Origin of the sequence: Blautia sp. MSJ-9, assembly GCF_018919065.1 — a bacterium.
GTDB lineage: Bacteria > Bacillota > Clostridia > Lachnospirales > Lachnospiraceae > Blautia_A.
The window spans coordinates 57,672-115,342 of record NZ_JAHLQG010000003.1 but is presented as its reverse complement, the minus strand read 5'-3'; the positions used below and the strand labels follow the sequence as shown (position 1 = coordinate 115,342).

General features: G+C 39.0%; 46 protein-coding genes, 1 tRNA gene, 2 pseudogenes and 2 riboswitches (1 of these 51 only partly in view). Of the genes and pseudogenes, 44 read left to right on the top strand and 5 right to left on the bottom strand.

Annotated elements, in window-relative coordinates; genetic code table 11:
• The 3 genes from KQI87_RS00685 to KQI87_RS00675 all read right to left on the bottom strand — a co-directional run.
• On the bottom strand, positions 1-383 hold the 5' portion of the coding sequence (locus KQI87_RS00685; protein WP_118136285.1) for a V-type ATP synthase subunit I. 1,558 nt of this gene lie to the left of the window's left edge; the window shows 383 of its 1,941 coding nt (coding positions 1-383); it begins with the start codon at positions 381-383; its stop codon lies off the left edge, out of view.
• Positions 384-538: 155 nt separating this feature from the next.
• Complete coding sequence (locus KQI87_RS00680; RefSeq protein ID WP_117845342.1) at positions 539-1,582, bottom strand: V0D/AC39 family V-type ATPase subunit; 1,044 nt, start codon at positions 1,580-1,582, stop codon at positions 539-541.
• 36 nt (positions 1,583-1,618) lie between these two features.
• Positions 1,619-1,930: a hypothetical protein gene (locus tag KQI87_RS00675; RefSeq protein WP_117845343.1), complete on the bottom strand. Its 312-nt coding sequence runs from the start codon at positions 1,928-1,930 to the stop codon at positions 1,619-1,621.
• Between the two features lie 260 nt (positions 1,931-2,190).
• On the opposite strand from KQI87_RS00675, the gene KQI87_RS16450 reads away from it, so the two are divergent.
• The 27 genes and pseudogenes from KQI87_RS16450 to KQI87_RS00545 all read left to right on the top strand — a co-directional run bounded on the left by KQI87_RS16450 (position 2,191) and on the right by KQI87_RS00545 (position 29,622).
• Positions 2,191-2,349 (top strand): hypothetical protein, encoded by a 159-nt coding sequence (locus tag KQI87_RS16450; protein WP_253292296.1) that lies wholly within the window; start codon positions 2,191-2,193, stop codon positions 2,347-2,349.
• 9 nt (positions 2,350-2,358) lie between these two features.
• Complete coding sequence (locus KQI87_RS00670) at positions 2,359-3,456, top strand: amidohydrolase family protein (RefSeq protein ID WP_256444775.1); 1,098 nt, start codon at positions 2,359-2,361, stop codon at positions 3,454-3,456.
• Positions 3,457-3,562: 106 nt separating this feature from the next.
• Positions 3,563-4,219, top strand: a complete 657-nt coding sequence (gene trmB / locus KQI87_RS00665) for a tRNA (guanosine(46)-N7)-methyltransferase TrmB (RefSeq protein ID WP_117675644.1) — start codon at positions 3,563-3,565, stop codon at positions 4,217-4,219.
• A 212-nt stretch (positions 4,220-4,431) separates the two neighbouring features.
• Positions 4,432-4,587 carry a hypothetical protein gene (locus tag KQI87_RS00660; RefSeq protein ID WP_181977679.1) on the top strand — a complete coding sequence of 52 codons (156 nt, stop codon included), beginning with the start codon at positions 4,432-4,434 and terminating at the stop codon, positions 4,585-4,587.
• 124 nt (positions 4,588-4,711) lie between these two features.
• Positions 4,712-4,784 (top strand) — tRNA-Lys (locus KQI87_RS00655).
• Between the two features lie 203 nt (positions 4,785-4,987).
• Positions 4,988-5,701 (top strand): nuclease-related domain-containing protein, encoded by a 714-nt coding sequence (locus tag KQI87_RS00650; protein ID WP_216458460.1) that lies wholly within the window; start codon positions 4,988-4,990, stop codon positions 5,699-5,701.
• Between the two features lie 628 nt (positions 5,702-6,329).
• Complete coding sequence (locus tag KQI87_RS00645) at positions 6,330-6,707, top strand: helix-hairpin-helix domain-containing protein (RefSeq protein ID WP_442860608.1); 378 nt, start codon at positions 6,330-6,332, stop codon at positions 6,705-6,707.
• A 175-nt stretch (positions 6,708-6,882) separates the two neighbouring features.
• Positions 6,883-8,283: a phospholipase D-like domain-containing protein gene (locus tag KQI87_RS00640; protein WP_216458458.1), complete on the top strand. Its 1,401-nt coding sequence runs from the start codon at positions 6,883-6,885 to the stop codon at positions 8,281-8,283.
• Positions 8,284-8,480: 197 nt separating this feature from the next.
• On the top strand, positions 8,481-10,874 hold the full coding sequence (locus KQI87_RS00635; RefSeq protein ID WP_216458457.1) for a glycoside hydrolase family 31 protein: 2,394 nt from the start codon (positions 8,481-8,483) through the stop codon (positions 10,872-10,874).
• Positions 10,875-11,794: 920 nt separating this feature from the next.
• Positions 11,795-13,372, top strand: a complete 1,578-nt coding sequence (gene guaA / locus KQI87_RS00630; protein ID WP_008705330.1) for a glutamine-hydrolyzing GMP synthase — start codon at positions 11,795-11,797, stop codon at positions 13,370-13,372.
• A 444-nt stretch (positions 13,373-13,816) separates the two neighbouring features.
• Positions 13,817-14,002 (top strand): hypothetical protein, encoded by a 186-nt coding sequence (locus KQI87_RS00625; protein WP_216458456.1) that lies wholly within the window; start codon positions 13,817-13,819, stop codon positions 14,000-14,002.
• A 1-nt stretch (position 14,003) separates the two neighbouring features.
• Positions 14,004-14,351: a hypothetical protein gene (locus KQI87_RS00620; RefSeq protein ID WP_055060357.1), complete on the top strand. Its 348-nt coding sequence runs from the start codon at positions 14,004-14,006 to the stop codon at positions 14,349-14,351.
• Positions 14,338-14,841: a hypothetical protein gene (locus tag KQI87_RS00615; RefSeq protein WP_253292295.1), complete on the top strand. Its 504-nt coding sequence runs from the start codon at positions 14,338-14,340 to the stop codon at positions 14,839-14,841. The genes KQI87_RS00620 and KQI87_RS00615 overlap by 14 nt, the downstream gene beginning before the upstream one ends.
• 179 nt (positions 14,842-15,020) lie before the next feature.
• Positions 15,021-16,001, top strand: a complete 981-nt coding sequence (locus KQI87_RS00610; protein ID WP_216458455.1) for a hypothetical protein — start codon at positions 15,021-15,023, stop codon at positions 15,999-16,001.
• Positions 16,002-16,052: 51 nt separating this feature from the next.
• Positions 16,053-16,439, top strand: coding sequence for a hypothetical protein (locus KQI87_RS00605; RefSeq protein WP_119248398.1), 387 nt, complete (start codon positions 16,053-16,055; stop codon positions 16,437-16,439).
• Positions 16,439-17,611: a hypothetical protein gene (locus KQI87_RS00600; RefSeq protein WP_173686152.1), complete on the top strand. Its 1,173-nt coding sequence runs from the start codon at positions 16,439-16,441 to the stop codon at positions 17,609-17,611. Before KQI87_RS00605 ends, KQI87_RS00600 begins: the two co-directional genes overlap by 1 nt.
• Before the next feature lie 17 nt (positions 17,612-17,628).
• On the top strand, positions 17,629-18,330 hold the full coding sequence (locus KQI87_RS00595) for an EcsC family protein (protein ID WP_216458454.1): 702 nt from the start codon (positions 17,629-17,631) through the stop codon (positions 18,328-18,330).
• A gap of 48 nt (positions 18,331-18,378) precedes the next feature.
• Entirely contained in the window at positions 18,379-22,089 is a 3,711-nt protein-coding gene (locus KQI87_RS00590) for a hypothetical protein (protein WP_216458453.1), read from the top strand.
• On the top strand, positions 22,079-23,401 hold the full coding sequence (locus KQI87_RS00585; RefSeq protein WP_216458452.1) for a protein kinase domain-containing protein: 1,323 nt from the start codon (positions 22,079-22,081) through the stop codon (positions 23,399-23,401). Before KQI87_RS00590 ends, KQI87_RS00585 begins: the two co-directional genes overlap by 11 nt.
• 868 nt (positions 23,402-24,269) lie before the next feature.
• Entirely contained in the window at positions 24,270-25,274 is a 1,005-nt protein-coding gene (locus tag KQI87_RS00580) for a plasmid recombination protein (RefSeq protein ID WP_330655646.1), read from the top strand.
• Positions 25,271-25,408 (top strand): annotated as a pseudogene (locus KQI87_RS00575) (TnpV protein); the annotation flags it as partial. The gene KQI87_RS00580 and the pseudogene KQI87_RS00575, both read left to right, overlap by 4 nt.
• Before the next feature lie 199 nt (positions 25,409-25,607).
• Positions 25,608-26,195 carry a helix-turn-helix transcriptional regulator gene (locus KQI87_RS00570; protein ID WP_253292293.1) on the top strand — a complete coding sequence of 196 codons (588 nt, stop codon included), beginning with the start codon at positions 25,608-25,610 and terminating at the stop codon, positions 26,193-26,195.
• 162 nt (positions 26,196-26,357) lie between these two features.
• The gene (locus tag KQI87_RS00565) at positions 26,358-27,413 is read left to right on the top strand and encodes a helix-turn-helix domain-containing protein (RefSeq protein ID WP_216458449.1); all 1,056 of its coding nucleotides are present in this window, start codon (positions 26,358-26,360) and stop codon (positions 27,411-27,413) included.
• A 127-nt stretch (positions 27,414-27,540) separates the two neighbouring features.
• The gene (locus KQI87_RS00560) at positions 27,541-27,789 is read left to right on the top strand and encodes a type II toxin-antitoxin system prevent-host-death family antitoxin (RefSeq protein WP_005333597.1); all 249 of its coding nucleotides are present in this window, start codon (positions 27,541-27,543) and stop codon (positions 27,787-27,789) included.
• A gap of 1 nt (position 27,790) precedes the next feature.
• The gene (locus KQI87_RS00555) at positions 27,791-28,090 is read left to right on the top strand and encodes a type II toxin-antitoxin system RelE/ParE family toxin (protein ID WP_216458448.1); all 300 of its coding nucleotides are present in this window, start codon (positions 27,791-27,793) and stop codon (positions 28,088-28,090) included.
• 16 nt (positions 28,091-28,106) lie between these two features.
• Positions 28,107-28,679, top strand: coding sequence for a hypothetical protein (locus KQI87_RS00550; RefSeq protein ID WP_216458447.1), 573 nt, complete (start codon positions 28,107-28,109; stop codon positions 28,677-28,679).
• Positions 28,672-29,622, top strand: a complete 951-nt coding sequence (locus tag KQI87_RS00545) for a DUF2806 domain-containing protein (protein WP_216458446.1) — start codon at positions 28,672-28,674, stop codon at positions 29,620-29,622. Before KQI87_RS00550 ends, KQI87_RS00545 begins: the two co-directional genes overlap by 8 nt.
• Before the next feature lie 779 nt (positions 29,623-30,401).
• Here KQI87_RS00545 and KQI87_RS00540 read toward each other — a convergent pair.
• Positions 30,402-30,740, bottom strand: a pseudogene (locus tag KQI87_RS00540) (helix-turn-helix domain-containing protein); the annotation flags it as partial.
• Positions 30,741-30,772: 32 nt separating this feature from the next.
• Between KQI87_RS00540 and KQI87_RS00535 the strand changes: the two are divergent.
• From KQI87_RS00535 to KQI87_RS00505, 9 genes are all read left to right on the top strand, one after another.
• Positions 30,773-31,309 (top strand): hypothetical protein, encoded by a 537-nt coding sequence (locus KQI87_RS00535; protein WP_216458445.1) that lies wholly within the window; start codon positions 30,773-30,775, stop codon positions 31,307-31,309.
• Positions 31,310-31,978: 669 nt separating this feature from the next.
• Positions 31,979-32,054, top strand: a riboswitch (cyclic di-GMP riboswitch).
• A gap of 81 nt (positions 32,055-32,135) precedes the next feature.
• A complete protein-coding gene (locus KQI87_RS16445; protein ID WP_253292291.1) occupies positions 32,136-32,279 on the top strand; it encodes a hypothetical protein in 144 nt (47 codons plus the stop codon).
• The gene (locus tag KQI87_RS16440; protein WP_253292289.1) at positions 32,276-32,725 is read left to right on the top strand and encodes a hypothetical protein; all 450 of its coding nucleotides are present in this window, start codon (positions 32,276-32,278) and stop codon (positions 32,723-32,725) included. The genes KQI87_RS16445 and KQI87_RS16440 overlap by 4 nt, the downstream gene beginning before the upstream one ends.
• A gap of 9 nt (positions 32,726-32,734) precedes the next feature.
• Positions 32,735-32,989, top strand: coding sequence for a hypothetical protein (locus KQI87_RS16435; RefSeq protein WP_253292287.1), 255 nt, complete (start codon positions 32,735-32,737; stop codon positions 32,987-32,989).
• Positions 32,970-33,662, top strand: a complete 693-nt coding sequence (locus KQI87_RS00525; RefSeq protein WP_216458444.1) for a sensor histidine kinase — start codon at positions 32,970-32,972, stop codon at positions 33,660-33,662. Before KQI87_RS16435 ends, KQI87_RS00525 begins: the two co-directional genes overlap by 20 nt.
• A gap of 160 nt (positions 33,663-33,822) precedes the next feature.
• A complete protein-coding gene (locus KQI87_RS00520) occupies positions 33,823-35,322 on the top strand; it encodes a response regulator (RefSeq protein WP_216458443.1) in 1,500 nt (499 codons plus the stop codon).
• A 47-nt stretch (positions 35,323-35,369) separates the two neighbouring features.
• Positions 35,370-38,162: a response regulator gene (locus KQI87_RS00515; RefSeq protein WP_216458442.1), complete on the top strand. Its 2,793-nt coding sequence runs from the start codon at positions 35,370-35,372 to the stop codon at positions 38,160-38,162.
• 25 nt (positions 38,163-38,187) lie between these two features.
• Positions 38,188-41,064, top strand: coding sequence for an ATP-binding protein (locus tag KQI87_RS00510; RefSeq protein WP_253292285.1), 2,877 nt, complete (start codon positions 38,188-38,190; stop codon positions 41,062-41,064).
• The gene (locus tag KQI87_RS00505; protein WP_216458441.1) at positions 41,048-43,873 is read left to right on the top strand and encodes an ATP-binding protein; all 2,826 of its coding nucleotides are present in this window, start codon (positions 41,048-41,050) and stop codon (positions 43,871-43,873) included. The genes KQI87_RS00510 and KQI87_RS00505 overlap by 17 nt, the downstream gene beginning before the upstream one ends.
• On the opposite strand, the gene KQI87_RS16430 is transcribed toward KQI87_RS00505, so the two are convergent.
• Complete coding sequence (locus tag KQI87_RS16430) at positions 43,838-44,290, bottom strand: hypothetical protein (RefSeq protein ID WP_253292283.1); 453 nt, start codon at positions 44,288-44,290, stop codon at positions 43,838-43,840. The two genes, KQI87_RS00505 and KQI87_RS16430, sit on opposite strands and share 36 nt — an antisense overlap.
• A gap of 250 nt (positions 44,291-44,540) precedes the next feature.
• Positions 44,541-44,631, top strand: a riboswitch (cyclic di-GMP riboswitch).
• Between the two features lie 211 nt (positions 44,632-44,842).
• Here KQI87_RS16430 and KQI87_RS00495 point away from each other — a divergent pair.
• The 8 genes from KQI87_RS00495 (at position 44,843) to KQI87_RS00460 (ending at position 57,607) form a co-directional block, all read left to right on the top strand.
• Positions 44,843-48,049 carry a hybrid sensor histidine kinase/response regulator gene (locus KQI87_RS00495; RefSeq protein WP_216458440.1) on the top strand — a complete coding sequence of 1,069 codons (3,207 nt, stop codon included), beginning with the start codon at positions 44,843-44,845 and terminating at the stop codon, positions 48,047-48,049.
• Positions 48,050-48,361: 312 nt separating this feature from the next.
• The gene (locus KQI87_RS00490) at positions 48,362-49,201 is read left to right on the top strand and encodes a substrate-binding periplasmic protein (RefSeq protein ID WP_216458439.1); all 840 of its coding nucleotides are present in this window, start codon (positions 48,362-48,364) and stop codon (positions 49,199-49,201) included.
• Positions 49,198-51,789 (top strand): hybrid sensor histidine kinase/response regulator, encoded by a 2,592-nt coding sequence (locus KQI87_RS00485; protein ID WP_216458438.1) that lies wholly within the window; start codon positions 49,198-49,200, stop codon positions 51,787-51,789. Before KQI87_RS00490 ends, KQI87_RS00485 begins: the two co-directional genes overlap by 4 nt.
• Positions 51,790-52,001: 212 nt before the next feature.
• On the top strand, positions 52,002-52,835 hold the full coding sequence (locus KQI87_RS00480) for a hypothetical protein (protein ID WP_216458437.1): 834 nt from the start codon (positions 52,002-52,004) through the stop codon (positions 52,833-52,835).
• A 67-nt stretch (positions 52,836-52,902) separates the two neighbouring features.
• Positions 52,903-53,805 carry a DUF4428 domain-containing protein gene (locus KQI87_RS00475; RefSeq protein ID WP_216458436.1) on the top strand — a complete coding sequence of 301 codons (903 nt, stop codon included), beginning with the start codon at positions 52,903-52,905 and terminating at the stop codon, positions 53,803-53,805.
• A gap of 220 nt (positions 53,806-54,025) precedes the next feature.
• A complete protein-coding gene (locus KQI87_RS00470; protein WP_216458435.1) occupies positions 54,026-55,693 on the top strand; it encodes a histidine kinase N-terminal 7TM domain-containing protein in 1,668 nt (555 codons plus the stop codon).
• Positions 55,690-57,033: a sensor histidine kinase gene (locus KQI87_RS00465; protein WP_253292280.1), complete on the top strand. Its 1,344-nt coding sequence runs from the start codon at positions 55,690-55,692 to the stop codon at positions 57,031-57,033. Before KQI87_RS00470 ends, KQI87_RS00465 begins: the two co-directional genes overlap by 4 nt.
• A complete protein-coding gene (locus KQI87_RS00460) occupies positions 56,981-57,607 on the top strand; it encodes a response regulator transcription factor (protein WP_216458434.1) in 627 nt (208 codons plus the stop codon). The genes KQI87_RS00465 and KQI87_RS00460 overlap by 53 nt, the downstream gene beginning before the upstream one ends.
• The last annotated feature ends 64 nt before the right edge of the window (positions 57,608-57,671 follow it).

Sequence of the window (57,671 nt, the reverse complement as noted above, 5' to 3'; positions counted from 1 at the left end):
TTGTAATTGATGTTTCTGAATGGTCTGATCACTCGCAAAGATTCATCAAGTGCTGCAAGCTGACTCTCCAGATCCGCGCGGGTATTGCTCAGTTCCTGATAATCGGACTGAAGCCGGCGGATGGTATTTAATGCCTCTTCCGTATTCATTGATCGGGCGGAAATCTGCTTTGTATCCGTCAGCTCCTCATAAAAGCTGTTAGCAGTAGTGAGTGCTTCTTTATATGGATTAATCTCCATAAAGGGAGAAAGACTCTCCACTGCAGTCAGCTCGGAAAGGGCATTTTCCAGATGGATTTCGTACTTGCATAGGTAGGTGTTTACCACTCTGTCAATATCGGTTTTCGGACCGGTAATGCTCAGAAACTTCATTTTCTCAATCATAAATTCACCTCCTGGTTAGTTGTATTTAATACAGTTTACATAATATGAATATATAACTTGTATGAAATCTGCTGTATTATTCTATAGTTTTTATAGTCTGCAAAAAATATTATGTGCAGATTATAAAGCTTGTGGATATCAGCTCATGAGTTATGTCAGTTATTACATATATAACGCATGGCTTCATCATGCTGTACGCCATAACGGACGCATTCAATAGCAATCGTCAGGCGGTTTACTTCATGTTCCTTATGATATAGGTAGGAATAGATCACTGCCACAGAATAGGGATTCCTGTGCGCTTCTTTTTCCAGGATACTGCGGAGGATATAGTTGTAAAATTCCTCCAGATTGGCAACAGTAAGCTGCCCATATCTGGTGCCGTACCATGTTTTCTGGAAAATCCTTCTGGCATCTTCCGGTGTCGGAGCTTCTACCAGAGCGGTGAGCTCTTCTTTCTTTAATTTATAATTCATAGGGATCAGAAGCGCATAAATACTTGCCGGATCCATGTTGAAATATCGTTTGGAACGTTGGATAAACTGCAGGTTCAGCATATCGAATTTCTCGCCGTAGGTACGGGTGATTTCTTCCAGATCCTTGCCTTTAAACAGCTTCTTGCGTACGTTCCAGATCTGTGTAAAATAGTACAGATCCAGTGCCATACCGTAGTCAAAAAGAAGCGCTGTTTCGTGTTCCTGAATCTTCGAAAGCGGGATATAAAACTCGTTTCCTTTGAGGCAGGAGATCAGTTCTTCCATGGTGGAACAGGCTGTGATCCGGTCTACATCGATGTTGGAATGCAGGCGGAAGAAGTCACGATACGGAGAGACATCAACAGGGTCTGTGTCGCGGTGATCGAAAATATTTGTCATAACTTCTTTCAGCACACGAATCTCATATCGCTTGGAATACAGATCCAGAAACTTACGCTGTTCGAGATTTGCAAAGTGATAGATTCTGGAGAAATTCTGGAAAATAGATTTCTTCAGAAGCTTCTCAATCTGGCCTCGGTGTAGTGTGTTTTCATCCAGTGCATCCCATTTGGAAGAATATTCCGGCATTCGTTTCAGATAGGCAGCTACCTGTGTGACATTGGAGAGCTGGAGGATTTCCTCGAACTGCTCCATGGTAGTGAGCCTGCTCTGCATTGCGCGGATTTTCGTGGAAAGTCCGCTGTAGGAGAGTACGCCTCCCATTATTGCTCACTTCCTTTCCTGATGTTTTGTATTTGATTACATAGATAAAATTTTCTCAAATAGTTCCCGGGAAAGCTGCGTGTGCTGTTGCTCATACTGGGCATCAAGAGAAGAAAAGGTAGCCTCGGTGTCTGCCCGTAACTGCGATAGTCGGGAGTCTTTTTCTTCTTCAAGCTGCTGACGGATCTTCAGAATCTGTTCATTTGTCTGAGATTCCAGCAGATCATCGTAATCTTTACATTTCTTTTCCGCTTCTTCAGAAAGCACTTGCTTTTGTCGGTCGCAGTCTTCCATGATGCGTTGGGCTGTAAGCTCGATTTCAGATAATTTGTTAAGTATCTGCTCCATCTTCAACCTCCTTAGTTGTCAAAATTTTACAAAAAATTCAGATTTACTATGTGCAAAATAGTAATATCTGTTAGATATAATACACCCTTTTGTTGAAAAAAACCATCTAAATTTTCTTTAGAGAGGAAAAAATTGTTATTTTTTAAACAAGGCGGGGAAATGGATGTTATTGGGTGAATGGGTGTGGTATAATGACTTATCGCAATTGTTCAGTGCATTCACAGTTACGTTTTATGTATAATTAATTCAGGAGGGATAAAATGGCGGATTTTGTATGTCATGGAGATATTTTATATTCGGAAAGTATAGAGAAACTGAAAGTATTTGAGGACAGCTATCTGGTAGTGCAGGATGGTTTCGTTGAGGGAATTTATGAAACTCTTCCTGAGAAATTTCAGGGAGTGGAGGTAAAAGATTAGGGCAGAGGTCTGATCATACCGGCATTCTCTGACCTGCATATTCATGCTTCCCAGTTTGTGCAGCGTGGAGTCGGAATGGACAAGCTGCTTTTTGACTGGCTTAATGATTATACATTTCCGCAGGAAGCCCGTTTCGCATCCATGGATTACGCAAAGAATGTGTATGATCAGGTAGTGACAGAACTGCTCAGACAAGGAACGTTTCATGCGAGTCTTTTTACGACGATTCATTATGATGCGTCAGATTACCTGTTCAGGGCGCTGGCTGATAAGGGAATGTATGCGTATGTGGGTAAAGTGAATATGGACATGAATTCTCCTGAGTATCTGTGTGAGACGACAGAAGAATCCCTGAAAGAGACAGAGCGCTTCCTTGCAGAACATCAGGGAAAAGGAACTGTGCAGCCGATTCTGACACCGAGATTTGCACCGACCTGTTCTGAGCCGTTAATGAAAGGACTGGGCGAACTGGCTGCAAAATATCATTGCGGATTGCAGACTCATCTGGTAGAATCTCAGGCAGAGGTGAAATGGACGTTGGAATTATTTCCAGATTATGGTTCGGATGCAGAGATTTATGAGAGAAATGGACTGCTGGAACATGGACCGTCTATTTTTGCACATTATATTTTTCCATCTCAGGCAGATCTGGATATTATCCGCAAAGCTGGCAGCGTAACAGTGCATTGCCCGGATGCAACTACCAATATTATAGCAGGAATTATGCCGGCGAAAGCATTAAGTGAGAAAGGCGTTCCGATCGCCATGGGCTGTGATATCGGAGGCGGACAGCATGCGGCTGTTTACAGACAGGTTGCAAGAGCAGTACAGCTTTCGAAACTGAAAGAGTTTTATGAACCGGAAGGAAATGGAAGCATAACGTTTGCACAGGCATTTCATATGGCAACCAAGGCTGGCGGAAGCGTATTTGACAGAGTAGGTTCTCTGGAGAAAGGCTATCGGTTTAATGCGCTGGTGCTTGACGGACTGGAGGATGAAGGCTTTACCCTGAGCCCGGAGGAAAGAGCGGAGAGATTCTGCTATGCGGGAGATGACAGGAATATAATAGGAAGATTTATTGATGGCAAGGAGATAATTTTGCCGTAATATCAAAGAAAATAGAGATGGAATTGCTATAGTTTATATTGTCTGATATAAAGAGACAGAGGGTGGACGATTAACGTTTTACTAATAAAATATATAAGGAGAGACTATGAGATTAAGAAATATCCCTGGGGCACAGGATGCGATTCTGGAGAGCCCTTATGTGGTGCAGGAGCCACAGACAAAGAAAGGACACTGGGCGGAGGTTTTTGCGAAAAAGCAGCCGCTTCATATAGAAGTAGGAATGGGAAAAGGACGCTTTCTGATGGACCTGGCGCGTCTTCATCCGGAGATCAATTATGTGGGAATCGAGATGTATGACAGTGTACTTCTGCGTGCGCTGCAGAAGAGAGAAGAGCTGGAGCAGAACGGAGAGGTTTATTCCAATTTATTCTTTATGAGAGTAGATGCCAGACTTCTGCCGGATATTTTTGAAAAGGGAGAGGTGGATAAAATTTATCTGAACTTTTCCGATCCATGGCCAAAAGCACGTCATGCAAAACGCCGTCTGACATCAAGAGAATTCCTGGCGCGTTACGACCAGATTCTGGTGCAGGACGGAAAGGTGGAATTTAAGACAGATAACAGGGACCTGTTTGAGTTTTCACTGGAAGAAGTGAAAGAGGCAGGCTGGAATCTGGAAAACTATACCTTTGATCTGCATCATAATGAAGAGATGGTGCAGGGAAATGTGATGACAGAGTATGAGGAGAAATTTTCCTCTATGGGGAATCCGATTTGTAAGATGGTGATCTCAAGGGGATAATTTTTGCTATGTTTCAGCCTGGTGTAGAGATGTGTAGTGAAAACAGATTGTGGATATCTGTCTGAAGTCTTGGTGTTTCGCTGGATAGCTAATGGACAGGAATACAATATTTTACAGATGTAGTATTTCTGTGACTGGAATATGAAGCCTGCGTTGCATAATATAGTGTAAGAAAATCCAAGGGGCGCTTCGCGCCCCGAAGGAGTCTGCCTATGAAACGAAAAAGTTCCTTCCATAATAAGATGGTACAGTTTGGATATGAGCATAAAAAATTTGACAATACTTTCAGCCAGGTGCGAAAGTCAGCAGAAGAGGTCAATAAGATGCTAAATAAGATGTCTAAAAAGGATGAAAAAAAGGAAAAATAAAAGAAATAGAAAATTTTCTAAAATTTTTTTAAAATACCTATTGACATTTTATCTCACATTATATATAATATCACTTGCGTTGAGGAGTTAACAAAACATCAACACAAAGAAAACAAAAGAATATGCGCCTTTAGCTCAGTTGGTAGAGCACCTGACTCTTAATCAGGGTGTCCAGGGTTCGAACCCCTGAAGGCGCACTAAGAACACTGTTTTTGCGGACAAAGCGATTGCCGCGGGGACGGTGTTTTTTATGTTTTACGGGAAAGTGAAAAATAAAGGTGTCATTTTTTATAGATTTGATTATAGTCCACAAATGAAAATTATATAGAAGAAGCGAATATAATTTAGAATTGTCAGAATCTAAGATTGGATAAATAATCACAAGTAGGAGAAGAAAGGTATGTTAAGTCGAGAGTATACAATATTTATAGTTGCAACTATAGTAATAGTTTGGGGAGCTGTTGCTGTTAAATATTGGTATGAAAATACACAGTATAAAAAATCATCGTATGGAAAACAAAGCAAAAAAAGTTTTCTGAAAATTATAAATGATCAAGGTGCAAGGGGAGAGTATAGGACATCACAAATTCTTGAAACTGCTACATTTGAAAATAAATTATTATTTAATTGTTATATTCCGAACCGATCGGGAGACAAAACAGAACTGGATATTATTATGATAAGCACAAAAGGAATCTATGTTGTTGAAAATAAAAATTATTCAGGATGGATATTCGGAGATGAACAAAGTAAAAATTGGTGTGAGACATTAAAAGGGAAAAAGTTTTTCTTTTATAATCCAGTAAAGCAAAATAAAAGTCATATTAAGAATTTGGAAAAAATCTTAAATATAGGTGAAGATAAATATATGTCACTTATTACATTTAATAAAAATGCTATTTTAAAGAAAGTAAAAACAGAAAGTCCTAAATTATACGTAAAAAAATATGACGAACTACAAAAGTTTATTAAAGAACAAGAAAAATGCCCCGACATTTTACAACATGAAGAAATAGAAGAAATTTATAAAAGTCTATTACCAGGAACGCAATTAAATGATGAAGGAAAACAAGAGCACATAGAAAGAATAAAGAGACAATATAAGAAAAATTAAGGAATGTAGTGAAACTTGTATCTTATTTTATCATGCTGCAAGCATCGATCTATGCCTTAACTGCAGATTTTTTGAGATACATGGGGATTGACATAAATGCGATTAAGAAGTAATATAATAGTAACCAGAAAAGAAATAATTCCAAGCTAACGCAATGAACCCCCATGGAGGACCAGTCCATGGGGGTTCGTTTAGGCTAGCTGTCTAATGATTCCGGTCTAACCATTTGCATATGTAGTAACCAACTACACTTGCCATAACCGAAATAAGAAAAGAAATAATTAAATCCACACTAACGCACCTCCCTCCTGCTGGAAAGAGTCGACAGCATAGCTATTATATCTCGACTATTATCAGAAGTCCAGAACAATACGGATTCCTCTTAATCAGGGTGTCCAGGGTTCGAACCCCTGAAGGCGCACTAAGAACACTGTTTTTGCGGACTTTTGGACACCTTTATTTTCTATCATGATTCTGATGCTTTTTTGCTTATTTTTCTATCTTTTCAGACATTTTTCCAGACACATATTCAAGTGCGAAATACCGTAGATACGACCTCAGCTATCGCTGTATCTATAGCAATTCCATAAATTACTGCAAACAATCCAGTCCATCATAGCGTGAAGTCCTGCGTCAGATATACTGTGATCTTGTTACGGTAGTTGGCGCAATGCCGGATATCCATGTTGGCTCTGTGTTGTCTCTGGAAGGGATGTGGAAGATGGATGCCAGATATGGGCGGCAGTTTTCCGTAGAGAAATTTGAAGAAACACTCCCCGCTACGGTATACGGAATTGAAAAATATCTGGGTTCCGGTCTGGTCAAAGGAGTTGGTCCTAAATTCGCAAAAAGAATTGTGGAGAAATTTGGGAAAGATACGCTGAATATCATAGAAGATACTCCTGATAAATTGCTTACGGTACAGGGAATAGGGAAAGTTCGGGTAGACCGGATTAAAACAAGCTGGCAGGAGCCGGACACTGTTATGCTACAAGAGAGTAGCTGATCGGGAAGGCAAGGGAACTGAGCAGGAATATATTGTAAATGTGATTATGGAATGGATCAGTCGTGAAATGAAGAAATAAAATGTGGAATAGACAAGTGTGAATGATTGCAATAAAATGGCAATATGGTGAAAAAATATCCGGACAAATCGGACATCATTAATATAGGTATATCGAATGAAAAAAATACTAAAAAGAACAGGCAAAGTATTTTGCCTTTTCCTGCTGATCGTGGTGCTGGTAAATGTACTTTCACCTCTTTTTTGCAGGAAACCGGACGAAAAATATGTGGAAAATCTGAAAAAGACAGAATTTACATCAGAGACAGCTGGCGTAGAAAGGATTTGCTGCATTGATGATAATGAAGAGGCGCTTTTGTGGAGACTTCGTATGATCGGCACTGCGAAGGAGAGTATTGTACTGTCTACCTTTGACTTACGCGCAGATGATAATGGTACCAAAATTCTGGCTGCACTGAATTGCGCTGCGGCAAGAGGTGTAAAGATTCAGTTGTTGATCGATGGAATTTATCAGCAGCTGTTTCTGGCTGGAAGCAGCGACTTTCAGGCTTTGGCATCATATGAGAATGTGGAAGTGGGAGTTTACAATCCGGTGACACCGGCCAATCTGTTTAAGGTGAATTATCGCATGCATGACAAATACCTGATCGTGGATGAGAAAATGTATCTGCTGGGCGGACGCAACAGCAATGATATCTTTCTGGGAGATCAGACAAAAGGCATCAATGAAGACAGAGATATCCTGGTGTATGATACATCAGAAGGACAGGGAGAGTCGCTGAATCAGCTTGAGGATTATTTCCATAAAATATGGAAGGAAAGCTGTGTGAGTATTAAAAAAGGCAAACAATCTTCCAGACACACGGATGCTTATCGGCACATGGAAGAAATTTACGCATCTCTGTTGAAAAAGTACAATGATATAGAAACCTATAATACATGGGAAAAAGATACGACAGAAGCAAACAAGATCACTCTGATCAATAATGGAACCGAAGCGGGCCGAAAAACACCGCAGGTTCTCCAGACAATTCAGTATCTTACTGAAAATGCAGATCATGTAATAATACAGACTCCTTATGTGATCTGTAATGGTTACATGTATGATGTGTTGCAGGGAATTTCGGATCATGCAAAGCTTCAGATCGTGCTGAATGCAGTGGAAAAAGGTTCTAATCCATGGGGCTGTACAGATTATCTTAATCAGAAAAAGAAAATTCTGGAAACAGGGGCGGATGTATATGAACTGATGAATGATTATCCGGTTCATACAAAAGCTGTGCTGATAGATGACCGTCTGTCAGTAGCAGGTTCCTATAATCTGGATATGCGAAGTACTTATCTGGATACGGAACTGATGCTGGTAATTGACAGTGAGAAACTGAGTCAGCAGATTCACGAAACAGAATCAGATTATATGGAAAAAAGCAAAGAGATACTTGCAAACGGTCAGGAAACTGAAGGCACAAAGTACCAGAAGAAAGTGCTGAACTGGAAGAAGAAGTTATACTACGGCGTGCTCAGGATTGTCATTCGTCCTCTTCGACAGCTGCTCTAGTGTTTGAAAAATCATTCCCGCAGGCAATCTGGAATGAATTTTGGCTACGTTACTGAGAACGGAGTGAACAGTAACGTATATGTCACATAATTTGTTCAGCAGTTGAAAAAATCGTTGTCAATCGGACCGCAGAAGATTAAAATAGACATAAAAGCAGCTGTTACAACTGTTGTTGATGTAAAGGAGGAAAAGCTTTTATGGACTTAAAGAAATTTGTACTGGAAGGTAATCCTGTATGCAGAAAGGAAGCTGTGATCGTGGGCGATCATTTCAGGATTACAATGCTGACAACTGCCCTGATCCGTTTTGAGTACAGCGAAGACGGAGGATTTGAGGACAGAGCAACACAGATGGTATGCAATCGTGATTTCCCGGTGCCGGAATTCAGGGTGAGCGATGGTGGTGAGGAATTACATATTTACACCAAAGATCTGGAAATCCACTATGACAGGCAGAAATTTTCTCCAAGCGGTCTGATGATACGTGTTGCGGGTGGAAAAGCCAGCGAGCGTGTGTGGCATTATGGTGATGAACCGAAAGATCTGCTGGGAACAGCCAGAACCCTGGATGAAGCAGACGGTGAGATTCCGCTGAGTCATGGCATTATGTCCAGAAACGGTTTTTCAGTGTTGGATGATTCCCACACAATGGCTATGGGCGAAGATGGAATGGTAGAGCCACGTCAGGGAAACAGAGCAGACTTTTATTTCTTTGGATATGGTCACAGATATGTGGAATGTCTGCAGGATTTTTACAGATTATGTGGAAAAACACCTCTGCTTCCAAGATATACGTTCGGAAACTGGTGGAGCAGATATCACAAATACACAGAGACAGAGTACAAAGAACTGGTAGAGCGTTTTGAGAAAGAAGAAGTGCCATTTTCTGTTGCAGTTGTAGATATGGACTGGCATCTGGTAGAGGATGTACCTCCTGTATATGGAAGTGGATGGACAGGATATACCTGGAATAAGAAGTTTTTCCCCAATCCGCCTGAATTTATGGACTGGCTGCACAAACATGGATATAAGATCACACTGAACGTACATCCGGCAGATGGAGTGCGTGCTTATGAAGAAGCCTATCCGAGAGTTGCAGAGAAGATGGGAATTGATCCTGCAAGTAAGGAACCGGTACTTTTTGATATGACAGATCCGAAATTCATTGAGACATATTTTGAGGAACTGCATCATCCGATGGAAGAAGAGGGAGTAGACTTCTGGTGGCTTGACTGGCAGCAGGGAACTGTAACCAAGGTTCCGGGACTGGATCCGCTCTGGATGCTGAACCACTATCACTATCTGGACAGCAAGTGGAAAGGAAAACGTGCGCTGACTTTCTCAAGATATGCAGGTCCAGGAAGCCACAGATACCCGGTTGGTTTTTCCGGTGATACGTTCATTACCTGGGAGAGTCTGAAATTCCAGCCATATTTCACAGCAAATGCCAGCAACATCGGTTTTGGATGGTGGAGTCATGATATCGGTGGACATATGTTGGGATACAGAGACGACGAGCTCACTGCAAGATGGGTACAGCTTGGAGTCTTTTCACCAATGAACCGTCTGCACAGCACAGACAACCCGTTCAATGGAAAAGAACCATGGAAATACAACCAGATCGTAGAAACAGTAATGAAGAATTTCCTGAAACTGCGTCATAAGCTGGTTCCGTATCTTTACACTATGAACCGTCGTGCAAGTAGAGCGGGACTGCCGCTGGTACAGCCGATGTATTATCTGGAGCCGGAGCGTGAGGAAACCTATGAAGTACCGAACAACTATTATTTCGGCACAGAGATGATGGTATCTCCAATCACAGATAAGCTGGATCCGGTAACAGGACTTGCAGGCGCAAAGACATGGATTCCGCAGGGAATCTGGTATGATTTCTTTAACGGAAGAGCATATAAGGGCGGCAGAAAAGTGGATCTCTGGAGAGATATTTATGAGATGCCGGTACTTGTGCGTGAAGGCAGCATCATTCCACTGAAGGACATGGAAGGATATGATAATTCCATTGAGAATCCTGAGAAACTGGAAGTACTTGTATATCCTGGAAAATCCGGGGAATTTGTACTCTGGGAAGACGGTGGGGACACACCGGAAGACCTGGATGAGAACTGGGTATCCACCAGAATGACGAAGACTGCAGATGAGAATGGAACAGTATTTATTATAGAAGCTGCACAGGGAAATACAGCAGTGATCCCACAGAAACGTTCCTGGAAGATCCGCTTCTGCAATATTCTGGACAAACCGCAGGAGCTTACTGTAAACGGACAGGCATATAAGGAGGCAGAGTTCGCAGAGGATGAGAAGCTTCATGGAACAATAGTGATCCTGAAGGATGTGCCGGCAGATGCACAGGTGAAGATTACTTTTGCGGCAGATGCAGCTGTTTATCAGAGAGACTATGCAGAAGAGGTTTATGAAATTCTGGAAAAAGCACAGATTACCTATGCACAGAAGACAGACGTTTATAAAGTAGTGAAAGAGCTGGGCACAGAGGCAGTGCCTGTTCTGGTATCCATGAATTTGAATCCGTCATTGCTTGGGGTACTGATGGAGATTCTTACAATGGGAATTTAACCGAATCAAGTAAGTGTGCCAACAAGTTGATTTCTCGAACAATCTTGCGTCTAAATTTCTTATTTCCGCGTTGTCGTCGGTCGCCGTAGCCACCGCTACGCCTCCTTCCTCCGCCTTGAAATAAGAAAATTTATCCTGCAAGATTGTTTCAAGAATCAACTTGTCGGCACACTAGTTCTTTGCGGTAACACAAAAATCCCGCTCACAGTTGTGTCTTACTGTGAGCGGGATTTCACATTTTAAAAGAAGGAGTGCCGGATCTTGCGATCCGGCAAGTATGAAAAAGAAAAAGTTTTATTATAAATAAAGCGTTTGCTTTATTTGCTTATTAATATACAGGGAAAATGTGTGCAAAATGTGATGGACTGTTGAAGAAATTGTGATTAAATTCTAAAAAACTTATAAAAAAAGAAAAAGACCTGAAAAGGTCTGTAAAAAGAAGGAGGGCCGGACCTTGCGGCCCGGCATAAGTATGAAAAAGAAAAAAGTTAAAAATCTATGTGAAAAAGCATTTGCAACCTGTTTGTAAAGCATTTGCTTTATTTGCTTATTAATATACAGGGAATTTGTGAGCAAAATGTGATGGACTGTTGAAAAAAACGTGATTAAATTCTAAAAAACTTATAAACTGGAAGTAAGATTACTGTTCACACACCATTCCGTTCTCAGTAACACGCTTCGCGATGCACAGAATTTATGCTATTCGCATAAATTCGCGCGGTATGTCTCGGGATTTTGGCATTCTCATGCCAAAACACCTCGCGGGATAGTGGCGTGTGAACAGTAACGCAGTAAGGAAACACAAGGTGGAAAACTGAAAATAAGCATTGTAAAAATTCGAACTGTAATTTATAATAAAATTCAATGGTAACGGTTCAATATCTTTACAGTTACAAATAATGAGAAACAAGGAGGAAAACATGAAAAGAGAAACAGTCGTCGTACTGGATTTTGGCGGTCAGTACAATCAGCTGGTTGCCAGACGTGTGAGAGAATGTAACGTATACTGCGAAATCTATTCATACAAGACCGATCTTGAGAAAATCAAGGCAATGAATCCTAAGGGAATCATCCTTACCGGTGGCCCGAACAGCTGCTATGAGGCAGATTCACCTACATGCAATAAAGAATTATTTGAGCTTGGTATTCCTGTTCTGGGACTTTGCTATGGCGCACAGCTTATGATGCATGTTCTGGGCGGAAAAGTTGAGAAAGCAGATGTGAGCGAATATGGAAAGACAGAGGTTCTGGTAGATAAGACAGATTCCAAAATCTTCAAAGACGTATCTGACAAAACAATCTGCTGGATGAGCCACACAGATTATATTTCTCAGGTTGCACCAGGATTTGAGATCGCTGCTCACACAGCAGACTGTCCGGTAGCAACTGCACAGAATGAGGAGAAGAAGCTGTATGCGATCCAGTTTCATCCGGAAGTACTTCATACAGTAGAAGGAAAGAAGATGCTTTCCAACTTCGTTCTTGGTGTCTGCGGATGTGCCGGAGACTGGAAAATGGATGCCTTTGTTGAGCACACTATCAGAGAAATCCGCGAGAAGGTCGGAGATGGAAAGGTTCTTCTTGCCCTGTCAGGCGGTGTTGATTCTTCCGTTGCAGCAGGACTTCTTTCCAGAGCGATCGGAAAGCAGCTTACCTGTGTATTTGTAGACCATGGTCTTCTTCGTAAGGATGAGGGAGATGAGGTTGAGGGTGTATTCGGACCAAACGGTCAGTTTGACCTGAACTTTATCCGCGTCAATGCACAGCAGAGATACTATGACAAGCTGGCAGGTGTTACAGAGCCTGAAGCAAAACGTAAGATCATCGGTGAAGAATTTATCCGTATTTTTGAAGAAGAGGCCAAGAAGATTGGTGCAGTAGATTTCCTGGCACAGGGAACTATTTATCCGGACGTTGTAGAGAGTGGTCTGGGCGGAGAGTCCGCAGTGATCAAATCTCACCACAATGTAGGCGGACTTCCGGATTTCGTTGATTTTAAAGAAATCATTGAACCGCTCCGTGACCTTTTCAAGGATGAGGTTCGTAAAGCAGGTCTGGAGCTTGGAATTCCGGAGAGACTGGTATTCCGTCAGCCATTCCCAGGACCAGGACTTGGAATCCGTATTATCGGTGAAGTTACCGCAGAGAAGGTTCGTATTGTACAGGATGCAGACTTCATTTATCGTGAAGAGGTAGACAATGCTGCAGCTGAGTATAAGAAAGAACATGGTGAAGATCCTTCATGGATGCCGAACCAGTACTTTGCAGCACTGACAAATATGCGAAGCGTAGGCGTTATGGGTGACTTTAGAACTTATGATTACGCTGTAGCGCTCCGCGCAGTGAAGACTATCGACTTCATGACAGCCGAATCTGCTGAGATTCCGTATGCAGTACTGAATAAGGTTATGAACCGCATTATTAACGAAGTTAAAGGCGTTAACCGCGTATTCTATGATTTGACCAGCAAGCCACCGGGAACGATTGAGTTTGAGTAATTTTCATATTTTTTGGCACTCCTCTTTGGCACTTTTTTGATAATCCCCTTTGTAAGAATCAGAAAAGCCGATCCATACGGAGCACCCGAGAAAACATCAAAAAAAGACATAAAAACATAGAGAAAAAAATTAGAAGCCTTGCATCAGAGACCATCCTGATGCAGGGCTTTTTCAGTCCTGAAAGAAGAGAAAAAAAGAAACCTTAAAGAAATCCACACCCGAAGAAAATGCAGTAAATAAGCTGTTTCCAGCCGCTCTGAGAGAAAAGTTACAAAAGAATCTTATCAAAAGTATGCCTGAAAAGAACCTGGTGTTGTATGCATCGCCGGGAGAAAACGGCAGAAAGAAAAAAGTAAAAATAGTGCAGTATCCCGGAAGGGCCGGAAAGGGAAGTTTTTACAAGTGAGTTTGCTAAAAAAATGCAAAGTGGGTGTGCGAAGGGACATGGAGAAAAAGGAAAAAGCCGTTTTTGGGATTCTGGTTCTGGGAAAAGATTGGCGTAAAATCAACGTTTTTCAGGTTTTGGGGGATTCCGGAATTTGGTTTTGGGAAAAGAAACGATGTGATAATCCTGTTTTTGGGAGGATAATGTCAGATTTGGGAACATTTCTGGGAAAGGAAGAAAGTTAGGATGATTAAAAAAGGTTTCAAGGGACGATGCCAGAAGAGGCAGATGAAAAAGTGTAAGGAGGTGGTGAGGACGTATGGGGCAATCCAGCTGGCATATGCAGAAAGACTGGAACAGGAAGACAGCATAATTGAATTTCAATGCAATGTGATGCTGTCCGGTCTGGAAGCCGGGGAATACAGTTCGGATTTTGTCTGTGAGAAACAGAATGGTGATTTGATGGTCAGGGAGTGTGTGGAACGGAGATTCTTAAAGAAGCCAATGACTGTGAAGTTACTGGATGCATCAAGGGAGTACTGGACAAGAAGGGGTATCACAGACTGGGGGATTGTGACAGATGAAGAAAGATAGGGATTGCAGGATAATCAGACTTGGGGACAGGATTTTAAGGATACTGGATGCAGAAGAGGAGAAGGCGCTGGTCATAGACTGTGTAAAGATGGGGATAATGGTATTTAGTATTATGACTGGATATCTTTTTGAAAAAGAATCTAAGGAAGAAATATCAATGGAGCCGGATGTGGTTAGCAGTATCAGTATGAATCGGGATCAATATCTTACAGTAGTTGCAAATCGGAATCGGATCGAAGATAAAGAAGAATTCGCAAAATTACTGGTGAAGATGTGTAGGGAAAATTCATTTCATACAATTAAGTTTTCTACAGATAGAGGATATGCGACTGAAATTCATATGCAAGTATATTTATGTGAAGAAGATATTGAAGATGCAAATGTAGTGATGGAAACTGATTATGTTCAGAGGGAGTATAATGAGAATTATGATATATGTGATAACCCAGAAAAATTTGAATTACATGTGGATGGAGAAGTGATTAATTAGACAAGGAAAGAGAACAGTATTGATTGATATTGTTAAAGGGATGGATTAAAATAATATCAACCGGAAAATGTTGATTTTTTTATATTGAGGTATTACGTTCTGTAAAAATTAACGTAATAATAGCGAACAAAAAGATTTGTGACCGACAAGTAATGGTTTGAATATACGAAATAAAAGAGATGGAAAAAATAAGCATGAGGTATACGAAAGAGAAAAGTTTAAAATCAAGAAGACCAAATGAAAAAGCATCAGAAATGAAAGGTAGAATTGCTAGAGGATTATTATCGGTAGCATTGGTAGGAGTATTAACAACTATAATGCCTTTTAACGCAAATGCTAATAGTTCGAATGTATATTATCTTGGAGAGGCGGTTAATGCGGGAAAAGATACTGGATTTTCTGAAAATAATGAGATTACAAAGAAGGATCCGCATTATAATTGGACGCTTGGAAGCTTTTCTGTTAATGGCTATACTCGTGTAATTACAGATGACGGAAATCCGATTTTTTTGAAAACAGTGGGCGATGAGGTTGTTCTTGATTTTCAATTGGAACAGGACATTGATGCTTTGAATAATGATAAATCGCTCATGATTGCAAATGATAAAAAGGCATATGATAATTTGCTGTATAAAGATGAGACTGCATTTGGAAGAGGAGCCTTGATTATAAGAAAGACAGATGCATATCAAAATAAAAAAGGTACTTCTCAATTGTATACGGATTATTTGTCTGGAGTTAAAGTTGGAGCAAATACTCAGGTAGAAATTTGTGAAGAGGGCGATTATGAAGTTGCATTAGACTACAGTATTAGAGATAAAAAAATCACTGTGCCCTTTATAGATAAGACAATAAGAAGTACTTACAATGATTACAAAATTTATTTTACTTTTTCAGTAAGAAATGGAAACTGCATGGTTTTTCCGTTTGATGTAGCTACCGGTGAAGAACTGACAAATAAAGCAATTACTGAAAATGGATTTTATTTAGATTTGGCAAAATCCAGATATTTAGAAATCAATGTAAAAAAAGAAGTTCTTCGTGAGGGTGCGACGGGGCTTACGGAGGATGTTAGATTCAACAAGCCTGCTAGTGATGGGGAAAAGTATACAGATGAAGGGATTTACACTATTACAGTATCAAATCCATACACAGAATAAGAGACTGTTAAGAAAATCTATGTTGGGACAAATAGCGTTCTCAAAGCATATATGACTACAGGATATGCAATTAGTGATATACAGTCATTGCTTAAAGACGGAGCAACCATTGATGATGACGGGAATATTACCATCCCGGAGAAAGTAGAAAAACCTAAAGTTGTGGAGAATGTGTCTGAATCAGCAATAGTCTTGAATGAGGCGAATGATGACGCAGAAGAAGAGGAGAGTGTTTCGGTAGAAAAGGACAATAAGGACGATGAAGCTCAATTTGCAACGAGCAGCATGGTTGGTGGAAGTATTTGTATTGTTCTGGCTTTATTTATTGTTTATTTGTTTGTTAAAAAGAAGAAAAAAGATAAAAAGGTTAATATGACAGTACCAATAGATCCTGAGGAATCAGTAACAGAAAAATCGCCAGAGGAGGATGAGGAGTAATGAAAAGATTAATTGCTCTATTGATGGCATCAACTTTATTTCTTACAGCCTGTAATTCTGGAATGAAAAATGAGGACAGTAATAAGAATGACTCTAAAATTGTGGAAGATGTAACTTCCATAGACGATATAGATTTAGACATTAATCCGGAAACTTTTTCTGATTTAAGTGATGAAAATTTGCTTCAGTATGTTGAAGATGAGGTTTATGCAGGAATAACTGAACAGTTAGCCAGTGAAGATTATATTGTTGAGAGTGTTGATGCGATATACATTTCTAAGGAGTATTTAGAAGAAGTTGAATACAATTCTCAAGAAAATATATATTTTGGTTATACGTTGTCGGAGTTGGATGCTCAATATGATGGGACGAGATATGTATTCACCCTTGGGGATGATGGGCAGACAACGACAAAAACTTTTGAAAAATATGATGATACATATGAACAGGTAATCAAGAATGTTGCAATAGGTACGGGAGTAATTTTGGTTTGTGCTACGGTCTCGGTTGCTTCAGGGGGTGTTGGAGCTCCAGCTGCGGTAAGTATGGTTTTTGCAACATCTGCAAAAACTGGCGCAACGTTCGCATTATCATCAGGAGTAATTAGTACTGCTGGGACAGCAATTGTAACTGGCATAGAAACTAAAAATGTTGAGGAGACCCTTAAGGCAGCCGCACTTGCCGGTAGTGAAAGCTTTAAATGGGGAGCTATTGTTGGTGTTGTTTCTGGTGGAGTATCTGAAACCGTTTCTTTGGCTAAATCTGCAAGAAGCAATCCGACACCAAGAGAATCGGAATTAAAAGTTCTTGAACGAACAAAAGGGGCAGAAGAACAGATTTCCTATTTGGACGGTGTTGAAGTTTCATCTGCGACAAAAGGGGCAACACGCCCGGATGTTGTTGTAAAAAATGCAGATGGATCTATTAAAGCGATTGAAGTGAAGAATTATAACCTTGCATCCTCAAATAGCAGAAGTGAATTATATAGGGAATTGGAAAGACAAGTAACCAGTAGGGCTAATAATTTGCCTGCAGGATCAACACAGGAGATAGTTTTGGATGTCAGGGGGAGAGGTTTTTCTAAAGACGTGATTGATAATGTGGTGGCAAACATACAATCACGTTGTGCTCCTGTGTATAAAGATATTCCGGTAACAGTCATGAGTTATTAGAGATATGAGGAAGTTGTATGAACAGTAAAGAAAAGAAGCCAGTAATGACAGAAGAAGATATTATGAAGCTTTTGGATTCTTGTTATGAAAAATGTTTAAATGGAATACCAAAAGTTAGTCCCAGTGTTGAGGAACTGGCTAATGATTATTTGAAAAAACATAGAACGACAGAAGAAGCATGCAGAGCAATGTTAAAAAATCAAATTGCAAAATGCACAACTTCAGGAGTAGTAACTGGATTTGGAGGTTTTATTACAATGCCAGTCGCTATCCCGGCTAACGTTGGGAGTGTGATATATGTACAAATGAGGATGATTGCCTGTGTTGCATATATGGCAGATTATGAATTAGATAGTGATCAGACACAAACCTTCATATATGCTTGTTTAGCTGGCGTCGCAGTTAATGGCTTATTAAAGCAAGCCGGTATAAAAATCGGAGTAAAATTTACAAATGGACTTATTAAGAAAATTCCGGGTAAAGTTTTAACGAAAATAAATCAAAAAGTAGGATTTAGGTTTATTACGAAATTTGGAACGAAGGGAATTGTCAATTTGGGAAAGCTTCTTCCGGGAGTAGGTGCTATCGTTGGTGGTGGATTGGATTTGGTGGAAACTAAGATCATTGCAGAACGTGCGTATAAGTGGTTTTTTAAAGGTGATTTCTCGGTAAAGGATCAGAACGGGGAAGATATGATTGAAATTGATGACATCTCTTAAAGGCTACTATTTTGATATATGTAAATAGTTAAGAAAGGGATTTAGACTATGAATGAAAAATTGAAAGATACAACAATTGATTTATTATTAGATGGTGTCAAGACAAAAATAGAAGATGTGAAGGAAAATTATAAATGGCAAGAATTGTTTGTTAGTACTGGTTCTTTTTGTGTAAATAATCCTGATACGTTAACCATGTTTGAACAGGATCTGTTTTTGGTATTTTCAAAAGATAATTTGAAGCAAATGGCGAAAAAATTAAAAGATAAGAGAGGATATGAATTTCCTCAGCTATTGCATAGAGAATTATATGATTTGATGGTTCGTTATGAAATTCCGGCAATGGAAGCGGAAACATATATTCATCATTTTATTCAAGTTATTATAAACTATTTAGAAGAAAATGATCCAGATAAGACATTGGAAATTTTTTTGGGAGATTTGAAAAAGGAGATAGAAAAATATTTTTTTGCGTTAGAATCAAAATTAGAGTTGGTATTAAATCAAATAGCAGATTTAAAAGAAGAAAAAGTGTTATCCTATTCAATTACTGACATTGATATCCAGATTAGAAGAGAGTCAAAGTATAAAGGGATGGGGTTAGATTTTTTTAAACTTGATGATGAACAATTCGAATCAAGATTTCAAAGTGTTATAAATGATGAGAGGATATATGTTGTTGGGAAATCTAGAGAGGAGACAACCTATCGACTTTTAAATGAATTAAGACAGAAGAATTCAGATAGAGTTACTCTTATAATTAAGTCGGAAGAAGAATGGAATAAATTACAAAAAGCAAATGTATCGGGTAATATATTGGTCCCATTTTTTTATGCGGAGAAAATTGTGGCCATTCCAAATAATACTAATATTTTTGTATACGGTGAAGATGAACCATGCTATACGAGAGATAAAGTGGTATTAAGAAAAAGAACAAAAAGAAACATTATAAATGCGTTGGAAGAGATTGGGATAGATTACAATGAAGCATATAACATCGTAGATAACACCCATGGTTTATATGTGCCATTAAAGAAAAAACTTTTTAATGGAGCAATGTATAGTAAACCAGACTGGGTAGAGGGGCATTCTGATGTAGTTATGACTGCATTACTGTGTGGTGAGTGGACTGAAGCAACAGGAGATGTGTTGGTTTTTGAAGAATTATCTGGCAAGACATATATTGAATGTAAGAAGGAACTGGAGACATACTTGCATAGAGAAAATCCATTCGTTGTAACTAATACCAGTTATAGAGGGAGCAATTTGCAGCTTGCTAGTGTAGAGGATGCATGGGAAGAACTAGATATTTATATTACTGATGAGTTATGGAGTAAATTTATATTATTATTCTATGAGGTTTTGATTGAATCAGAGCCTATTTTTGATTACCCTTTTGAAAAACATTTTGAGGCAAGTATTTATGCAGAAAAACCAGAGTGGTCACCAACCTTAAAAAAGGGGATGATTCGAACTCTTATAATGCGTGCGTACTATAGAGGTCATGAAGAGAATCAGAAGCAAATTGACAATATAGTATCAAGAGTACTTGATACTATTACAAGTAAAGAAAGATGGGGATATATTTCGCAATATTTAACAGAGTTATGCGAAGCTTCGCCTGAGAGCGTTTTAAGAAAGTTGGAAGATGAATTGAAACAGCCACAGGGATTGCTGGAGTTGTTTGAAGCAAATGACGGGGACTTTATGACAAGCAGACATTATTATACTAATGTTTTGTGGGCAGTAGAGCAACTAGTTCAGCAAAAGAAATATGTTGTACGGGCATTGGAGTGGTTATGGAAAGTAGATTCATATAACTTGAAGTATAGCATAAGCAATAGTCCTAAAGGAGTCTTGGATGTAGTATTTTGTGCGTGGATAAATGAAAGTGCATTGTCTGTTGATAAAAAAATTGAGTTGGCAAGAAAGGCAATTGAGAATTATCCAAATGCATGGGATGTTATTGCGTCTAAATTGCCACAAGGGACAAACTCGATATGTTCAACGTTGAACACACCTAAATATAGAAAGATAGATGAGCACGAGGAACTATACGTTCACGAAGTAAATAAAACGTATATCGAATATTTAATGATGTGTGTTGATTCAGCATGTACGGATGCAGAAAAATGGAATAAAATAATTCAGCATATAAAGTCGTATGATGTGACGATTCAAAATGAAGTGTTTAAAAAATTGATTCTCAATTGCAGAGAAATGTGTGATGAGGAGAAAATTAAAATAAAAAATGAAATGAGGTACGAGATCTATAGACATAGGTATTATCACGATGCTGATTGGAGCATATCCGAAGAGATGTTGTGTAAATATGAAAGCACAATGAATGAAATTGTGTTGTCTGATAAAGTCTATGAATATTTATATATTTTTTCACCTGTATATGAGTTTCCTCTATTACATCCAGTGCCTTTTAGTCGAGAAGAATGTAAGGATTTGCGTGAGAAGAATCATATATTAAGAGAGGAAGAGATAAAAACAAGATTCAAAGAGTTTAAAGAAAAGAAGTATTCTCTGGAAAAGTTGATCAAATTAGCTGTGAAAGAAGAACATAGCATATTGGGCGAAGTTCTAGCACAGTTTTATTGTGATGGATTGTTTAATGAGAAATTATTCATTTTACTTATGGAATTAGATGAAGAAGGGAAAGATGTATATGACTATGTAAGATATCTACATAGAAATGGATCAGTAGATTTAAATGAAGTTATAGGAATGGTTAAAAAACTATCCAATAATAAAAATCTTTTAATGAATTTAATTACCTTAGAATTTATAGAGGATGATGACAACGCACTTATTGCTAAAGAAGATGAAGAAATAAAGAAAATGTATTGGAGCAGAAATATAAGACTAAGGATATCGGATAAAGCGGAGCATAAAGTATTTATGTGGGCGTTGGATGAATGTAAAAAATATGGTTCACTCCATACGTATTTAGAATTATTGTATGATATAAGGGATAAAATATCATTTCAGGAATTATATAATGCTATATTTGCAATCTCCAATTTGAAGGGCGATGTGGCTAGTTCTATGACAGATTATTACCTTGAGGAGATTTTGAAAGAACTACAAGAAGCTTTCATTATGGATGATGAAAAATGTGCTGAATTAGCAACATTAGAATGGATGTGCAGAAATGTGCTTGAATGGGAACAAATGAAATGCATGCAAAAAATTATGAAGAATGATCCGACGTTCTATGCTCAATTGGTTAGAATTATTTATAAAGCGGATGATGATGATCCTAGCGATAAGAAAAAGAGAGAATTAGCAAACAAAATGTATTCGGGATTTGACAAAGCAAAGTTTTGCCCGACAGAGAAAGATGGGAAAGTATCATATGAAAATCTGAAAAACTGGATAGAAAAGTTTAAAGAATTGTTGGTCAGTCAAAAGCAAGAGAGGTTATTTGGAAATTTGGTAGGACGATTACTGGCATATTCGCCAATTGGTGAAGATGGCTATAGTCCATGTGAAGCTGTACGAAAGATTATTGAAGAATATCATTCTGACTCATTGAAGACTTCCTATGTAGTAGCAGAAGAAAACAAACGAGGTGTTCATACTGTTGATGCAGGAAAATCAGAATTGATTTTGCATCATAGGTACAAAAAGAATGCTGAAGGATTGCAAGAGCAATATCCAAGAACTGCAGAAATTTATTTTACTTTAAGTGACATTTACAAACGTGAAGCGGATTTTGAAAGAAAGCGTGCAGAAGATGAATGGTAGAAAAAAGTATAAAGGGGAGTTGTATAGCTTTTTTAGAAGTGAAAGAAATATTGGAAGTGGTGGTAATGGAGCGGTATATGATGTGGAATTTGAAGGGGATGAAGGGTTCGAGTTTCCTATAGTAGCAAAATTTTTTGAGTATGGTGGGGTAGATAAAGAAAAACGTTATAATAGGTTTAAAAATGAGATAATCGCGTTAAACGCGTTAAAAGGTATTGAGGGGATTATGGAGGTTATTGATAAACAGTGTCCTCATGTTGTACCTCAAACTAAGGATGAAGCATGGTATTTAATGCCTAAGGCTAAACCATACAAACTTAATCGGAAACGTAATATATATTCTAAAATATTAGAAATGTTACAACTTGCACGAATTATACAAAGTATACATGAAAGGGACAAGGCGCATAGAGATATTAAACCGGAAAACATTTTAGTTTTAAATGGGAAATTGGTTTTGTCTGATTTTGGATTGTGTTGGGGTATAGGAGAGGAAAGACTTACGGGATTAAATGAAAGAGTAGGACCATATAAAATAATGCCCCCAGAATTAGAGAGAGTACAAACGGACCTGGATTTAGATTTTAAACCTTCTGATGTATACTTATTCTCTAAGGTGCTTTGGATGACATTGAAAGGGGATAATATCGGTTTTCGCGGACAATATCAGCGTGGAGAGGTTCAAATTTATTTGAACAAAGAAGATTATGACAATGTAATAACATTAGAGCCAATACATAAATTAATGGAAGAAGCCACTTTTGAAGAAATGGGAAAAAGGATTTCTATTCAGAAGTGTATTGAGTATTTGGAGTTACAGCGTAAAATATTGAACAGGGAAGAATATGAACTTCTTTCTAATGAGTTTGTAAGTCAATTGTTATATGATGAATATAGTAAGAAGATAATTGCATGTAGTAAACCAGATGAACTGACATATAAAGATGCAGCGATTATTACCCATATGTTAAGAGATATCATTCCCATCTCTAATATTTTTGTGAAATCACTTCATAGTGATCAAAATATAAAACAAATTCAGATAACAGATTTTCAGGTTGGCATGGATGGTATTTGTAAGTTGCTTTATTACAATAAGGGTATAAAAATTAAAGAATATTTGTTGAATATTAGCAAGATGAATTATTCTAATTATAGTTCTGTTATTTCGCTTGAGTTGAATGATATTTCGTTGGTTGATGAGGGATATATAGCATATTCGGCAGCAGGACACGGATTTGGAAATGAATATCCCCGGGTATATTTTTCTTCGGGTGAAAAAATAATTATAAAAAGAAAAGAGAATCTGTAAAAGCAAAAAGATGTATTATGGAATATGTGTAGGAAGCGGTAAGTATATCAAACGCATTAAAGGTATGAAGAAAAGATGTCTTTGCTTTTCTATGATCCTTTGCTATAATAACTTCATGGCAACACTCTGGCAACAGTTTATCAGAAAGCCAATGGAAATTATGTAATAGAAATAAAAACAAGGCATATTGCAAGTAAAACCTTAATTAATTCCGTTAAGTTTTGACACGACGGAGCCGAGTTTGAATAATTAAAAATTTCTGGAAAGCCTTATAAACAGGGCGTTTCCGAGTAGATAAAGTTCTATTTGATAACAAAATGATAACACAAGAGATTTTGGCATTATTTATCCGGAATCTTGTGGTTATCAGGTAATATGTGTGAAACCAACAAAAAGGTCTTACTGAATTGAGTGAAATCAATTTGGTAAGGCCTTTTTTTCATGTGCACCTAGCGGCGCACGTTTCTAACGGGTTAAAGTCCCGAATCCACCCGGTAGTGGGAAGGATATAGCCGAAGGCAAGACAATGGTATCTTGTAGGAACACCGTATTGTGATGACCTAGAATATATCCGGGCAAGAATACAGTAATAGATTAGTTAAGTGAGTAACGCAGAAGTAATCCGACTAACGGAAGGAATAATGGTCTCCGCTCCGCTTCAGTCGGTGCAGAACAGACGTCCTCCGGTAGGGCGCAAGGGTACTTTTGATGGACGGTACGGCTGTCGAAAGTGCTTTTGCGTTACTTTTGACAAAAGTAACAAAAACGCCGTATCCGGCGAAGATTTCTTATAATCGCCATAATTGGCGGAAATACAAATTATGTTCCATATCTGGCACGTCTTTTAGAAAGAGAGGTGAGGAGCATAATGATGAAAAGAACGATCAGCGGCATGATTGGAGCTGGTTCCCTGGCTCATAACAGACGGGATTTTATAGCTGAAAATGTAGATCCGGACAGAGTACACCTGAATATCTGTTACCAGAATGAAAATCTGAAAGAAGTATATAAAGAATTGTTTGATGATTCTGTGAAACGGTACAATGTAGGGAAAAGAAAGGACAGGCAGATTACAAACTACTATGAAAAAATCCGTCAGGGAAAGCAGGAAAAGCTGTTCCACGAAGTAATTTTTCAGATTGGAAATCGAGAAGATATGGCTGTGGGAACGACAGAAGGAGACCTGGCGGTAAAAGTACTGGATGAGTATGTAAAGAATTTCCAGCAACGAAATCCAACGCTTCATGTATTTAGCTGTTATCTGCACCAGGATGAAGCTACACCGCATCTGCATATTGATTTTGTCCCTTATGTAACTGGTTGGAAAGGGAAAGGAATGGATACTAGGGTTTCCCTGAAGCAGGCATTAAAAAGCTTGGGATTTCAAGGTGGGAACAAACACGATACGGAGCTGAATCAGTGGATTAATCATGAAAAAGAAGTATTTGCAGAGATTGCCCGGAAATATGGAATTGAATGGGAGCAGAAAGGGACACATGAGGAACATCTGGATGTTTATAATTTTAAGAAGAAAGAGCGTAAAAAGGAAGTACAGGCACTGGAACGGGAGAAAGAATATCTCACTGCTGAGAATGAAGGACTGACTGCACAGATTGCGGAAGCAAGAGCGGATATCCAGCTTTTAAAAGATGACAAGGAGCAGGCAGTTAAAGATAAAGAGGAAGCTGAGAAGCGTGCGGAAAAAGCCGAGAAAGATCTGCACAGCCTGGAAGAACGCAGAGAACGGTTGCAGCCTGTTATGGATAATGTCAGTAAGGAAATAAAGGAATATGGGACGGTAAAAACTTTACTTCCGGAAGCTGGGACATTAGAACGTGCAACAACTTACCGGGATAAAAAAATAAAGGCCTAATGAAGCAGATGGCAGAAAAACAGGGTGTGACAGAACAACTGAAAATGCAGGATCAGATGAAATGGGTTGGTTTAATGAATGGCATCAAAGCCTGTGCAGAAGAAATTGTGTTGAAAGAGAGGGTATATATGTGAGTAGAAAGGGTGATCGAAAGGCTGCTCTTTACAAAGATGAAAATAAAAATTGCTGAAAAGGCATGAGTGTTGTAGTGTAAAACTCTTTTGACATTGTGTTTTCCGTTAAGTAAAATATCTTTGATAGACAGATAATGAAAAAATGATTATTCTTGGCTCAGATCAAGAGAACAAATTACTTGCGAAGGGAGGAAATTATATGGAGCTGAGTATACAGATAAAAAAATACCGAACAGAGCTTCATCTATCACAGGAGGAATTGGCAGAAAAGGTATATGTAACAAGACAGACAATCTCTAATTGGGAAAACGAAAAGAGTTATCCTGATATTCATAGCTTGTTACTTCTTAGTTCATTGTTTAATGTATCTCTCGATCAATTAATTAAAGGAGATATAGAGAAAATGAAAGAAATTATTAGCGAGCAAGAAATTAAAAAGTTTAATTATTATGGTTCCATCTATACAGTTCATTTGGCCGTGTTGATTATATCGGCAGTACCTTTGTTTATGTGGCTCGGAAGGTATGCGTATGTTCCGTTTGGGATTTTATTTATTATTACAAAGTACTGGGCGTTAAAGGTTGAAAAACTAAAAAAGAAAAATGATATACAAACCTATAAGGAAATTGTTGCATTTACGGAGGGAAAAAAATTGGATGAACTTCATAAGGCAGTTGAAGTGGGAAAACGTCCTTATCAAAATATATTAAAGGTTATTATCAGTGCGGGTGTTACAGCGATGATTTGCTTCTTAATTGGAGTACTGATGCACTTATTCTTGAATTAATTAAATTTAAGGATATTTTGATTTGTAGAACTATAAAATAGAGCATTTTTCTCGCGGATTTTAACCGGTAGTTAAGAAATCGAAGCCATAATTAAACGAAGGCTCAATTGTAAACACATATTAGAAATACTATAATGAGAATATAAACAGGAGGTAGGAACAATGCAAATTGGTGAGAAGATAAAAAACTATCGGAAAACTGCGGGATTAACACAAGAACAGGTGGCGGATTATTTGGACGTTTCTACTCCTGCGGTAAATAAATGGGAAAAAGGAAATACATATCCAGATATATCATTACTTCCGGCAATTGCTCGATTATTAAAAATTGATATGAATGAACTATTTTCATTTCGTGAAGAATTGACAGAAAAAGAGATTGGACAATTTGTGAATGAGCTTTCGGAAGTTTCATTGGATAGCTTTATAAAAGCTTTTGAGATGGGAAAAAATAAAATAAAGGAATATCCTCATTATGATTCGTTGATTTATTCAATTGCTACTGTTCTAAATGCGGCGCTAACTTTATCCGATGTCGATGATGAGAAAAAGTTGGAATGCAATAATGTGATTGTTGAATGGTTGGAACGAACTGCTGAAAGTCCGAATGAAAAGGTAAGGATTTCCAGTATTTTTATGCTTGCGGCCAAATATATACAAATGGAAAAATATAAAGAAGCAAATATCTTTTTGGATAAAATTCCAGATACTGTGATAGATGGCACAATTATGAAAACGAATGTATTAGCACACCAGGAAGGGACAGATATTGCAGCGTTCTTTTTAGAGGGAAAACTGATGCAGACAGTTACGAATATACAAAACTATCTGTATAAGTTGATAGAAATGGAAGAAGAAACCGGAAATCATTGTAAAGCAGAGGAGATTGCCGAAATCACAGAACATATGGTATCGTTATTTGGTCTGTGGGATTACGGTAAAGTAGTACCACATCTATTGATTGCCGTGTATCGAAAGGATGTAGAAAAATGTATTCAGTTGATAAAAGAAGTGCTGATGGAGTCGCAGAAGCCATGGAAGATGGTGGAATCACCTTTATATTACAGATATGCGGATACAGTACATGGAAAATCTTTTTCAGGTGTTGGAAATAATTTTGTTCGTGCATTAGCTACAGAAATTGAAAATAAAGAAGAGTATGAATTTTTGAAAGGAAATGAAGAATTGGAGGCGATTTTTTCTCAATATTTAAAATAGATTGCAATAAAAATATATAGAAATGATAAAATAAAAGCTGTAAAAATCTACGTTGAATTTTACAGCTTTTTGTGTATAATAGAAGTAGCAGAAACAATTTAAAATCAAAGGAAGGAGCTGAAAGAATATGGCAAATATTTTACCAGTATCTGATTTGAGAAATTATAATGAAGTCCTGAAAAACTGTCATAAAGGAGAACCGGTATATCTGACTAAGAATGGCAGAGGACGTTTCGTTGTCATGGATATTGAAGATTATGAGCGTGACCGTGCGGAAAAGAAGCTTTTGATGAAGCTGCAGGAAGCTGAAGAGGCAGTGAAAGACGGAGAAGGCTGGCTGGATTTGGATGAATTGAAAGCACTTGTGGGGGAATAAGATGTTAAAACTGCGGATCAATCCGATTGTTGCAAAGGATTTGAAAGATATCCGGGATTATATTGCTGAAGATAACGAAGAATATGCAGCAAAGACCATAAAGGAAATTTACGGTAAATTTGAAAACCTTCAGATGTTTCCTGGAATGGGGTCGGATCTCTCCAAACGGGTCAGCTTTCGGACAGATTATAAATATGCGATATGGGAAGATTATGTTATTATCTACAAGGTCGGTAACGAATATGTAGAGATTTATCGTGTAGTTAACCGATATCAGGATATCACGAGGATATTTAACTAATTAAAGAGGAACTGGAATGAAATCAAATATTAAGTATGCAAATATTTTAATTATTGCTTTGGCAGTGGCATATTTTATTATTGGTGGAATGAATTTTTTTGGGTATGTAGGTGGAAAAGTAATCTTGTTGTGTTCTATTGTATCTTTAGCAGTTGCTATAGTACAAATTATGGATGTTGTTATTTCTGCGTTACAGCTACTTGAAACTAGAATAATAAAGGTATCTATTGGATTTTTGCATGCATGGGGCGTTGAAAATGAAGACAAATCTAATAGCGAAAAAGTGTCAAAGCTTGAAGAGTATAAAAGCGATCAGAAAAATATACATAAAAAATATGAAAATATAATTGAAAAAACTTCTTTGATAGCTAATGGAATTCTAATAGGTGTTTTGATTGTATTTATTTTGGGATTATCAACAGAAATTATTAAAGAAAATGCAAAGTTAGCAGATACATTATCATTATTTTCTTTTGCTCTTATATTTGTAAGTTTGACCATACAAAGTTATTTGGATAATTATATTACACGTATTAATATAGAACTGGAACGGCTATTTAATACTATAGAGGAAGAAAAAGATGAATGAAAATTTTTCAAATGGATTACAAAAATTATATAATTGTGTATCTAAAGGATTAGGTTCTATTATGATTCCTCAAGAAGTGAGAAACATAATAGATAAGGAAGCAAAACAAATTGATATGCTTGAAATGGATGGTGGAATTACAGATAAAGCAATTTCCTTATGTAATGATATGGAGCAACCTTTAGGAGAAGTAAAAGAATTATATAGAAGAACATGTTCAAGAATGCTCTATCAGGAAATGCGAAAACAGAAAAATATAGAGGATGTTGTTAATGAAGCTAAAGCAATTCTTCAAGATGAAAATGAAGTTGCGGATGAAGTGGTAAATGAAGATTGGTTAATGAGATTTTTTAATTCTATACAGGATATTAGCAATACTGATATGCAAAAATTATGGGGAAAAGTATTGGCTGGTGAAATAAAAAGTCCTAATTCTTTTACATTACGTAGTCTGGATACTTTAAGCAAGATAACAAAGCAAGAAGCAACTTTATTTGAAGAATTAAGGCCATACATAATTAATTATAGAGGAACATTTGCAATTTTAAATGATGATGAAATAAATAAAAAATATAATGTGCTGTATGGAAAAATAGTTGAAATGTCAGAATGTGGATTAATAGATTCATCAGGATCAATGCAGTTAACATTAGGAGTAACGGCACAGTATCCATTAGAACTGATATATGATATGAAATTATTAAAAAGTAATAATATTGAGGAAAAGAAAATAATAATTCCAATATATAAGTTAACTCAAACTGGACAAGATATTTTAAGTGTTGTTGCTGATAATTACGACGAAAATTATTTACAAGATGTAGCAAATTATTTGGCAAAAAATAATCGAGAGATTACTTTTACTATGCATGATATTGAGAAGAAAGATGGTGATAACATACAGTATGTTATACAAGGAAAAACGATTTTAATTTCTGATTGATAACACAATCATGATAACAAATTGATAACACCGTTCAGTATAGCCTATGGATGTAGGATAGTAGAACACATATAAAACCAAATAGAACCATAATACCAATACTAAAAAGTATAGTGATGAGATTTTATTTGCGAGTTTGAATAAAAAAATTATTTTTTAGTACTCCTCTTTGGCACTTTTTTGATAATCCCCTTTGTAAGAATCAGAAAAGCCGAGCCATACGGAGCACCCGAGAAAACATCAAAAAAAGACATAAAAACATAGAGAAAAAAATTAGAAGCCTTGCATCAGAGACCATCCTGATGCAGGGCTTTTTCAGTCCTGAAAGAAGAGAAAAAAAGAAACCTTAAAGAAATCCACACCAGAAGAAAATGCAGTAAATAAGCTGTTTCCAGCCGCTCTGAGAGAAAAGTTACAAAAGAATCTTATCAAAAGTATGCCTGAAAAGAACCTGGTGTTGTATGCATCGCTGAGAGAAAAAGGCAGAAAGAAAAAAGTAAAAATAGTGCAGTATCCAGGAAGAGCCGGAAAGGGAAGTTTTTACAAGTGAGTTTGCTAAAAAAATGCAAAGTGGGTGTGCGAAGGGACACCACGTAATCATAGAAACCAAGTATTCATGCGGGTTACAAACAAATTTGTTTAGTGATTGGCAACAAAATGGCAACATTTTGTGATTATTCAAGAGATAAAAATTTTATTTCATAACGTATATAAAGAAACCTTACTGATTTTCAGAAGTAAAAAACTGAATATCGGTAAGGTTTTTCTATTTTCTTCTTTTATTTTTCTTTTTTAGTCAATTCTTTTACGAGGTAATCACTCAGTTCCTGAGATGGTACCTTGGCACGTTTTTGGTAAGTATCCAGTTCCGGGTACTTATATCTCCATTCATCATATTCTTCCTTGCTGATTTCACAATTTTTCAGTTTGTCAGCCTGTTCCATCCATGAACGAAGCATTTCATCGACAGATGAGCCGGGAGCAGATATGGAAGAGTCAAGGCAGAGATGAGGCTGTCCATCTACATTTTGTACTTTCAGTCCATACATATCTTCCAGAGCAAATAGTGTATGCATCAGACCTATGTGAGTATCAATATCTGGAACTGTTAAGGCATATATCAAAAGATATTATTACTCAAGATATGATCATGTATAATCAGAGAAATTGGAGAGATATTTTATCTGAGAAACCGAAAGATATGACGAGAATTGAGTATGAGATAACATTGCCGAAGCCTAGTGAAGACTGCATGACAACGTATCGTATTAATCGAGCTAAAAAGAATTTGCGTAGATTTAATGATCAGTATCGAAATGGAAAGACGGAAGTTTATGATGAAAGGCATATCAAGGATCCTGCTACACAGATGCATCATATATTTCCGGCAAGTGATTATCCTGCAATTGCAGACTATTTGGAGAACTTGATTGCCTTGACACCTACACAACATTATACATATGCTCATCCGAACAATAATACCCAATATATTGATAGAGCGTATCAATATGTGTGTTTGATCTCTAAGACAGGTACTATTAGAGATAACTTGCTAGGGAAAAATAAAGCTCCTATTATATATGATTTTTATTTGTATCAGACAGTATTGAATATAGGGTTAGGAACAGAAGAATTTTATGAGGTTCCAGAAATGGATTTTGGCGATATTTTAAACAGATTAGAGTAGGCTGCGAGAGATAAGTTGGCAAAAAGCAACGAAGTCTAATAACTATCACCTTTGTAGCAGCAGAATAAATGTGGCGGATATATGGAGAGAAAGAGTGAGTACCTTAAGCGTGGAGGTCTCACAGAGGTTTCATTAGCCTAGTAACAACGAACTGTGAGAAGTCAGCCGAGCCCATAGTAGTGAAGAAGTCTTTGTAATGGGGATGGAGCAAAGGGGCGAACAATCAATAAGTTTGAGTATGTCTCGTATTGCAGAAAGGGCAACATCTGCCGTATGTGCATTTGGAAACATTGGAAAACTCCACAGAATAGAGCAAAGAATTTGATGAAACTTGGAATACCAAAATGGGCGTCATATAGAACAGCCTACAACGGAAAAGCGATTGCAAGAGTGTGCTCGAAAACAGATATACAAAGAGCAATAAGTCCGAAAAGACTAAAATAATTCGGACTCATCTCTATGTTGGATTACTACACCGAAAGGTGTGTCACTTGTTAAGTTGATTGAACCGCCGTGTACCGAACGGTACGCACGGTGGTGTGAGAGGTCGGGAAATTTATTTGTTTTTGAACATTAAAAAAACATTAAAATAGTAATGATTTTCTTGTGTACAGTAGAGCACCATAGTATAATAAAACCAGTTTTTTTGCATACGTGTAAAAGCTATAATAAGAAAATCGGCAAAACAGATGAAAGTCGGCGACGCAAAGCTATAGGGCCTGTAAAATGGTAGCCAGTTGCCACGTTAAAGATGCATTGTCTGTAATGACAATGCTTTTTTTTGGAGATCAAAAAGAAGCTAAAACAGACAGACAGGAGATTTAATATGATTTCGAGAGCAAAGAAATATGTGGCACTTTTGAACGGAAGCTCACGAGATAAAGAGTTTGCGGATTTTGCAGGCAACAAAGGATTTACATATGATCCAATTTATTTTGATACGACAGCAGCGATTTCTATGTCATTGTGAAAAAAGGCAATACGGAATTACTGAATGAGATCAATTATGCGATCGATCAGATGAATGCGGTTGAGGGTGACTGGAAAACTACGCTTTATAATAAAAACTATGAAAGCACAGAAACTAAGAACCTGGAATATACAGAGAAAGAGAAAAGTATTATTGCACAATATTCCAGGGACAATCCGCTTCATATTCTGTGTGATCCGACCCGTTATCCATATTCTTATAATGAAAATGGTGAGATGAAGGGTATTATCCCGGATTACTTCCGGAAAATTGCAGATTATGCCGGGATTTCTTATGAATTTCTTACACCTGCCACCAGAGATGAGTATATTGCTTATCAGGGAAACAAAGAAGCCACAGATATCAGCATTGATGCACGCATGGAAACAGATAACTATGCTGAGACCAAAGAATGGGGACTTACTGCACCTTATATTACGATGTAGCTGGCAAAGGTGACACGCCGAGACTTTGATGGAAAAATCAATGTTGTTGCTACGGTTGACCAGACAGCGTCAAATTCAATTGCAGATGCAATGGCACCCGGCGCAGAAAAACTGATGTGCAGTACCCGACAGGAAATGATGGAGGCTGTCCAGGTTTATTGTAAAGAGCAGAGACGCACAGGGAAACGCCGTGGATGTGCTTTATGTCGCTCGGGATATTACGGAAGAAAAATCACGGGAACTCATGTATCAGAAACAGCTTAAGGCAAGCATGGAAGATGCTCATCGCGCGAATCTCTCAAAAACAGCCTTTCTCCGGCGTATGAGCCACGATATCCGTACACCGTTAAACAGAATCGTGGGGATGATCCATATCGCTGAAAAATATAACAATGATGTGATCAAGTTACGGGAATGCAGGCAGAAGGTACTTCAGTCCACAGATTATTTGTTGGATTTAATTAATAACGTTTTGGACATCAGTAAATTGGAATCAGGCTCCCTTGTGCTGGATCATAAACCCTTCGATCTGGTAGAACTGTTAAGTAATCAGCTGACGGTTGTTGCAATGAGTGCTTATGAGAATGGCGTGAGATTTGAAGGCGGTGTGGAAGAAAACATAATCCGCCACAGACATTTGATTGGAAGTCCGCTACATCTGAACAGGGTTTTGATGAATCTTTCTTCCAATGCGATTAAATACAATCATTTTCATGGAACAGTGAATGTTCATTGCGAAGAATTATCGGATGATGGGGATACGGCGGTTTTTCAGTTTGTATGTTCAGATACCGGCCTTGGAATGAGTGAGGAATTTCAAAAACATGCGTTTGATGCTTTTGCACAGGAAGGCAAACGGTCAACTACAACATTCAGTGGTTCCGGTCTGGGACTTTCGATTGTCAAAGATATTGTTGAACTGATGGGTGGAACGTGAAGATGCCAAAAAGATCCCGAGCATTGCCATGACGGCCAATGCTTTTGAGGAAGACCGAAAAGCTTGTCTGGATGCCGGGATGGATGAACATGTTGCTAAGCCTATTGATGTGTAATTATTGGTAAAGGTAATTCATAAACTAGTGGGATGATGAAAAAATATGGATAAAAAACAAAAAATACTGATTGTAGATGATGCGAAATTCAACAGGGACATATTGAAGGAGATTCTTGGAGATACTTATAATTATCTGGAAGCTGAAAATGGTAATCAGGCAATCCAGATGATAGGAGAAAATATTGGAATTGATCTGATGCTTTTAGATATCAATATGCCACAGATGAATGGTTTTGAAGTCTTGGAGATAATGAAAAGAAGCCAGTGTATTGCTGAAACTCCTGTAATCATGATATCTTCTGAAGATGCTGTTGATACTATGCGTAAGGCATATGAGCTGGGAATCACAGATTATATCACACGACCGTTTGATTCTGTGATTGTAAAGAAAAGAGTTCAGAATACCTTGGGTCTCTATATGAACCAAAAGCATCTGATAAATGTGGTTTATGATCAGGTTTATGAAAAAGAAGAAAATAATAATATCATGATCCGGATTATGAGTAATATATTGGGATCCCGTAACAGCGAGAGCAGAGAACACATCCTGCATATTAAAACAGCAACGGAGATGATGCTGAGACAACTGGTAAAAGTAACAGATGCTTATCCTTTGACAGAGGCAGATATTGCTTTGATTACAACTGCTTCTTCCCTTCATGATATTGGTAAGATTCGTATTCCGGAAAAAATATTGAACAAACCGGGCAGACTTACCGATGAAGAATTTAAGATTATGAAAACCCATAGTGAGCTTGGCGCAGCTATAATTAAGGATATGGACTTTCCACAAGATCATCCACTGGTACATACCGCATGGGAAATCTGCAGGTGGCACCATGAAAGATGGGATGGAAAGGGCTATCCAGATGGATTGAAAGGTGAAGAAATACCAATCTCAGCACAGGTGGTATCGATTGTTGATGTTTATGATGCACTTACAAGTGAAAGATGCTATAAGAAAGCTTTTGATCATGATACAGCGATTCAAATGATCCTGGGCGGACAATGTGGACAATTTAATCCCATCCTTCTTAAGTGTCTGAAAGAACTAAGTATTCAGCTTTCAAAAATGTCTGGTAAAGAGATGGATGACAATAAATATTATCATGAAGCACAGAGACTTTTGAATGAAATACTTAGTGACAAATCCTTACCGAACCAGATTTACTCACAGAGTCTTATCAAGGTCATGCAGGAAAAAATCGATTTCTTCAAATCGAACAGTGGCATGAATTCGATTGATTACAATGTGGTTTCAGGTCAATTGACTATATTAAATGGAAAACAGCAGATATTATGTCATAGAGATAATCCAAATTTCAATTTGTGCAAAAAATTTGGAGTAAATGAAGAAGATGTTCAATGTATTCGGGTTTTGTTGCATCAGACATCTATGCAAAATAAAGAAATCTCTGTGCAGATAAAAGCGACGGTGGGAAATGACAGCCAGATGTATAAACTGAAACTGCATACATTGTGGACTCCATTGAAGAAAGATGGCTATATTGGAATTATTGGATATTTTGATATTGTAAAATAGAAAAATGCAAATTTAGTGTAATTACAATACCACGTAAAGGGATAAAAATGAATAAATCAGTATTGCAAAGGGGTATCATTTTTATATTGTGCAGCTGCATCCTTTTTTCAATCTGTCCGGTTTATGCTTTTGCAGCAGAAAATCAGGAAGAGAAAGTTGTCAGGATTGGTGTACCGGATGATACATATGATAAGATAAATGGAAATGGAAAAAGAAGCGGATACGGCTATGAATATCTGCAGAAAATCGCAGGTTATACCGGGTGGAAATATGAATATGTAGATTGTACATGGGAAAATTGTTTTGACAAATTAAAAAATGATGAGCTGGATATTATAGAAGGAATTTCTTATACGGAGGAACGGGCAGAAAATATGCTTTTTTCCGGTATTCCAATGGGAGACGAAAGATATTGTGTCTACGCAAAACCCGATCATACAGACATCTTATCCTCTGACACTGCATCTTTCAATGGAAAAAAGATTGGGGTGCTTATGGATTACCTGCCGGAAATGGTATTGAACGAGTGGGAAAAGAAATATGATCTGCATACACAGCATGTCAATGTTTCAAATAATGAAGATGCTTTGAAGAAAATTGCAGACGGAGAAATTGACGGTTTTGTATCGTTAGAGGATTCCCGTCTGGGTGGGTACGGAATGGCGGCCTTAACGAATATCGGAAGTTCAAAAATATATTTTGCGATTGGCCAGAGCCATTCTGATTTAAAGGCAGAACTGGATAATGCTATGCGAAGGATCACGGATGATGATCCTTATTATGCAGATGAACTGCATAAGCAGTTTCTGTCAGTGGACAGTGTTTATTTTCTGACGGGAGAAGAACAGAAATGGCTGTCAGAGCATGGAGCAATCAAAATCGGTTATTTGATAAACGATGGTGGTGTCAGTACTCTTGATATAGAAACTGGAGAAGTGAGCGGCCTGATCATGGACTACGTCCAACTTGCACAAAACTGTCTGGAAGGACAGACTTTGCAATTTGATCTGAAGGGGTATGATTCACAAGAGAGTATGCAAAAAGCGTTGCATGATGGAGAAATTGATATGATTTTTCATGTGATGCAAAATACGAATGCTGCCGAAGACCTGGGGTATGATTTAACAGATACTGTCTGGAAGTATAATATGGCGGCTGTAACGGTTAAAAAAAGTTTTGATGAAAATGCTGAAAATACGGTTGCGATACCAAGAGAAAACAGTGATTTGAAGTCTTATGTTTCCTACAATTATCCACAGTGGCATGTGAAGGAATATGCTGCCTGGAAGGACGCAAAAAAGGCTGTTTGTAATGGAAAAGCAGACTGCATGATTATGGAATCAGGCAAGTTGGAACAATATTCCGATGATAATAAACTACATAGTGTTTTTCTGGAAAAGTACGGCATGGTGTCTTTTGCAGTCAGACGTGGAAACAGCATTCTGCTGTCTGTACTGAATAAGACTATAAAAACAATGTCTGTTTCACAATTCTCCAATGCTGTGTATATGTATGACAGTAATCTGAAGAAAGTTACGGTAAAGGAGTTTATAAGGGATAATTTCTGGAGTTTTACGGTGCTTGTTGTATCTGTTTTTCTGATCGTGCTGATACTGATACTTGGACTCCTCCAAAAAGCCAGAATTGCAGAGAAAAAAGCAAAAGAAGCACAGCAGCAGGCAGAAAAGGCGAACCGTGCAAAGACAGATTTTTTGAGACATATGAGCCACGATATTCGGACACCTTTAAATGGAATTATTGGGATGATCAATATATCACAGCGTTATTATGGCAATAAAGAAAAATTGTATAAATGTAAAGAAAAGGTAATGGAATCCATGGACTATCTGCAGTCCCTTCTGAATAATGTTCTGGACATCGGAAAAGTAGAATCTGGAACATTGCAGCTGGAACACAAGCCATTTGATCTGATTGCAATGCTCGAAAAACAGATTTCGATTGTTGAGACAAATGCAAAGGAGTATGGTATCAGCTTTGAAGGCGGAGCTTCCATGAGTACTTTTCGTCACAGATATTTTATTGGAAGCGAGGAATATCTAAACCGCCTTCTTATGAATCTTGCCGGAAATGCAGTTAAATATAACCGAAGAGGTGGTAAAGTAATCCTGTATTGCGATGAGATTTCATGTGATGACAAGACAGCGGTTTTTGAATTTGTATGTTCCGATACGGGACTTGGTATGAGCGAAGAATTTCAGAAACATGCATTTGAATCCTATGCCAGGGAAGGAAAAGAAACAACGAATGGATATAGTGGTGCCGGACTTGGACTTTCTATTGTAAAAGATATTGTGGACAGGATGAACGGAACAATCAAACTGGAAAGTAAAGAAAATGTAGGTACAACGTTTACTGTCACGATACCGCTTGAGATTGATCATAATGCTCAGAAGGAACAGCAGAAAAAAGAGGAAAAGCCTGATCTGTCGGGTAAGAGTGTATTATTAGTTGAGGATAATGAGCTTAATCTGGAAATTGCAAAAATGCTGTTGGAAGATGAAAAGATGGTTGTGACTACGGCAGAAAATGGCAAGGAGGCTGTGGATATGGTTTCCCAATCAGTTCCAGGCAGATTTGATTTTATTTTTATGGACATCATGATGCCGGTAATGGATGGATTAGAAGCAACCAGACAGATAAGGACATTGAACCGTAAAGATACAAAAGAGATACCAATCATTGCCATGACAGCTAATGCATTTCAGGATGATGTCAGGGACTGCATAGATGCCGGAATGAATGCACATATTGCAAAACCCATTGACAGTAAAAAAATAGAGGATACTTTGCAATTGGTTTTAAAACAGAAAATGCAGTAAGACAATTTCCAGAAAAGGAAGAAAAATGATGAGTAACAAAAATAAGAGCAGAATACGGTTATATGGAAGCCTTTTGCTGTGCAGTATTCTTTGTGTTGTATTTATGGCAGCCCCGGTCAGGGCAGCAGATTTATATGAAGATATTGATGCGGCAGAGACAACTAAGACAAATGTAACAGCGAAACCACAATCAGAGGTGGTTAAAGCGGCATGGTATGAAGATTCTTATCATATCACAGACAAAAATGGAAACCGGAGTGGCTATGGCTATGAGTATGAGCAGGCGGTTTCTGCCTATACCGGATGGGATTATGACTATGTCACCGGCAACTGGGAAGAACTGTTGAAAAAGCTGCAAAATGGCGAGATTGACCTGATGAGTTCTCTGTCTTATACGGATGAACGTGCAAAAACAATGCTCTTTTCCGATTTGCCTATGGGAGAAGAGAAATATTATCTGTATGCAGATCTGGCAAATTCAGATATTTCAGCATCAGATATTTCAAGCTTAAATGGCCAGTCTATTGCCATGATGGAGAACAGTGTGCAGACGACGCAGTTTTACGACTGGGAGAAAAAATATAATGTAAAAACAAAGCATGTATTTGTAAACAGTATGGACAGCGCGATGGAAATGTTTGCAAAACATGAAATCCAGGGAGTAATTTCTACAGAGACGTCTATCTGGGTAAATACAGGTCTGTCTGCTGTATTTACAACAGGCGGATCTGAGATTTACTATGGAATCAATAAAAATCGTCCTGATCTGAAAGAAAAACTTGACAGTGCCATGCGTGCTATGGAAAATGATAACCCTTTTTATTCCGATGATCTTTATAAACAGTATATTGCAACCCAGTCTGTTGCGGCCCTTTCCAGTGATGAGCAGGAGTGGTTGAAACAACATGGAGCAATTCAGGTAGGATATCTGAAAAATGATCCGGGTTTCAGTGCAGTTGATCCCAAAAGTGGTAAATTGATGGGTGTGGTTAATGATTATATTGAATACGCTTCGAAATGTTTTGAGCAGCCGCTGGAATTTAAGCTGGTTGGAATGGATTCTCAGGAAGCGTTGATACAGGCAGTGAGGGACAATAAAATTGATATGATTTTTCATGTCAATCAGAATCCCTATTATGCCGAAAAGAATGGCTTAGCATTATCCAATACTGTTTTATCAGTTCCCTTCGCAGCTGTGACTGCACAGAAGGCTTTTGACGAAAGTGCAGAAAATACGGTTGCTATCGCAAAAGAAAATTCCAAATATAAATGGTATGTTACTTATAATTATCCAAACTGGAATATTAAAGAATGTAATTCGATAAAAGATGCAGAGCAGGCAGTCCGTAATGGGAAGGCAGACTGTTTTATCGCCAGGTCCGGACAGGCAATGGATTATGTCAATGACAAAAAAATGCACAGCGTGTTTCTGACAAAAACGGCAAATACATCATTTGCAGTAGAAAAGGGAAATACAATCCTTATGTCGATCCTGAATAAGACTTTGAAATCCATCCAGACTTCAAAGCTGACAGGAGCAGTATCCATGTATGAAGATTCTTTAAAAAAAGTTACGTTTAGTGATTTTTTGAAGGATAATTTCCTGATGGTTATCATTATGTCTTTTCTGGTATTTATACTGATACTGGGAATGTTCATTCATTTGCTGAAAAAGGCAAAAGCTGCTGAGATGAAAGCAAGAGAATCCCAGATACAGGCAGAAAAAGCAAATGCTGCGAAGTCTGCGTTCCTTTTTAATATGTCCCACGATATCCGTACACCGATGAATGCCTTACTTGGGTATAACCAGCTGATGAAAAAAGAACTGACAGATCCGAAACTGCTTCATTATCAGAGGGCAATCGAAAACTCTGGAAATCTTTTGCTGGCAATTATCAATAACGTACTTGATATGGCCCGTATTGAAAGTGGCAGAGTGGAACTGGATGAAAGCTATGCCCGGATTGATCAGGCAATGGATGAGATAAAAAGTGTATTTGGACCGCAGGCTGACAAAAAAGGACTGAACCTTATATTTAAAATACAGGCGGAGCATCAGCATGTCCTGTGTGATATTACAAAAACAAAACAGATTCTGGTGAACCTGATCAGTAATGCAGTCAAATATACACCGGCAGGAGGAACCGTTACAGTCGTTGTACAGGAGCTTCCATGTGAACAGGAAAATTCTGTAAAGATTCAGATAGAGGTTCGTGATACAGGAATCGGAATGAGCAAAGAATTCCTTCCAACGCTGTTTGATTCCTTCTCAAGGGAGCGGAATACGACCGTTGGTAAAGTTGCAGGTACAGGGCTTGGGATGGCAATCGTAAAAAAATACGTGGATCTGATGGGCGGCAGCATAGACGTGAAAAGCGAACTGGGAAAAGGAACTGTGTTTACTCTTATCCTGACACAAAAAAAAGCGGATGAGAACTATTACAGGCAGAAATCAGAAAAAACAGATGCCGCTGATATGAAAATCGGTTTACGCGGAAAACATATTTTACTGGCAGAGGATAATGAACTGAATGCAGAAATTGCAATTGCAATACTTGAAGAAACAGGGCTTATCATTGACCGGGTGGAAGATGGCATACAGTGTGTAAACAGGATAGAGCAGATGCCGGCCGGAACTTATGACATGATTTTGATGGATATCCAGATGCCGAATATGGACGGCTATAAGGCGACCAAATGTATCAGATATTTACAGGATATAAAAAAGGCAGAGATCCCGATTATTGCCATGACAGCAAATGCTTTTGAGGAAGACAGAAAAAAGGCTTTTGATGCAGGTATGGATGGACATATAGCGAAACCTATTGATATTGAGAAATTGAGAGCGGTCATTCTTTCTGTATTGAATAAACAGGATAATAAAGATGAAAAGAATAAATAAAAAGATAGGAAAAAATAAGAACAAAAGAATATGTTTGAGCATTTTTGCAATTATTATGCTGCTTTTTGTATCAGCTTCTGTTTATGCGTCTGAAATAAAAAGTGATGGGAAAACAATTCAGGCAATGGAGGAAGAAAATAAAACGGTGAGAGTTGGATATTTCCCATATGCCAATTTTCAGGAAGGCGGTTATGGGGAACACAAGCAGGGAGCAGGATATGAGTATCTTCAGAAGATTTCTTATATAACCGGCTGGAAGTATGAATATGTCTATGCTCCATTTAAAGAGTGCCTGAATATGCTGGAAGATGGAGAAATAGATCTGCTTGGAAGTGTCAGTTATATACCGGAAAGAACAGAATCTATCGATTTTTCAACCTATGCCGAGGGAACAGAAAGATATTGGATCTATACCAGAGAAAATCATGCGAATCTTGCGGATGGTGATCTGAAGCAGATGAATGGCTGTCGTATCGGTGTTGCAGATGGAAGCTATCAGAAGGAACTTCTGGAAAAATGGCTGGACAGCAATCAGATCCAGGCAGAGGTTGTTATCTGTAAAGGCTATGATGAAATGATAGAAAAACTGGATGCAGATGAACTGGATGCACTTGTGGTCCCGGCACTGTCTGTCAACAGCGATTTTATTGCAATTGCTAATATCGGTGTAAGTGACTGTTATTTTGGTGTATCAAAATCCAGACCAGATCTGTTAAAGGAATTAAATTCTGCCCTGGAAGAAATCAACAATACTGAAACAGACTACAGCAGCAAGCTGTATGCCCGTTATGAAGGAAAAGCGGTCATAAATTATGCACTCAACAAGGAAGAAAAACAATGGCTGGATGCACATGAAAATACGATCCGTGTGGGATATCTAAAGGATAATCTTCCGTTTTGTGGTGAAGAAAATGGGAAACTGACAGGAATTTTAGGAACTGTTCTGGATACTGTTCAGGAAAAGTATAAGATCACGATCAAGGTGGTTCCCTGTTCCACGGGAGAACAGATGAATGAGGCATTGCAATCTGGTGAAATCGATATTGCCGGTCCTATCATTCAAGATCTATATACACAGGAACAGTTTCAGGTGGTTTTGACGGATGTAATCTTTGATATTACGCCAGTTATCATTTATAAAGGAAAAGAATACAGCAGCAGTCTCTCTACAATCGCAGCGACAGAGACCTCACTGTATTCTGAATTGATGGTGTCTCTTCTTTTTCCGGATGCAGAAATCAAACAATATGATACACAGGAAGAATGCCTGGAAGCAGTAGCAAATGGAAAAGCAGGGGCAACTGTTATTCCATCTTCAAAGATTAATCTTCTTAATGAAAGTCCACTGACCAAAAGCCTGTCATTTGCAGAAATGGCAAAACGGCAGGAATTAGCGATGTTTACGACGAGAGAAAACAGAAGGGCAGCCACCATTATCAATAAAGCAATCGAGCAGTCCTCTAATATTTTAAATGGCGTTGTCCTTGCACAGAATTCCGTTTCGGAAAAGAAAATGACCTTGCAGGATGTCCTTGCAGAGTATGCAGGTTTAGCGGTCGGAGTTTCATCTGTGATTATTTTTGTACTGCTTTTTCTGGTTTATTCCCTTTCCGTAAGCAGGAAAAAACAGATGGCAGCATTGAAAGAAGCACAGGATGCAAATGCGGCGAATATAGCGAAAACAACGTTTCTGAACCATATGTCCCATGATATCAGGACACCAATGAATGCAATTGTTGGATTTACAGATATTGCCATGAAGAGGAAGCCGGACAAAGAAGTAGAGAATTGTCTGAAAAAGATCAGGCAGAGTTCAGAATACCTGATGACACTGATTAACGATGTGCTGGATATCAGTCGTATTGAAAGTGGTAAACTGGAATATAAACCGGTACTGGTAGATCTCAGGGATATAATAAATACTGTTTTGTCGATTGCAAAAGGATATATGGAAAATCGTGACCTTAATTTTCATGTTTCAAGAGAAGAACTTGAAAATCCCTATGTGATGGCAGATGAACTCAGAATCAGGGAAGTATTGCTCAACATTATCAGCAATGCAGTCAAATTTACAAAAGACGGAGGTACCATTTCATTTGTTGCAGAAAACGCTCCGGGCAATGATGAGCATCATATAATCGTACGCTATCGTATATCGGATACCGGAATTGGTATGAGTGAAGAGTTCCAGACCAGAATATTTGATGAATTCAGTCAGGAAAATGATGGAGCAAGAACCAGTTATAAGGGAACCGGACTGGGAATGGCAATTGCCAAACAGTATGTAGATCTTATGGGTGGAAAAATTGAAGTCAGCAGCAGACAGGGCATTGGTTCAACATTTACTGTAGAAATCCCTCTGCTTATAGCAGAACATGTACTGACTGAGGAGAAAGAAAATTTAAGGAAAGATATTGATCTACATGGCTTGCATATTCTTTTGGCAGAAGACAATGATTTAAATGCAGAAATAGCAATAGCATTATTGGAAGAAAAAGGAATGATCGTAACCAGGGCTGCTGATGGGAAATCTGCCCTGACACAGCTTTGCAATACAGATCCTGGGACTTTTGACCTGATTTTGATGGATATTATGATGCCGGAAATGAATGGGTATGAAGCGGCAAAAGCTATAAGAAATCTGCCGGACCGCCCGGACGGAAAGAAAATACCTATTATTGCAATGACAGCAAATGCATTTGCAGAGGATGTACAGGCTGCTTTGAATGCCGGGATGGATGATCATGTGGCGAAGCCGGTTGATATGAGTATTTTAATATCCGTCATCACAAAATATATAGAACGATGAATCACTTGTTGAAAATAGATTGGAAAATTCATATGGAATTGCTATAGTATTCCGACGAGGCGTTTTACCGTAAGAACAATAATAAAAACCTGCTGACAAAAGTAAAAAATTTTTGTCAGCAGGATAAATATCTGTTACAACACCATCCGGAGCAAGCTGTACACTTTCAACAGAATCAGATATAAGATTTTCTGCAATCGTATCAAATTGATTGATCTCTCCATTTTCACTGATCAGAACCTGCTTCAGAGCATCTGTGATCGCAATTCCATTTGTAATTTCATTTTTAATACGTTCGCCGTAGGTTGATACATTTAATTGTGCGGTTGTGCGTCTTTGCCATTTTTCGTGAGTATCTGTTTTGTATACAATGAAACCAACAAGGCACATGCCCAGTAAAAAAACGATAAGAGGCACAAGATTTTTTTCTTCACCTGTTTTATCTCATTTTATATATCGGATATTTTTATGATGGAACATTATAGCACAGAAATGAAAAAACGGAATGAATTTTTTTAAAACATAGGTAAAATCGGACAGATATAAAAGTTTCCTAAGGTGAATCTCAGCAACGTAGCCAAAATTCATTCCAGATTGCCTGCGGCAATGGAATTTATTATTGACGTGTAAAAACATTCATGGTATTTTATTTTTGATAAAAATGGAAATTATTTAAAGGCAAACCTGTTGAAAGGCAGGGACGCAAAGCCAGAAGGGGCTAAAGTCAGCAAGTTTGACCAGGTCAGCCGGTTGCCACTGTTTCCATGTCATATATGGAAAAGATGTGAAAACGGAAGAGATTTTGATAACTTTTATACTATATAGATGTGTGATTTTAAAGAAATATAGTAGGGACACTGGCATATTTTGGCAGGTGTCCTTTTTATATGCCCAAAAGGGTACGAAAACTGACAGGTACAGGTTCTCTGTATACAGATAAAGGCAGGATGAAGAGAGGATTTTTATAAAATGAAAAATTATGAAGACAAAATATATTCTTTAGGTGAGACTGTAACGGGGCAGACACAGGCCATGTCACAGGCCGTACAGAAAACACTGGAAAATAATGGCGGGGTAGGTATAATGACAGGATCTTATGACCAAAACCTGTCTATTTTGTCTGTGGATAATCTGCTGTTGCATAGTACAGGATATACATTCGATACTTTCATGGAACAGACAAAAGGCTCATTGAGAAACTTCTTTTATGACGAGGAAGATATACTGGAGCGAGACCGTTTTTTGCAGCTTCACGGAACAGGGGAAGCACAGATCCTTGCAGCAGACGGTACAGTGAATAATGTACGGCTTTGTAAAGAGGATGCGACAGATGAGGCGGGCAGACAGATCTGGGTTATGTCCGTACAGGTCAACTGGGATCATGTAAATCTGGCACTGCTCAATGAGGCTATCTGTTCCGGCTTCTGGTATTTTGACTGTGACGAAAACAGTGAGATTGTGAATGCAAACTGGAGTCATGAATTCCGAAAAATGCTTGGCTATCATGACACTCTGGACTTTCCGAATAAACTGGAATCCTGGTCAGATCTTCTGCATCCACAAGATAAAGAAAGAGTAATGGTGCAGCTTCAGGCGGCAATTAAGGATAAGACGAACCAGATAAAATACCAGGTAGAGTATCGTATGAGAATGAAGGATAATCAATACCAGTGGTTTCGGGCATCGGCAGAAGTAATACGCCGTCTGGATGGTTCTGCCAGCAGGATTGCCGGGATTTTTATTAACATTGATGCGGAGAAAAAAGAAATCATGCAGGCACAAAAATCTGCTGCTTTCCACCGGGCTTTTACGAAAGCAGATCTGTGCGAGTATTATGTGAATCTGGAAGCGAATACTTTTGATACTTTTAAGGCTGAACCTTCCCTGATGACCGTCTTTGAACAGAGTCATACGTGGGATGAACTGATACGGCATTTTGTGGATTCCTATGTTGTGGAAACAGATAAGAAGTTGGTATCCGCTTTTTATAACCGTGATTATATTGCAGAAAGGCTGAAGGGTCTGGAAACAGAATTGGCTTTGGAGTGCCGTATCACTCTGAATGGAGAAGAGCGATGGGTTCGCAATGTGGTCATACGTGGAGAGATAGAGGATTCAGAATATGCCATGATTTTCTTGCGTGATATCACAGAGGCAAAGGTAGAGAGCGCACGGCATCTGCAGATGGCAGCGGATAATGCTTCCATGGAGCAGTTGATTCAGAGTATTGTGCGTCTGGTTGACCGCTTTGTTGTCTGTGATCTGGAAAATGACAAATATGAGTTTTACAACCTGAATGGACAGATGATATATAAACCTCTGGGCTTTTATCATGATTTTCAGATGCAGGTTCTTGAAAAATATAAGACACTGGAACCATTGGAAGCTATAGATATCCTGATAGCCCCGGATAATATTCGGAAAAAACTGAAAAGTGAAAATGATATTTATAAGTTTGAATATTGCAGCCTGGATGAAAAGACTTATAAAATCGCTTCTTATATTCCCTTGGAATGGAAGAATGGAAAACTGATAAAGGTATTGCTGGCATCCATGGACGTGACACAGGAGAAGAAAGCAGAGATTGAATCCCGTCAGGCACTGAAAGAGGCTTACCGTTCCGCAGAAAATGCAAATCGTGCAAAAACAGAATTCCTTTCCAATATGTCCCATGATATCAGGACACCGATGAATGCCATTGTCGGTCTGACGGCAATCGCAGGAGCAAATATTGAGAGTCAGGACAGAGTCATTGAATGTCTTGGCAAGATTACAGAATCAAGCCGCCATCTGCTGGGGCTGATCAATGAAGTGCTGGATATGGCGCGTATTGAAAGCGGAAAAATGACGCTGGCACAGGAAGATTTCAATCTGTCAGAGCTGGTGGATAATCTTATTACGCTTACGAAACCGGTGCTTGATGAACATAAACACAATTTTGATGTACATATCAATCACATTGAACATGAGGATGTCTGTGGTGACAGCCTGAGAATCCAGCAGGTATTTGTGAATCTGATGAGCAATGCAATCAAGTATACGCCAGATGGTGGGAATATTATTTTTTCCATAGAGGAAAAGCCAAATGGATTTTCAGAACTTGGATGCTATGAATTTACGATTGAAGATAATGGAATCGGTATGACGCCGGAATTCCAGAAAATCATGTTTGATCCTTTCAGCCGCGCAGATGACCACCGGACAACCAAGGTTCAGGGAACCGGTCTGGGAATGGCGATCAGCAGAAATATTGTGAACCTGATGAATGGCAATATTAAAGTGGACAGCACCTTACACAAGGGAACTAAAATTACAGTAACAATTTATCTGGAGCTTCAGGAAAAAGAAAAAGAACAGGACAGAGATTTGATGAATCTGCCGGTTCTGGTTGTGGATGATGATAGGACATGCTGTGAAAGTGCAGTTGCCACGCTGAAAGAAATCGGTATTACAGGCGAATGGGTCCTTTCCGGCAGAGAAGCCGTTGAGCGCTGTTATGCACGTCATGAGCTAAAAAATGATTACTTTGCTGTTATTTTAGACTGGAAAATGCCGGATATGGACGGAATTGAAACAGCCAGACAGATCCGGGAACGGATAGGGAAAGAGATTACCATTATTGTACTGACATCTTATGAATTCAGCGAGATCGAAGAAGAAGCAAAGGCTGCAGGCGTAGATGCTTTTATTGCAAAACCGCTGTTCCGTTCCCGGCTGACGGCAACACTGCGGCAGTTTACTTCAGGCAGAAAAGAAAAAACAGCAAGAAATTATCTGGATGATCTGTCAGAAGCAGATTATACAGGAAAAAGGATTCTGCTGGTTGAGGATAATGAGCTGAACAAAGAAATTGCTGTTGAAATTCTGCAGATGACAGGGGCAGAAGTAGAAACAGCGGAAAATGGAAAAATTGCAGTTGAAAAAGTGGAAGCTTCTCCGAAAGGTTTGTATGATCTTATTTTTATGGATATTCAAATGCCTGTCATGAATGGTTATGAGGCAACTGCAGCAATCAGGAGTCTTCCCGGTGAACAGGGAAAACTGCCGATTGTTGCCATGACTGCCAATGCTTTTGCCGAAGATGTACAGCTGGCAAAAAATACAGGCATGAATGGACATATTGCGAAACCGCTGGATATGAATAAACTGAATGATGTTCTGGAGAGCTGGCTGTAACTTATTCGTTACTGAGAACGGAGTGAACAGTAACACGAGGTGTACTTTATACTTCATAGCAGTAAATAATTGTAGACATGAAAGTATATGAAATGTATAATCTGTATCAGAAGTTTTGTTGACAGATTTATAGGCAGATCAGTCAAAAATCTGAGATGCTTATGAAAAAAGTTCCTGTAAAAGTTTTTTACGTGGAACTTTTTTTGCATCGTTTCGATGTTTATCCGAACCAGATAAGTCCTCTGTTTCAATTGGGGAAAGATGATCTGACACGCAGATTACGAAACAGTAATAAATGGAAAGGAACTGGATATGAGAAAAAATCGAAAGAATGACTCCCATACCCGCAGAAAAAGAATTTGTATTGCAGCATTTCTTCTGGCAGGCAGCCTTATATCGGGAGGATGTGGAATAAAGAAAGAAAAAACATCGGACAGTGAACTGCCGGAGATTGTTATAGGAATAGATTATTTTGAACCTTATAGCTATCAGACGAGTGATGGTGAGTATAAAGGTATTGATGTGGAACTTGCAGAGGAAGCCTTTCAGAGGCTGGGTTATCAGCCTGAATTTGAGAAGATCGTCTGGGAAGACAAAGAGAAACTTCTGTCAGATGGAACAATAGACTGTCTGTGGAGCTGCTATTCCATGAATGAAAGAGAAGACAAATATCAGTGGGCAGGACCGTATATGTACAGTCGTCAGATGGTGGTTGTAAGAGCCGAGAGTGAAATCCGGACACTTCAGGATCTGAAAGGGAAGAGGATTGCAGTTCAGGCGACTACAAAAGCAGAAGATCTCTTTCTTCATAATATAGAATCAGATCTTCCGCAGGCAGAACAGGTGAACTGTTTTTCTTCGCCGAATGAGCTTTATGCTGCACTTAGAAAAAATTATGCAGATGCGATTGCGGGACATGAGGCAATGCTTGGCAGTCTGATACAGGATGGAAAGGGCGCTTACCGTATGCTGGAGGAAAGTCCTTATAAATCAGAACTTGGAATTGCTTTCAAAAAAGGAACCCACGAAGAACTGGCAGAAGAGCTTACAGAAACGCTTACAGAGATGCAAAATGAAGGGATTACAGAAAAAATAGTTACAAAATACGGATTGGATGCGGACGGGATTCTGCCGGGAGGAGAAAGTAAATGAGCAGACAGATAAGAATGAAGATACCGCAGAAACAGAAGAAAAAGAGGGTCGACAGAAATGCATGTTTGCTTGTGTTTATCCTGATTTTTTTCGGAATCCTGACTTTTCTTTTGCTGACAGCGAGAGATAATAATAGGCTGAACAGTACTCTGGATGAGACCTTTGATTTTGTAAAAAACCGAATTGAAAGTTATGAGATTTATAACACCAATGATCAGGTGAAAAGCCTGATACGTCTTTTGGACAAAACAACAGAATTAAGCAGAGTCATAGAACAGGAAGGAAATCTCAGTACAGAAATGCTGGACGAATATGCCAGGGAACAGCGCCTGACAGGAATCCTCGTACTGGATCAGAAGCTGAAGGTGACAGAACAGAGTGCAAAAAATGGAGATACTATGCTGCTGTGGCAGAAGCTGATCAAAAGTGATTATGTACGTGATATTGCAGAGCATCCGGAAAAGACTTATACCACCCGTCTGAGAAATAAAGGAAAGATCTATGATTTTGCGGCAGTGGCAAGACAGGATGCAGCAGGTATCCTGATCACATATGCGCAGAAGGAGGAAGTAAATGAGCTTAACGGAGATCTGACGATGGCATCGTTATTTCCTGACTTTCCTTTTGAGATGAATGGAAGTGTTGTGATCTGTGATGATGATAAGGTTGTCAGTACAAACAGACAGGAGCTGACTGCCCGCTCTATAGAAGAAGCAAAAAGTCAGTATAAAAATAAATTTGAGGCAGGTGAGAATGGAATTGTCCATCTTCGTTCAGAGACAGGAAACTGGTTCGGACGTCGGGAGAAGATCAAAGACTACGATGCATATATCTTTTTCCCAGAAAGTCAGGTGTACATCACACGAAATATTATATGTGTGATTTATGTGCTGCTTGCACTGCTTCTTTTCTTACTTTACCGGGTGAGCAGGAGCAGAACAGAAAAGAGAAGCATCCTTCAGGATCAGAAAAGACTTCGGGTGATCAATGCACTGGGGCATGCATATTCCTCTATTTCTCTTGTGAATCTAAAAACAGAGGAGATCGAAATCGTAAAATCTTCAGGAAATATGAAGCCGGATCAGAAAGGGGATATACTTTCCAAAGCGCATCAGGAAGAACTTATAAGGCAGGTGATTGCAGAGCCATTTCAGGAGGCATATTGGAAATTTGTCGATATAAGTACGGTGGCAAAGCGTCTGGAAGAACGTGAAACGCTGAGTTTTACAGCCCGGACAGTGGATGAAAGATGGATGACAATGATCATTGTGCCACAGGGATATGATAAAGATGGGAAACTGTGTACAGTTCTGGTTGCGAATCGTGATGTGACAGAAGAAAAAGAACGTGAGATTGCGCAAGACAGGAATCTGAGAAATGCACTTGCGGCTGCGGAACATGCGAACAGGGCGAAGACTGTGTTTCTGAATAATATGTCTCATGATATCCGCACGCCGATGAATGCGGTCATTGGATTTACTGCGCTTGCGACAACACATATTGACAATAAGGAGCTTGTTCTGGATTATCTGAAAAAAATCCATATATCCGGTCAGCATCTGCTCAGCCTGATCAATGATGTGCTGGATATGAGCAGAATCGAGAACGGTTCTGTACGGATTGAATATACAGTTGTACACCTGCCGGATATCCTGCATGACTTAAAAACAATTATACAGGAATCTGTACATTCTAAACAGCAGGAGCTGTATATTGATACACAGGATGTACTCCATGAAGATATCATTACCGATAAACTGCGCCTGACGCAGGTGCTTCTGAATATCAGCAGTAATGCTGTGAAATTTACACCGGTCGGGGGTACGGTTAATATTCGCGTTTCTGAGAAACCATGCAGAAGAGACGGATATACAACAGTGGTATTCAGTGTGAAGGATAATGGAATTGGGATGTCGCCGGAATTCAGGGAGCAGGTGTTTGACTCATTTACAAGAGAACATACCGTTACGGAGAATGGAATAGGAGGAACCGGTCTCGGAATGGCAATCACCAAAAACATTGTGGATATGCTGGGCGGTACGATTCAGGTTGAAAGCGAAGTTGGAGGGGGAACGGAGTTTACGGTTATGCTTGAATGTAAAATATCAGGGACGACTGTGAAGGAGGAACCTGATTCGGAGCAAAGAAAGCTCCTTAAGAATGAGAAGCAGAAGCTCCGGGCGGAAATTCAGAGGTGTTATGAAGGGAAGAAAGTTCTTCTTGTAGAGGACAATGAGCTGAACCGTGAGATCGCAACAGCGATTATGGAAGAAATTGGTCTGGATGTGGATTGCGTTGAGGATGGTACAGATGCTGTGAATATCATGTCATCCGCAGAAGGCAGAAAATATGATCTGATCTTCATGGATATTCAGATGCCGAAGATGGATGGATATACCGCAACCCGGGAAATCCGTACGTTGAATGATCCGAAATGTGCCAATATACCAATCATTGCCATGACTGCCAATGCTTTTGAGGAAGATCGCAAAAAGGCAATCAAGGCGGGGATGAATGGCCATATTGCCAAACCGATCAGCGCAGATATAATTCTGGAAAATCTGGAGAGAATGCGCCAATGCTTTTGACGAAAACAGAAAATATTTTAATGAACCTGCTGAGAAAAGTTAAAAACTTTTCAGCAGGTTTTAATTTATTCGGAAAATTACATGCATACTGTCAGAAGTGCTAGTGTAAATATCTGAGCGTTCACGTATAATGTAGATAAACAAAAAACTTCTCACAAAATCAAGTACAAAAAGAGTCCGAGGAGTACATTAAAAAGAAAGGAGATGTTTGTATGGGTAAAAAAATGAGGTTGTGGGTGGCAGGAACAGTAGGAGTCTTAATGGCTGGCTTTATGAGCGTAAGTGTTTATGCCCTTGAAGAAAAGGATGTTATTGGAACCTGGTATGTAAATGAGCTTTCTATGGGCGAAGGTGTATCATTTCATCCGGGGGCAATGGGAATGGAAGTGACCGTGGACATTAAAGAAGACGGTAAAATGGAAACAACAAGTTCTGCTTATGGGGAAGAGCCTGAAGTAGATGAATCAGAGTGGAAAATAGAAAATGATAAAATTCTGATGACTCATAATGATCAGACAGAGGAATGTGAGTACAAGGACGGTAAGATAACCTTAACAGCAGATGGAACGACAATGATTCTGAGTCAGGAAAAGGAAGAGTATGAGCCTTATGTACCGGGCAAACCGGTAGAAAATCCAACTATGAAGGATTTTGAAGGAGAATGGAGCTGTACTCTGATGGAAGCATTTGGAATGCAGATGCCGGTTAATGCTGACTTTACAGGATTTGAAATGAGTATGTCTGTGGAAGACGGAAAGGCTGAAATTATCTTAATAGAGAGCGGAGAAGAGACAAAAGTAGAACTTCAGGGCGATGTGGAAGGAAACGCACTCGTATTAAAGGCTGTAACAGAGGATGAGGCAGGAACTATGTTTTTCAGTCTTGATAATATGAAGTTCAATTTACTGGATGATGGAAAACTGTGTTTCATAGCAGAGGACGATACAGAGGAATCTGATGACGGCGAAGAAGCAGACGATTCTGAAACAGGTGAAGATGATTTTTCCGTAAAGACATATTTTGAAAAAATAATTGTTACAGAATAAGGTAAAATACTGCCGCATCGGAATGGTGCGGCAGTATGGGATTTCAGATAAAAAAGGAGGATAGGGTATGGGATTGTTTGATAAGAAAATCTGTGATATCTGCGGAGAGAAAATTGGGTTATTGGGAAATCGAAAACTGGATGACGGAAATCTGTGTAAGGATTGTGCGAAAAAATTATCACCATGGTTTGAGGAGCGGCGGCACAGTACAGTAGAGGATATCAAACGTCAGCTGGAATATCGTGAAAAAAACAAAAAAGCGGTAATGGACTTTTGTATAACCCGTCAGATCAATACCAGAAATTACAATGTTTTTATTGATGATAATAAGGGGAATTTTACTGTTGCGCGGAAACTGGATGTTAATGAAAACCCGGACATAGTTCCTTTATCAGCCATTGTACAGTGCAGGATTGATGTAGACCAACAGCAGCAAGAGGAAACATATACAAAGGATGGAGAAACTGTAAGTTATCAGCCACCGGTATATAAATATGAATTTGATTATACCATGCGTATTAAAGTGAGAACCCCGTGGTTTGATGATATGGATTTTCGCTTGAATACTTTCTCTATAAGCAGTGATAACAGAAGAGAATTGATGGAAGTGGAGCAGACTGCTTATCAGATTATTGCGGCACTGACACCAAATGCAGCCGGGATGCAGTCTGGAATGTCAGGAATGAACATGAATGGAGGAATGCAGTCTGGGATGCCAGGAATGAACATGAATGGAGGAATGCAGTCCGGAATGCCGGGAATGAACATGAATGGAGGAATGCAGTCCGGAATGCCGGGAATGAACATGAACGGAGGAATGCAGTCCGGAATGTCGGGAATGAACATGAATGGAGGAATGCAATCCGGAATGTCAGGGATGCAGCAGAACGGCAGTTCGTGGAAATGCCAGTGTGGTGCAGAGAATACCGGAAGGTTTTGTGAATACTGTGGTCAGCCAAGACCGTTTTAAGTAATGATTAAACAGAGTGGACATAATTGTTCACTCTGTTTGTGATAAAAAACTCTGAAAATAGATGATTTCTCTAAAAACTATATGACAAAATGGTGCTTTATAGTATAATTATTACAAAAATGGATTAGGGCGTATTTGAAAAATCATTCCTGCAAATTGTGACGCACATCTTGCGTAAAGCATTTTTCAAACACGCTCCGGTGAAAGAGGAATTTTCATGACATACAACAAAAAGAGGACTCTGTCATATGGAGTGATTCTGATAAGTGTGTTGCTGGCTTATTTCTGCAGGCAGGCGAGACCGGAAAATGTTTTTATGAGAAATCTGGCAGATCAGTGTCGTAGCTGTATTTATCTGGGAATGTACTGTGCCTGGGTGATTTATCTGGGAAAGCATGTAGTACATAAAAAAACGCGCAGATGCCTGACTGCAATTGGCTGTCTGATGGTATTCTGGTTCTTTGTGCGGACAGTAAAATTTCATATTTTTCATGATCCTCTTGGAGAACATATCTGCTGGTATCTATATTATATTCCCATGATTCTGATTCCGGTTCTGGGTTTGGCAGCAGCAATGTTTTTGGGCGAAAAGGAGGAAGAGAAAACGGTCAGAAAGATTATAATTTTGCTGACCGTGGCAGCGATATTGATCGTAAGTGTTTTTACAAATGATTTGCATCAGCTGGTATTTCGTTTTTCCAAACAGCCCCCATTTTCGGATAAAGATTACAGTTATGGTATTGTTTTTATGGTGATTCAGGGATGGATCTTGATCTGTCTGACAGGGATGGAAATCATTCTGATCAGAAAAAGCAGAATTCCGGGAAAGAAACAGTTCTGGCTGCCGGTGATTCCAGGAATATTACTTCTGGGATGGAATATCGGAAATATACTCCGCCTGCCTTTCATCAAAATCATTGCAGGGGATATGACGGCAGTGTGCTGCCTTTTAATGGCAGCAATTTTTCAGGGTTGTATATTATGTGGATTGATACAGACCAATAATCGATATTTTGAATTATTCCAGACTTCCGGAGGACTGGATGCAGAGATTACAGATCATTCTTTTCAGCGCTATTATCATTCCGGTGATTTTCCCGAGCTGTCGCCTGAACTGCGTAGAATCATAATAGACAGATCATCAGTACAGGAACAGGGAATCCGGATCAACCATATTCCTATAAGGGGAGGACATTTGTTTTGGTCAGAGGATATTTCGGTACTGTTGGATCAGTATCAGGATATTCGGGAACAGCAGGAGGAACTGACTGCCAGAAACCGTCTGTTACAGAAAGCTTATCAGAAAGAGGCTGAGCGTAGAAAGACAGAAGAACAGAATCGTCTGTTAAATATGATACAGAATCAGACCGCCGGTCAGCTGGAATTGCTGTCACAGTTTATGAATGAGCTGGAGCGGACAGAATCGAGGGAACAATATGATCGGATTCTCGGTAAAATTGTAGTTGTTGGTACGTATTTGAAGCGGAGAAAGAATCTGGTGCTGACACAATATGCATCAGATGGAAATCTGCTTACAATGGAAGATCTCAGACAAAGCCTGGCAGAATCCTGTGACAGCTTAAAATTATGTAGGATCCGGGCAGCTTACTACGCGGAAAATGTGGATGTGCAGCTGAATGCAGATGATATACTAAAATGCTATGACACCTTTGAATGGCTTGTGGAACGATTGGTTGATATCATGCAGTCTGTTTTTTACCGTGTGTCGCAGATTGATGATGCTCTGCGGATTTCAGTTCATATTGTATCAGAGGCGGATCTGCGTGGATTCATGTCGGAAAGGCCGGAATTAAAAGTGCAGCAGGAAGATGAAAACGAATGGTTTATTAGTTGTATCGTCTTCAGAAAGAGAGGCGGAAGATGATCAGTTTTGTGGAATGCAGTATGGCAATACAGAATGTTCTGATGATTCTTCTTGAAATCTGCATGATTCTGGAATTAATCCTTTTGTTAGTAAGAATTACCTGTTTTTCCGGGAAAAAGAAAATTGTAACGGCAGTGGCTGTCTTTGTAGTTTCTTTCATGCTTATGGGCGTTCTGATGAATGATCACAGATATTGTCTGGGAGAAAGTTCCTATCAGCCAATGCTTCAGGGTTATCCGGTCTGTGTTTTAATGACGGTGGTTATAGGAGTATTGATTTATCTTTGCTGGGCAATCCGGAGCGAGAGACGCAGATATCATCATTCTCTGTCTTACTGGTCTGTGAATGAAGCTGTGAATGATGTTCCCTGCGGGGTCTGCTTTTCGGATCCTCTTGGAAGGATTGTTTTGTGCAATAACAAGATGCAGGAACTGAGCAGAATTATGACAGGTTCTTATCTGCAGGATTATGAGGCATTAAGGAAAGCAATGAGTGGGGAACCTGAATCGGAAGGTCTTTGCAGATTGAGCAAAGACAGTAATGTGTTTTATTTTCCTGATGGTTCCGTCTGGATGTTTCAGGAATATAGTCTGCAGGAGCCGGATTGTGCAGGATATCTGCAGACAGTGGCAGTTAATGTATCAGAAATTTATTACAATGGTGAAAAAATCAGGGCAAACAATGAAAAGCTGGAAATCCTGAATCATAAGCTGGAGGAAATGTACGAAAAAATCGGAGATAAAATCAGAGAGCAGGAGACGCTTGTCATGAAAATGCAGGTTCATGACAATTTTGGACGAAGCCTTCTGTCAATACGCAGAATATTGGAAAGGAAAGAAGATCCGGATAAAATGGATAAACAGTTGTCTGTATTGAAACATCTGGTTTATATTCTTACCGGTTCTGCTGTTGAGAGTATGGAAGAAGTATATGAGGATACGATCAGACATGCAGGAGAGCTTGGAATTTCAGTTCAGATCAGTGGGAACTTTCCCATGCATCCATCTTACAGGCTGCTGACAGACAGGGCAATCCGTGAATGTGTGACAAACTGTGCCAGACATGCCCATGGCAGTACTGTTTGGGTGAAGATAGACAAAAATGCAGATGAATATACTGTTCAGATTACCAATGATGGAGAGGTGCCTGACAAAAATGCGGAAGAAGGCGGTGGTTTATCTGCACTGAGAAAGGCAGCTGAATCAGGAAAATGCAGGATGCAGGTTTCTTTTTCCCCTGAGTTTTGTCTGATATTGAAAATGCCACTGACAGAAAGGATGGGATTCGATGGTGCGGATACTGATAGTAGAAGATCAGAAGATCATGCAGAAGTATTTTGAATATATTATTATGCAGGAGCCGGAATTCCGACATGTCCAGACAGTTTCAGACGCACGTGAAGCTGTAAAAATCTGTGATTATTCGGCAATTGATCTTGTGATCATGGATGTGCAGACGTTTCATAATCATGATGGACTCAGTGCCGGAAAAGAAATCAGGGAGAAGTATCCCTATACAAGGGTATTGATCGTTACTTCACTGATCGACCCCAAGGTACTGGAGAGGGCAAAGTGTGGATGTGCAGACAGTCTCTGGTATAAGGATCACGGGGAAGAGGAAATACGGAGTGTGATCCACAGAACCTTAAATGGTGAGCATGTATTTCCGGATATGACGCCGAAGGTGGAGCTTAACTGGATCACAAGCGGTGATATCAGTCCCAGACAGTTGGAGATGCTCCGCCTGTATATCCGTGGAATGTCATATTCAGAGATTGCGCGGGAAATGAAATGCTCTACCTCCGGGGTGAGATGGAATTTTCAGGAAATGATAGCCAGGGCAGGATACAGTTGTAAAGAAGATTTGATAGCGGCTGCACTGGAAAGTAAACTGATCGTAACTACGTTAAAATAGCAAGCTGATAAACTGCGAAGTTATTCTGTTATGAGCAGAAAGCGAAGCGGAGTGCAAATATCCG

Excerpts from the sequence above, each read along its gene's own strand:
- KQI87_RS00680 (WP_117845342.1), bottom strand. The coding sequence starts at position 1,582 with ATGGGAGGCGTACTCTCCTACAGCGGACTTTCCACGAAAATCCGCGCA.
- KQI87_RS00675 (WP_117845343.1), bottom strand. The coding sequence starts at position 1,930 with ATGGAGCAGATACTTAACAAATTATCTGAAATCGAGCTTACAGCCCAA.
- KQI87_RS16450 (WP_253292296.1), top strand. The coding sequence starts at position 2,191 with ATGGCGGATTTTGTATGTCATGGAGATATTTTATATTCGGAAAGTATA.
- trmB (WP_117675644.1), top strand. The coding sequence starts at position 3,563 with ATGAGATTAAGAAATATCCCTGGGGCACAGGATGCGATTCTGGAGAGC.
- KQI87_RS00660 (WP_181977679.1), top strand. The coding sequence starts at position 4,432 with ATGAAACGAAAAAGTTCCTTCCATAATAAGATGGTACAGTTTGGATAT.
- KQI87_RS00650 (WP_216458460.1), top strand. The coding sequence starts at position 4,988 with ATGTTAAGTCGAGAGTATACAATATTTATAGTTGCAACTATAGTAATA.
- KQI87_RS00640 (WP_216458458.1), top strand. The coding sequence starts at position 6,883 with ATGAAAAAAATACTAAAAAGAACAGGCAAAGTATTTTGCCTTTTCCTG.
- KQI87_RS00635 (WP_216458457.1), top strand. The coding sequence starts at position 8,481 with ATGGACTTAAAGAAATTTGTACTGGAAGGTAATCCTGTATGCAGAAAG.
- guaA (WP_008705330.1), top strand. The coding sequence starts at position 11,795 with ATGAAAAGAGAAACAGTCGTCGTACTGGATTTTGGCGGTCAGTACAAT.
- KQI87_RS00625 (WP_216458456.1), top strand. The coding sequence starts at position 13,817 with ATGGAGAAAAAGGAAAAAGCCGTTTTTGGGATTCTGGTTCTGGGAAAA.
- KQI87_RS00620 (WP_055060357.1), top strand. The coding sequence starts at position 14,004 with ATGATTAAAAAAGGTTTCAAGGGACGATGCCAGAAGAGGCAGATGAAA.
- KQI87_RS00615 (WP_253292295.1), top strand. The coding sequence starts at position 14,338 with ATGAAGAAAGATAGGGATTGCAGGATAATCAGACTTGGGGACAGGATT.
- KQI87_RS00610 (WP_216458455.1), top strand. The coding sequence starts at position 15,021 with ATGGAAAAAATAAGCATGAGGTATACGAAAGAGAAAAGTTTAAAATCA.
- KQI87_RS00605 (WP_119248398.1), top strand. The coding sequence starts at position 16,053 with ATGACTACAGGATATGCAATTAGTGATATACAGTCATTGCTTAAAGAC.
- KQI87_RS00600 (WP_173686152.1), top strand. The coding sequence starts at position 16,439 with ATGAAAAGATTAATTGCTCTATTGATGGCATCAACTTTATTTCTTACA.
- KQI87_RS00595 (WP_216458454.1), top strand. The coding sequence starts at position 17,629 with ATGAACAGTAAAGAAAAGAAGCCAGTAATGACAGAAGAAGATATTATG.
- KQI87_RS00590 (WP_216458453.1), top strand. The coding sequence starts at position 18,379 with ATGAATGAAAAATTGAAAGATACAACAATTGATTTATTATTAGATGGT.
- KQI87_RS00585 (WP_216458452.1), top strand. The coding sequence starts at position 22,079 with ATGAATGGTAGAAAAAAGTATAAAGGGGAGTTGTATAGCTTTTTTAGA.
- KQI87_RS00580 (WP_330655646.1), top strand. The coding sequence starts at position 24,270 with ATGATGAAAAGAACGATCAGCGGCATGATTGGAGCTGGTTCCCTGGCT.
- KQI87_RS00570 (WP_253292293.1), top strand. The coding sequence starts at position 25,608 with ATGGAGCTGAGTATACAGATAAAAAAATACCGAACAGAGCTTCATCTA.
- KQI87_RS00565 (WP_216458449.1), top strand. The coding sequence starts at position 26,358 with ATGCAAATTGGTGAGAAGATAAAAAACTATCGGAAAACTGCGGGATTA.
- KQI87_RS00560 (WP_005333597.1), top strand. The coding sequence starts at position 27,541 with ATGGCAAATATTTTACCAGTATCTGATTTGAGAAATTATAATGAAGTC.
- KQI87_RS00555 (WP_216458448.1), top strand. The coding sequence starts at position 27,791 with ATGTTAAAACTGCGGATCAATCCGATTGTTGCAAAGGATTTGAAAGAT.
- KQI87_RS00550 (WP_216458447.1), top strand. The coding sequence starts at position 28,107 with ATGAAATCAAATATTAAGTATGCAAATATTTTAATTATTGCTTTGGCA.
- KQI87_RS00545 (WP_216458446.1), top strand. The coding sequence starts at position 28,672 with ATGAATGAAAATTTTTCAAATGGATTACAAAAATTATATAATTGTGTA.
- KQI87_RS00535 (WP_216458445.1), top strand. The coding sequence starts at position 30,773 with ATGTATAATCAGAGAAATTGGAGAGATATTTTATCTGAGAAACCGAAA.
- KQI87_RS16445 (WP_253292291.1), top strand. The coding sequence starts at position 32,136 with ATGATTTCGAGAGCAAAGAAATATGTGGCACTTTTGAACGGAAGCTCA.
- KQI87_RS00525 (WP_216458444.1), top strand. The coding sequence starts at position 32,970 with ATGTATCAGAAACAGCTTAAGGCAAGCATGGAAGATGCTCATCGCGCG.
- KQI87_RS00520 (WP_216458443.1), top strand. The coding sequence starts at position 33,823 with ATGGATAAAAAACAAAAAATACTGATTGTAGATGATGCGAAATTCAAC.
- KQI87_RS00515 (WP_216458442.1), top strand. The coding sequence starts at position 35,370 with ATGAATAAATCAGTATTGCAAAGGGGTATCATTTTTATATTGTGCAGC.
- KQI87_RS00510 (WP_253292285.1), top strand. The coding sequence starts at position 38,188 with ATGATGAGTAACAAAAATAAGAGCAGAATACGGTTATATGGAAGCCTT.
- KQI87_RS00505 (WP_216458441.1), top strand. The coding sequence starts at position 41,048 with ATGAAAAGAATAAATAAAAAGATAGGAAAAAATAAGAACAAAAGAATA.
- KQI87_RS00495 (WP_216458440.1), top strand. The coding sequence starts at position 44,843 with ATGAAAAATTATGAAGACAAAATATATTCTTTAGGTGAGACTGTAACG.
- KQI87_RS00490 (WP_216458439.1), top strand. The coding sequence starts at position 48,362 with ATGAGAAAAAATCGAAAGAATGACTCCCATACCCGCAGAAAAAGAATT.
- KQI87_RS00485 (WP_216458438.1), top strand. The coding sequence starts at position 49,198 with ATGAGCAGACAGATAAGAATGAAGATACCGCAGAAACAGAAGAAAAAG.
- KQI87_RS00480 (WP_216458437.1), top strand. The coding sequence starts at position 52,002 with ATGGGTAAAAAAATGAGGTTGTGGGTGGCAGGAACAGTAGGAGTCTTA.
- KQI87_RS00475 (WP_216458436.1), top strand. The coding sequence starts at position 52,903 with ATGGGATTGTTTGATAAGAAAATCTGTGATATCTGCGGAGAGAAAATT.
- KQI87_RS00470 (WP_216458435.1), top strand. The coding sequence starts at position 54,026 with ATGACATACAACAAAAAGAGGACTCTGTCATATGGAGTGATTCTGATA.
- KQI87_RS00465 (WP_253292280.1), top strand. The coding sequence starts at position 55,690 with ATGATCAGTTTTGTGGAATGCAGTATGGCAATACAGAATGTTCTGATG.
- KQI87_RS00460 (WP_216458434.1), top strand. The coding sequence starts at position 56,981 with ATGGTGCGGATACTGATAGTAGAAGATCAGAAGATCATGCAGAAGTAT.